44 protein-coding genes, 1 tRNA gene and 4 pseudogenes (1 of these 49 running past the window's edge) are annotated in these 57,671 nt (G+C 39.1%); 18 read left to right on the plus strand and 31 right to left on the minus strand.

What is annotated here, in order from left to right; all coding sequences use genetic code 11:
- The first annotated feature begins 102 nt into the window (after window positions 1-102).
- Window positions 103-1,866, plus strand: a complete 1,764-nt coding sequence (locus ACHFIZ_RS14170; RefSeq protein ID WP_410886962.1) for a S8 family peptidase — start codon at window positions 103-105, stop codon at window positions 1,864-1,866.
- A 74-nt stretch (window positions 1,867-1,940) separates the two neighbouring features.
- On the opposite strand, the gene ACHFIZ_RS14175 is transcribed toward ACHFIZ_RS14170, so the two are convergent.
- From ACHFIZ_RS14175 to ACHFIZ_RS14210, 8 genes and pseudogenes are all read right to left on the minus strand, one after another.
- A complete protein-coding gene (locus ACHFIZ_RS14175) occupies window positions 1,941-2,270 on the minus strand; it encodes a fibronectin type III-like domain-contianing protein (RefSeq protein ID WP_410886964.1) in 330 nt (109 codons plus the stop codon).
- A gap of 13 nt (window positions 2,271-2,283) precedes the next feature.
- Complete coding sequence (locus ACHFIZ_RS14180; RefSeq protein ID WP_410886966.1) at window positions 2,284-3,114, minus strand: glycoside hydrolase family 3 protein; 831 nt, start codon at window positions 3,112-3,114, stop codon at window positions 2,284-2,286.
- Window positions 3,108-3,905: pseudogene (locus ACHFIZ_RS14185) on the minus strand (glycoside hydrolase family 3 protein). Before ACHFIZ_RS14185 ends, ACHFIZ_RS14180 begins: the two are co-directional and overlap by 7 nt.
- The gene (locus ACHFIZ_RS14190) at window positions 3,863-4,105 is read right to left on the minus strand and encodes a hypothetical protein (protein ID WP_410886968.1); all 243 of its coding nucleotides are present in this window, start codon (window positions 4,103-4,105) and stop codon (window positions 3,863-3,865) included. Before ACHFIZ_RS14190 ends, ACHFIZ_RS14185 begins: the two are co-directional and overlap by 43 nt.
- A gap of 14 nt (window positions 4,106-4,119) precedes the next feature.
- The gene (locus ACHFIZ_RS14195; protein WP_410886970.1) at window positions 4,120-5,469 is read right to left on the minus strand and encodes a vanadium-dependent haloperoxidase; all 1,350 of its coding nucleotides are present in this window, start codon (window positions 5,467-5,469) and stop codon (window positions 4,120-4,122) included.
- Complete coding sequence (locus ACHFIZ_RS14200) at window positions 5,466-8,783, minus strand: VCBS repeat-containing protein (protein WP_410886972.1); 3,318 nt, start codon at window positions 8,781-8,783, stop codon at window positions 5,466-5,468. The genes ACHFIZ_RS14195 and ACHFIZ_RS14200 overlap by 4 nt, the downstream gene beginning before the upstream one ends.
- 116 nt (window positions 8,784-8,899) lie before the next feature.
- On the minus strand, window positions 8,900-10,483 hold the full coding sequence (locus ACHFIZ_RS14205; RefSeq protein ID WP_410886974.1) for a SusD/RagB family nutrient-binding outer membrane lipoprotein: 1,584 nt from the start codon (window positions 10,481-10,483) through the stop codon (window positions 8,900-8,902).
- A gap of 4 nt (window positions 10,484-10,487) precedes the next feature.
- Window positions 10,488-13,679: a SusC/RagA family TonB-linked outer membrane protein gene (locus tag ACHFIZ_RS14210; RefSeq protein ID WP_410886976.1), complete on the minus strand. Its 3,192-nt coding sequence runs from the start codon at window positions 13,677-13,679 to the stop codon at window positions 10,488-10,490.
- A gap of 496 nt (window positions 13,680-14,175) precedes the next feature.
- Between ACHFIZ_RS14210 and ACHFIZ_RS14215 the strand changes: the two genes are divergently transcribed.
- The 4 genes and pseudogenes from ACHFIZ_RS14215 (at window position 14,176) to ACHFIZ_RS14230 (ending at window position 20,658) form a co-directional block, all read left to right on the plus strand.
- On the plus strand, window positions 14,176-15,615 hold the full coding sequence (locus ACHFIZ_RS14215; RefSeq protein WP_410886978.1) for an alpha-L-fucosidase: 1,440 nt from the start codon (window positions 14,176-14,178) through the stop codon (window positions 15,613-15,615).
- Between the two features lie 23 nt (window positions 15,616-15,638).
- On the plus strand, window positions 15,639-18,326 hold the full coding sequence (locus ACHFIZ_RS14220; RefSeq protein WP_410886980.1) for a glycoside hydrolase family 2 protein: 2,688 nt from the start codon (window positions 15,639-15,641) through the stop codon (window positions 18,324-18,326).
- A 65-nt stretch (window positions 18,327-18,391) separates the two neighbouring features.
- A pseudogene (locus ACHFIZ_RS14225) lies at window positions 18,392-18,880 on the plus strand (hypothetical protein).
- 5 nt (window positions 18,881-18,885) lie between these two features.
- Window positions 18,886-20,658 (plus strand): annotated as a pseudogene (locus tag ACHFIZ_RS14230) (GH92 family glycosyl hydrolase).
- A 116-nt stretch (window positions 20,659-20,774) separates the two neighbouring features.
- Here ACHFIZ_RS14230 and ACHFIZ_RS14235 read toward each other — a convergent pair.
- A tRNA-Met gene (locus ACHFIZ_RS14235) sits at window positions 20,775-20,848 on the minus strand.
- Window positions 20,849-20,950: 102 nt separating this feature from the next.
- On the opposite strand from ACHFIZ_RS14235, the gene ACHFIZ_RS14240 reads away from it, so the two are divergent.
- The 3 genes from ACHFIZ_RS14240 (at window position 20,951) to ACHFIZ_RS14250 (ending at window position 24,128) form a co-directional block, all read left to right on the plus strand.
- A complete protein-coding gene (locus ACHFIZ_RS14240; protein WP_410886982.1) occupies window positions 20,951-21,331 on the plus strand; it encodes an START-like domain-containing protein in 381 nt (126 codons plus the stop codon).
- Between the two features lie 30 nt (window positions 21,332-21,361).
- Entirely contained in the window at window positions 21,362-22,786 is a 1,425-nt protein-coding gene (locus tag ACHFIZ_RS14245; protein ID WP_410886984.1) for an LptF/LptG family permease, read from the plus strand.
- A gap of 130 nt (window positions 22,787-22,916) precedes the next feature.
- On the plus strand, window positions 22,917-24,128 hold the full coding sequence (locus tag ACHFIZ_RS14250; protein WP_410886986.1) for a bifunctional 3,4-dihydroxy-2-butanone-4-phosphate synthase/GTP cyclohydrolase II: 1,212 nt from the start codon (window positions 22,917-22,919) through the stop codon (window positions 24,126-24,128).
- A 2-nt stretch (window positions 24,129-24,130) separates the two neighbouring features.
- On the opposite strand, the gene ACHFIZ_RS14255 is transcribed toward ACHFIZ_RS14250, so the two are convergent.
- Entirely contained in the window at window positions 24,131-28,558 is a 4,428-nt protein-coding gene (locus ACHFIZ_RS14255) for a translocation/assembly module TamB domain-containing protein (protein ID WP_410886988.1), read from the minus strand.
- 80 nt (window positions 28,559-28,638) lie between these two features.
- On the opposite strand from ACHFIZ_RS14255, the gene tsaD reads away from it, so the two are divergent.
- Both tsaD and ACHFIZ_RS14265 read left to right on the plus strand, forming a co-directional pair.
- Window positions 28,639-29,640, plus strand: a complete 1,002-nt coding sequence (tsaD, locus tag ACHFIZ_RS14260; RefSeq protein WP_410886990.1) for a tRNA (adenosine(37)-N6)-threonylcarbamoyltransferase complex transferase subunit TsaD — start codon at window positions 28,639-28,641, stop codon at window positions 29,638-29,640.
- Window positions 29,641-29,656: 16 nt separating this feature from the next.
- The gene (locus ACHFIZ_RS14265) at window positions 29,657-29,878 is read left to right on the plus strand and encodes a hypothetical protein (RefSeq protein ID WP_410886992.1); all 222 of its coding nucleotides are present in this window, start codon (window positions 29,657-29,659) and stop codon (window positions 29,876-29,878) included.
- 73 nt (window positions 29,879-29,951) lie between these two features.
- Here ACHFIZ_RS14265 and recA read toward each other — a convergent pair whose 3' ends face one another.
- From recA to ACHFIZ_RS14285, 4 genes are all read right to left on the minus strand, one after another.
- Entirely contained in the window at window positions 29,952-30,959 is a 1,008-nt protein-coding gene (gene recA, locus ACHFIZ_RS14270; RefSeq protein WP_410886994.1) for a recombinase RecA, read from the minus strand.
- 100 nt (window positions 30,960-31,059) lie between these two features.
- Complete coding sequence (gene nth, locus ACHFIZ_RS14275) at window positions 31,060-31,725, minus strand: endonuclease III (RefSeq protein WP_410886996.1); 666 nt, start codon at window positions 31,723-31,725, stop codon at window positions 31,060-31,062.
- Between the two features lie 98 nt (window positions 31,726-31,823).
- Window positions 31,824-32,003, minus strand: a complete 180-nt coding sequence (locus ACHFIZ_RS14280; RefSeq protein ID WP_410886998.1) for a hypothetical protein — start codon at window positions 32,001-32,003, stop codon at window positions 31,824-31,826.
- A 92-nt stretch (window positions 32,004-32,095) separates the two neighbouring features.
- Window positions 32,096-32,671 carry an RNA polymerase sigma factor gene (locus tag ACHFIZ_RS14285; RefSeq protein WP_410887000.1) on the minus strand — a complete coding sequence of 192 codons (576 nt, stop codon included), beginning with the start codon at window positions 32,669-32,671 and terminating at the stop codon, window positions 32,096-32,098.
- A 265-nt stretch (window positions 32,672-32,936) separates the two neighbouring features.
- Between ACHFIZ_RS14285 and uvrA the strand changes: the two genes are divergently transcribed.
- Both uvrA and ACHFIZ_RS14295 read left to right on the plus strand, forming a co-directional pair.
- The gene (gene uvrA, locus ACHFIZ_RS14290) at window positions 32,937-35,738 is read left to right on the plus strand and encodes an excinuclease ABC subunit UvrA (protein ID WP_410887002.1); all 2,802 of its coding nucleotides are present in this window, start codon (window positions 32,937-32,939) and stop codon (window positions 35,736-35,738) included.
- Between the two features lie 14 nt (window positions 35,739-35,752).
- Complete coding sequence (locus tag ACHFIZ_RS14295; RefSeq protein WP_410887004.1) at window positions 35,753-36,373, plus strand: LysE family transporter; 621 nt, start codon at window positions 35,753-35,755, stop codon at window positions 36,371-36,373.
- On the opposite strand, the gene ACHFIZ_RS14300 is transcribed toward ACHFIZ_RS14295, so the two are convergent.
- From ACHFIZ_RS14300 to ACHFIZ_RS14335, 8 genes are read right to left on the minus strand one after another with little or no spacing between them, the layout of a single operon-like run.
- Window positions 36,374-37,411, minus strand: coding sequence for a DUF2157 domain-containing protein (locus ACHFIZ_RS14300; RefSeq protein WP_410887005.1), 1,038 nt, complete (start codon window positions 37,409-37,411; stop codon window positions 36,374-36,376).
- A gap of 18 nt (window positions 37,412-37,429) precedes the next feature.
- A complete protein-coding gene (locus tag ACHFIZ_RS14305; protein WP_410887007.1) occupies window positions 37,430-39,649 on the minus strand; it encodes a cation:proton antiporter in 2,220 nt (739 codons plus the stop codon).
- Window positions 39,650-39,663: 14 nt separating this feature from the next.
- Window positions 39,664-40,599, minus strand: a complete 936-nt coding sequence (locus tag ACHFIZ_RS14310; protein WP_410887009.1) for a bifunctional riboflavin kinase/FAD synthetase — start codon at window positions 40,597-40,599, stop codon at window positions 39,664-39,666.
- Window positions 40,600-40,609: 10 nt separating this feature from the next.
- Window positions 40,610-41,470 (minus strand): YitT family protein, encoded by an 861-nt coding sequence (locus ACHFIZ_RS14315; protein WP_410887011.1) that lies wholly within the window; start codon window positions 41,468-41,470, stop codon window positions 40,610-40,612.
- Window positions 41,471-41,475: 5 nt separating this feature from the next.
- Window positions 41,476-42,228, minus strand: coding sequence for a tRNA pseudouridine(55) synthase TruB (truB, locus tag ACHFIZ_RS14320; RefSeq protein WP_410887013.1), 753 nt, complete (start codon window positions 42,226-42,228; stop codon window positions 41,476-41,478).
- Entirely contained in the window at window positions 42,228-43,022 is a 795-nt protein-coding gene (locus ACHFIZ_RS14325; RefSeq protein WP_410887015.1) for an undecaprenyl-diphosphate phosphatase, read from the minus strand. The genes truB and ACHFIZ_RS14325 overlap by 1 nt, the downstream gene beginning before the upstream one ends.
- Window positions 43,023-43,028: 6 nt before the next feature.
- Window positions 43,029-43,253 (minus strand): DUF3098 domain-containing protein, encoded by a 225-nt coding sequence (locus ACHFIZ_RS14330; protein WP_410887017.1) that lies wholly within the window; start codon window positions 43,251-43,253, stop codon window positions 43,029-43,031.
- Entirely contained in the window at window positions 43,253-44,131 is an 879-nt protein-coding gene (locus ACHFIZ_RS14335; RefSeq protein ID WP_410887019.1) for a cell division protein FtsX, read from the minus strand. Before ACHFIZ_RS14335 ends, ACHFIZ_RS14330 begins: the two co-directional genes overlap by 1 nt.
- Window positions 44,132-44,281: 150 nt before the next feature.
- On the opposite strand from ACHFIZ_RS14335, the gene ACHFIZ_RS14340 reads away from it, so the two are divergent.
- Window positions 44,282-44,767: a GNAT family N-acetyltransferase gene (locus ACHFIZ_RS14340; protein ID WP_410887021.1), complete on the plus strand. Its 486-nt coding sequence runs from the start codon at window positions 44,282-44,284 to the stop codon at window positions 44,765-44,767.
- Between the two features lie 10 nt (window positions 44,768-44,777).
- On the opposite strand, the gene ACHFIZ_RS14345 is transcribed toward ACHFIZ_RS14340, so the two are convergent.
- The 4 genes from ACHFIZ_RS14345 to ACHFIZ_RS14360 form a co-directional block, all read right to left on the minus strand.
- Complete coding sequence (locus ACHFIZ_RS14345; protein ID WP_410887023.1) at window positions 44,778-45,707, minus strand: hypothetical protein; 930 nt, start codon at window positions 45,705-45,707, stop codon at window positions 44,778-44,780.
- Between the two features lie 2 nt (window positions 45,708-45,709).
- Window positions 45,710-46,726, minus strand: coding sequence for a carboxypeptidase-like regulatory domain-containing protein (locus ACHFIZ_RS14350; protein WP_410887025.1), 1,017 nt, complete (start codon window positions 46,724-46,726; stop codon window positions 45,710-45,712).
- A 130-nt stretch (window positions 46,727-46,856) separates the two neighbouring features.
- Window positions 46,857-47,705, minus strand: a complete 849-nt coding sequence (locus ACHFIZ_RS14355) for a hypothetical protein (RefSeq protein ID WP_410887027.1) — start codon at window positions 47,703-47,705, stop codon at window positions 46,857-46,859.
- Window positions 47,702-50,263 (minus strand): hypothetical protein, encoded by a 2,562-nt coding sequence (locus tag ACHFIZ_RS14360; RefSeq protein WP_410887028.1) that lies wholly within the window; start codon window positions 50,261-50,263, stop codon window positions 47,702-47,704. Before ACHFIZ_RS14360 ends, ACHFIZ_RS14355 begins: the two co-directional genes overlap by 4 nt.
- A gap of 75 nt (window positions 50,264-50,338) precedes the next feature.
- Between ACHFIZ_RS14360 and ACHFIZ_RS14365 the strand changes: the two genes are divergently transcribed.
- Window positions 50,339-51,397: a carboxypeptidase-like regulatory domain-containing protein gene (locus tag ACHFIZ_RS14365; RefSeq protein WP_410887030.1), complete on the plus strand. Its 1,059-nt coding sequence runs from the start codon at window positions 50,339-50,341 to the stop codon at window positions 51,395-51,397.
- Window positions 51,398-51,432: 35 nt separating this feature from the next.
- Complete coding sequence (locus ACHFIZ_RS14370; RefSeq protein ID WP_410887032.1) at window positions 51,433-52,020, plus strand: HPP family protein; 588 nt, start codon at window positions 51,433-51,435, stop codon at window positions 52,018-52,020.
- Window positions 52,021-52,209: 189 nt separating this feature from the next.
- On the opposite strand, the pseudogene ACHFIZ_RS14375 reads toward ACHFIZ_RS14370, so the two are convergent.
- From ACHFIZ_RS14375 to ACHFIZ_RS14395, 5 genes and pseudogenes are all read right to left on the minus strand, one after another.
- Window positions 52,210-52,347 (minus strand): annotated as a pseudogene (locus tag ACHFIZ_RS14375) (IS3 family transposase); the annotation flags it as partial.
- Between the two features lie 112 nt (window positions 52,348-52,459).
- Window positions 52,460-53,371, minus strand: a complete 912-nt coding sequence (locus tag ACHFIZ_RS14380; protein ID WP_410887034.1) for a hypothetical protein — start codon at window positions 53,369-53,371, stop codon at window positions 52,460-52,462.
- Window positions 53,372-53,392: 21 nt separating this feature from the next.
- Window positions 53,393-53,644: a hypothetical protein gene (locus ACHFIZ_RS14385; RefSeq protein WP_410887035.1), complete on the minus strand. Its 252-nt coding sequence runs from the start codon at window positions 53,642-53,644 to the stop codon at window positions 53,393-53,395.
- 52 nt (window positions 53,645-53,696) lie between these two features.
- Complete coding sequence (locus ACHFIZ_RS14390) at window positions 53,697-54,446, minus strand: LytR/AlgR family response regulator transcription factor (protein ID WP_410887037.1); 750 nt, start codon at window positions 54,444-54,446, stop codon at window positions 53,697-53,699.
- Between the two features lies 1 nt (window position 54,447).
- Window positions 54,448-55,887 carry a sensor histidine kinase gene (locus tag ACHFIZ_RS14395; protein WP_410887039.1) on the minus strand — a complete coding sequence of 480 codons (1,440 nt, stop codon included), beginning with the start codon at window positions 55,885-55,887 and terminating at the stop codon, window positions 54,448-54,450.
- On the opposite strand from ACHFIZ_RS14395, the gene ACHFIZ_RS14400 reads away from it, so the two are divergent.
- From ACHFIZ_RS14400 to ACHFIZ_RS14410, 3 genes are all read left to right on the plus strand, one after another.
- Complete coding sequence (locus ACHFIZ_RS14400; protein WP_410887041.1) at window positions 55,886-56,218, plus strand: hypothetical protein; 333 nt, start codon at window positions 55,886-55,888, stop codon at window positions 56,216-56,218. The genes ACHFIZ_RS14395 and ACHFIZ_RS14400 overlap by 2 nt on opposite strands.
- A 120-nt stretch (window positions 56,219-56,338) precedes the next feature.
- Window positions 56,339-56,542, plus strand: a complete 204-nt coding sequence (locus tag ACHFIZ_RS14405) for a hypothetical protein (protein ID WP_410887043.1) — start codon at window positions 56,339-56,341, stop codon at window positions 56,540-56,542.
- Window positions 56,543-56,696: 154 nt separating this feature from the next.
- Window positions 56,697-57,671: the 5' portion of a carboxypeptidase-like regulatory domain-containing protein gene (locus tag ACHFIZ_RS14410; RefSeq protein WP_410887045.1), read on the plus strand. Its footprint extends 87 nt past the window's final position; only the first 975 of its 1,062 coding nucleotides appear in the window; it begins with the start codon at window positions 56,697-56,699; its stop codon lies off the right edge, out of view.

Below are 57,671 nucleotides of genomic sequence, written 5' to 3' on the forward strand. Positions count from 1 at the left end.
TAGGCAGTTTGGCTTCCTGAATTGTTAAAAAGTGTGAAATTGCAACCCCAAGCCTAATAAATACGTATATTGGTTTAGTACGCAACTTATTAAATATTTGAAATGAGATTCCTCAAGATAATTTCCATTACCCTCTTACTGCTCACAAACTTATCATCATTTTCTCAAAGTAAAGACGTTAAATTGCCACCAAACTGGTACAATCTGGATTTGGTCAAAGATGGTTATTTCGGTATTAGTACTGAAAAAGCGTATTCAACAATACTTAATGGTAAAAAGCCGAAACAGAAGGTAATCGTCGCAGTTATTGATGGTGGGGTAGATGTAAACCATGAAGATTTAAAGGATGTTTTGTGGACTAATACTAAAGAGATAGCCGGTAATGGTTTAGATGACGATGGAAATGGCTACGTTGACGATATTCATGGATGGAATTTTATAGGATCCGAAAAAGGGGACCTGGCTTATGATAATCTAGAACTCGTGCGAATTATGAGGAAGTATGCTCCTTTATACACTTCAACCCTTCCTTCTACTGTATTAGATAGCACACAAAAGGAAGAGTTCAGAATCTTCAACCGGGCTAGAACTGAATTTGGTGTGTTATACAATAATGCCGTCGATAACTTTAGGTATTTGAGTGTTATTAATAAGGTGATCGATTCTGTGGCCCGCGTTAATGGTAAAGGAATTGCCAGTGCAGAAGATTTCGATAGGTATGTTGCTGACAATGAGGAGGAGGAGCAAGTAAAAAAAATTATTCGTGCTGGAATAAAGGAAAATAAAGGGGTCGAGAAATTTGTTGAGGAAATGAAAGACGCATATGAGCAATACGATGTGATGTTAAGATACAACCTCAATTTAAAATACAATGAAAGACAAGAGCTTGTTGGCGATAATTATGAAGATGCAACACAGCGAATATATGGTAATAATGATGTAACGGGTCCAAATGCGGATCATGGTTCGCATGTATCTGGTATTATTGCTGCTTCTAGAAACAATGGTTTAGGTATAAACGGAATCTCAAATTCCGTAAGTATTATGGCAATTAGAGTGGTGCCAGAGGGAGATGAACGAGATAAGGATGTTGCTAATGGTATTCGCTATGCGGTAGACAACGGTGCTAAAGTGATTAATATGAGCTTTGGTAAAAGCTTTAAATGGAATAAAAAGATTGTAGACGATGCCGTAAAGTATGCGGAACAGAAGGGGGTACTATTAATCCATGCAGCTGGAAATGACAATGAGAATAATGATGTATCTGAAAACTACCCTAACAAATATTTTGAAACAGCTGAATCTATTGCATACGAAAAGGCTCATAGGAAATCTACCCGACTTATACCTGTTGTAACTTCTGATGTTCGCACTGGCGGTCCGCCTTACAATAGAAATAATAGAACACCTTCCGTTTCATTTAAAAAACCACAATTGGATACAACTAAATTCAGTTTCCCTCATGCTTCTAATTGGATTGAAGTTGGAGCAAGTGCCTATTATAATGATGCGAATTTGAAGGCAACTTTTTCAAACTATGGAAAGCATACTGTGGACGTATTTGCTCCTGGCTTTATGATCAATTCCACTATTCCTGGGTCGAAATATAAGGAATTCGACGGAACCAGTATGGCTTCGCCCGTAGTTTCTGGTTTAGCCGCTTTAATTCTTAGTTACTACCCTGACCTAAAACCTTCTGAAGTGAGAGATATAATAATGAAGAGTGTTTCAAAGGTAGATATTAAGGTTAAGCATAAGAACGAAAGAGGGGAAAGTTCTAGAGTGTTTTTCAGTGACCTTTGTATAAGCGGAGGCGTTGTAAATGCTTATCAAGCTTTGTTATTAGCTGAAAAGTACAAAAACTAGATAACTTTAATTTAGCAAAAGTCTTAGCCTTATTTAGTACCACTTATCTACGGTTTCGTAAACTTTTTTTTCTGTTAATCAATCTGAAAATTAGCAGTTAGTTTTTCATCAGCTGAAGAGCTGCCCAATACCAATTGGTAGGTACCTGGATAAAGTTTCCATTTATTGTTTTTCAAGTCCCATTTTAGCAGTTCCTTAACAGGCACTTTTAACGTTACGGTTTCAGATCCACCTTTTACTATCGTTACGCGTTTGAATGATTTTAATTCCTTTAGCGGCATACGATCGATATTTGGATATTTGATGTATGCTTGTACTACTTCGTCACCATCTGCATTGCCGGTATTTTTTATAGCAACAGTGACTGTAATGGTATCTTTAACGCTGTACCGGCTCTTAGGCATTGCATCGGCTTCATTATTTAAACGTGGTATAACTTAAGCCAGAGCCAAATGGATACTGTACCTGGCCTTTAAAATAACGGTAGTTCGGGTTGTACATGCTGTGACTTTGGTAGGGAGGGAGGTCATTCACAGAATTATAAAACGTAACTGGTAAACGGCCCGATGGGTTTACTTTTCCAAAAATGATGTCCGCTAATGCATTACCGCCCTGCTCGCCAGGGTACCAGGCAAATATAATAGCATCTGCATAATCTGCAATAGCAGATACATCCACATCGCTGCCTGCTGTAATAACAACGACAATAGGTTTTTTAACGCTTTTGCGTAAAGCCTTCATGAAAGCGATTTCGCTTGCAGGCAGGCTTAAGTTCTTTTTATCGCCACCATTCTCAGCCAGGAATGCATCGCCTGCTTCACCTTCAAGTACGGGTGGTAGGCCTAAAACGGCAATAGTAAGGTCAGCATTCCCTGCAGCCCAGATACCACCAAAATGAGTAGTGTCACTGTAATCGCAACCTAAATCATACTCAGCCCTGGTTGCAGGGTCTACTGCGCCAGTTATACCCTCAACAAAGTTTACTACTTTGCTGCTTACACCGTGGTAGCTGCCTAACATAGCATCTAAAGATGCTACATTTGGACCAAGTACCATGATGGCCGGATAATCAGCCTCCTTTAAGGGCAATAGTTTATTGTTATTTTCTAATAGTACCATGCTTTGCGTTGCAGCTTTACGAGCCAGCTCAATATGCTGGATGTTGTGTATGCTATCTGCACGGTAGCTGTAAAATGGGCTCTTATTGGCATTGTCAAAAAAACCTAATTTGAACTGGGTCTTTAACAATCGGCGCCCAAGGCTACATCTACTTCTTTTTCGGTAAGTAATTTTTGCTGTACGGCTTTAATCATATCGCCCTGTAAAACTGATGAACAATTTAGATCGATACCGGCTTTTATAGCTGCAGCAGCCGTTTCAGTAGCATTAGGGATAGTTTTGTGGGTTAAAAACACATCATCTAATGCCCCGCAATCTGTAATCACGTGTCCTTTAAAGCCCCATTCTTTTCTTAGTACATCCTGTATCAGGTGTTTGTTAACCGAGTTTGGTATGCCATTAACACGGTTATACGCTGTCATGATAGATTCAACGCCGCTATCAACCAATTTATGGAAGGCGTACATATATGTTTCGCGCAGGTCTTTTTCATCTACAATAGCGTCAAAATAATCCCGGGTAGCCTCGGGGCCGCTGTGGGCCACAAAATCCCTGGCTGCTGATGCTATTTTTAAACGCAACGGATCTTTACCCTGTAAACCCTTTACAAAAGAGGTGCCGATCTGCGAAGTTAAGAAGGGATCTTCGCCATAGGTTTCCTGGCCTCGGCCCCATCTAGGATCTCGGAAGATATTGATATTAGGCGTCCAATAAGTAAGATCCATATATTGCAGGTGTCGGCCTTTAGCTGTTGAAAGGTTTTACTTTGCCCTTGCCTCCGTAGATATTACATTTGATACCGATTTCACCAGTTCCGGGTTAAATGTAGCAGCTAAAGTAATTGCCTGTGGAAACACAGTTGCTTCGCCGGCACGGGCTACACCATGTAATCCTTCATTCCACCAGTTATAAGCGGGGATATTCGCCTTGGTACTGCCTCACTACGGTAGCCTAAAAGGGATGCCTTTTCTTTAAGTGTTAGTTTAGCTAGCAAGTCTTTAACACGGATGCCTATCGTTAGCGACTCATTTTTATAGTTCTGCTGAGCCATCGTGGTAATGCTCAACAAAAAGCTTAATATTAGTAACGTGACTGTTTTTTTGTAGAAGAAGTAGCTCATTGTTTAGCTGTAATTTATTTTTTATACAATGGGATTATGCCCGCTTTTTTTATTTTATTGATAATGCCAGCAGCAAGATTTTTCCCTTGGTCGTTACCATTTTGGATGCTTTGCATATAATGTATTCCACCGTAAAACCTGGACAAAGATGCCTCTGCAGCTGCTTGTCTGAATGATTTAAAATCACGCTGGCCGCTACCAAAAGGTATTTCTGTGTTATCTGTGTAGGCAAAGTTATCGCCCAGAAGATAGGTCAATAGCTCTGCTGATGCATTGGAGATCACCGCGTGTCCGCTGGTATATTCCGGAAATGGAGGGGTTTGCAATGTAGGCTGCCATTTTACATCTATAAACCGGTTTATAAAAGTTTCAGGACGTATGCGGTTACTGGTAAATTTCTCTTCCCAGCAACTGACGAAGGCATCCATTAATGTAGTTCCGTTCAAAGCTATTACCATTACCGATTCATCAAAACCAAGGTTTGCTTTTTGTGCTACCAGGCAGGCAATGTGCATCCAATGGCCACCCGGACTGATTTTTTTATAACCAATAGCCATGTGGCCTGATGTTGTTACCGCAAAGGGGTTGCAATCCCAAAAAAGTGCCTGGTTTATCTGCTCAGGGCTTAAGTTTTTTGAGGCATCATAAACAGCTTTAGCCTGACCGTAAAATTCAGATGTAGTGTCTTTGTTGAATGGTATCAACGGCTTTGGTTTATACTGCGTAGCGGAATCTATCACTAATGTGCGGATGGTTTTCCAGTTGGGTTCCACCGCTTCCATGTACATGGGTGGGGTTGGGTACCATTTACTTTCATCCTTGATGGGAGTATAACGTTTAAGTGCGCTTAATTGACTATAATGGTCTTTCTTAGAAAATGCTACAATGGCCGCAGAAGCATTCTCGGCAACTTTTACCGAGTTAGTAATGATATCTTCTGGTACTTTTGTTTTTTGAAGAAGCTCGATAAATGCATCCTCATTATCTTTCAACATAAAATCAGATGGCAACAGTAGCTTGGCCGTTTCTAAAATGCTGTAATAGGCAGCTATCTTATAATCGTAATTTACGTTGGCATTTGCTAATGAACTATTGCCAGGGTAGTTATTGATAAATGTGCTTAATGCGGGTATCTTCTTATTATTGACCGATACAATATCGTAAGCGCCAAGCGTGCAATAAGCGTAATAACGCGCAGCTACAGGGGGGCTTACCACATCATGTACCATTACCATCGTTACTGTGTTAATGGCATGGGCCGGCTGCAGGTAATCAGGGTAGGTAGCTTTTTTTTTATTTTGTGCCCGGCTATATTGGCAAACAAGTAAAAAAAGTATAGTAAGTGACAGTTTTAAAAACTTCATTCTTTATAAAATTTCAATAGGCCTTCGCTCGTGCCTATCAGTAAATAAGGGGCTTTATTTATTTGTATCTCTAAAACAGCTTTAACATCACCGGTTATTGATAAGCCAGATGCTGATTGCTCTACATAAGTGAAACCACCCTTGCCATCACCCTTTAAAAGGCAGCCATAGTTGGCATCCATACTGCCAATTTTAAGGCGGTTGTCTGCGTGGTTACCTAATAGCAACACGTCTGTATAACCGTCGTGGTCGAAATCATTTGTAAGGATTTGACTTACCGGGGCAAACTGGGCTTGTATTGGCAGGGAAGCAGCTACAAATTTACCGTTCTGGTTAATAAATAGTGTTGTTTGTGTTGTGTTAATGCTCAGTTTAGATGCTGTAGCCAATTCCTGTGTGGTAAAGATTTCATTTATTGTGGCATCCGCATAAGCTTTGTAAGAGCTAAACCGACGGCGTATAGGATAGATCTGTTCATTTATCTCATCACGACTTACAAACGGATAACTTTTTCCGTCTAAATAGAAGCAAAAAAAAGGATCAATTGAGCCATTGTTATCAAAATCAGCATAGTATAATTCTGCTTGCTCGTTTTCAGAAGCATGTAATTGACTGTTTTGGCCTAGGTTACCAGCAATCAAGTCTGGTTTGCCATCGCCATTAACATCAGCAAAATCTATCTTAAACCAAAAACCTTTTGATGGGGTAGCGAAGTAATCCTGTGTTTTATCTGTAAATCCTTCTTTGGTATTTATGAGTATTGTTATGGGCATAAATTCGCCGCAAATTACCAGGTCTTTACGGCCATCATTGTTCAGATCTATCCATTGTGCATCCGTTACCATACCCGCTTTGGCAAATGGGATGTTAGCAATAGTAAATTTACCTTTACCATCATTCAACAATAAGTAACTTTCTGGGGTAACCGGGTATTTGCCAGGGATCACACGACCTCCTACAAAAAGGTCGATATCGCCGTCGCCGTCAAAATCATAAGGTTTTACACACGCTTTACTATTGGCATTTAATACTGGCAAGGCATCTGACGAGAGCACGAAGCGGCCGTTGCCTTCGTTTAGGTATAGTTCATCTTGCAATATGGCAGTATTTGGCTCGTAAGTGGAGTAACCGCCTTTAGCAATATATAGGTCAGGCTTCCCATCACCGTTGGCATCAAAAAATGCCGCAGCGGCAATTGTGCCTATATTTTCTGTTTTGCCGCCTACAATATCAATAACCTGGAAAGTGCCGTCTTTTTTTTGCAGGTAAACTTTGCCCGGACTGTCTTTATCGCCGCTAATGAACAAGTCTTCCAAACCATCCTCATTAACATCGGCCTTTGTAATAACAGGTGCTGTGCGCGAGTACATGAACAACATCAGCAACTGGCGCTTAAAATCGTTTATGGTGATCTCCTCCGGTTTAAAATTGATAACAGGAGATACCGGTTTAAAAATTTTGGAGGCAATTTTTACAGCTGTGGCATATAGTTTTTCTGTAGGGTTATAATTAACACTTAACCGTTGGTTAGCCTTAACTTTTGTAAGTAATTGGCCCGACTGGTCTGTCCAAATAACGCGTACCGAGTCAATTTCTGTCGCGTTACCCAAGCCGAAGTTTAAAGTGCTTGATATGCAAGATAGGTAACCACGGTTAGGGTTTACCTCTTGATATTGCGTGTTCCCAGCAGCATAAACGTAAACTTTAGCACCAATGGCATTTGTGTTCTTTCCTGTTCCTTTTAGTTTTACAGCAAGGTATGATGCTCCGGTGTTATTATCCCTGCCGGTATTTTGGTATACAAATGCAGGTTGGTTAATGTTATTTACAACTAGATCAAGGTCGCCGTCATTATCAAGGTCAACATAAACAGCACTGCTTGATATGCCCGGATCATTTAAACCCCACTCAGCCTGTTTTTTGCTGAAGGTAAGGTTATGGTTATTATTAAAAACATAATTAGGCAGTGATGTTGAGGGCATGGCCATTATCAGGTCCATAAGCAGAAAAGGCTCTCCAGCTATAGCTTTCTTTATTTTATAATCGCCCCAGTAGCGTAAAAAATCTTTATTAGTATAGTCTCGCAAGTAACCGTTAGTGATAAAAATGTCTTTGTAACCGTCATTATCCAGATCGGCTATAAGCGGGCACCAGCTCCAGTCGGTGTTTGATATACCTGCTAACTGACCTATCTCGCTAAAGGTACCGTCGCCATTGTTCAGTTGCAGCATATTCCGCATATACTGATTATAAAGCCCTTGGTTTTGCATTAGAGCAAATGACTCATAGTTTTCTTGTAACTGCAATGATTTTTGACGATGATTATCCTCAGGCATCATATCCAGAGTGATAATATCTGGCAGGCCATCGTTATTAAAATCGGCAATATCTGTACCCATAGAGAAATGCGACATGTGTCTTAGCATATCTTTAGAATGCTCGGCAAATTTGCCATCGTGGGTATTTATATAGATGTAATCGGGTTCGTTGTAATCGTTTGTAACGTAAATGTCGGGCCATCCGTCTTTGTTGATGTCGGCAATGGCAATACCCAACCCAAATGTTAACGGGTTTTGGATGATGCCTGCTTCTTTGGATACTTCAACAAAATGTCCGTTATCATTCCGGTATAGTTTATTACTGGCTAACTGGTCGGTTTCGCTTTTATAACGGGCCAGTTCCATATTATCGATCTTTTTGATGTTATGATTAAGCAGGAACATGTCCAGATCGCCATCATTGTCGTAGTCAAAAAAGGCCGCTTGGGTACTGTAGCTGGGGTCTGCCAGTCCGTAGGCTTTTGCCTCTTCTGTAAATTTTTTATTTCCCTTGTTAATGAATAATTGGTTACTGCGAGTTTCGTTATCTGTTTTGCCAGAATAGCATATATAAATATCAAGCAGGCCATCACTGTTAACATCTGCCATTGTAACGCCGGTTTTCCAGCTGTTTGGTCGGCCTTCAAGTTTTGGTGAAGCTTCTTTTGTAATGTCTTTAAATTTTAAACCGCCAAGGTTGAGATAAAGTTTATTTGGTTTCATGTTCGCAGTGAACATCAGATCAGGCAGGCCGTCGTTATTGATATCGCCTGTAGCAACGCCGCCGCCATTATAGAAATATTCGTATGATAGTACGTTGAGTGATTCTTTCTCCACAATATCATTACTAAATTTAACACCGGTTTGTGCGGCCGGCAGCAATTTAAAAAGTGGTTGTTGTGCGATAGATACCACTGGGGCAAAAAATGCTTCAGCAATGCATATAACAGCAGCAAGAATGGCTGTCTTTGAAAAATATCTATCAGATAGCTGCATAAGTTTTTTTGATGCTTACTATAAATAATCAAGAGGAGTATAAATATATACAAGTGGAGTTAAACAATAATAAAAAGGGAGACCTATGTCTCCTTTTTTATTATTGTTAGGTAATATTATTGTTTATCCCAATAAACACGGGTTGCAAAATTGTCTGTACCCTGACGCTGTACAGCAGCAGAATAATTTGGGCCGTTGGTTTGTAAAAGCGTTGTAGGATAAGGCATTCTACGTGGAACCTGACCTGTTATAAACTGACCTTGGAAGGTAACCGGGGTTAATACCGGGAAACCTGATCTTCTCCAGTTAGCAAACGTTTCGTTGAAGTTGAAAGTAGTTGATGTCACTACATAATACTCCATGTTGATTTGCTGTAAGGCAGTTGTTGCTATTAAAGGGTGAGCTGCTACATAAGTTGCAATAGCCGCCGGGCTTACTGTTGCAGCACCAGTTGTGTTGTATTGCGAAAGCGTAGCCATATCTGCAGCCAATGCATTAGCATAGTGCGTAGCTGCAACACCTGTTGCCCAACCTCTACTGGCTGCTTCAGCCAATAATAATTCAGATTCGCCATAACTGTAAATAAAGTTTGCACTTATCCTGTCTGGATAAACTGACAAACGGGGGCGAGAGTATTTACCCAGCGGTGCCGCTGCATCTTCTGCGTCGGCAGCAGGTGTAGCACCAGGGTAACCAGTCGCTGTAGCAATAGTGCTAGTTGTATAACCATTTGGCATACCAACTTGTAAAGCTGCTGTATTGTTACCAGCTAAAGTGCGGTTTTCATTAGCCCTACGCCCATTAGCTGCAGTTATTTCTGCTATTGCAAATATACGCGGGTCATTAGATGATTGCATAAAGTCAATCAATGTTTTGCCCCAACGCACTTCTCTAAAATCATCCGGAACCAATAATGCATCAGAGTTGCTGCTTGTATTACCGGCAGCATCTGTCATTACCTTTGCGTTATCTGCAATGCTTGCCATTGTACCGCCTATAAATGCTTTTTCTGCATAAGTTCTAGCAGTAGCTGCATCAACTTTGGTTAAACGCATAGCGGCTTTTAACATTAAAGAGTAACCTAAACGTTTCCATTGTACGATGTTACCGCCGTAAAAAAGATCTGAAGTAGGAGTTCCTTTTGATGCGTCAAGGGCTGCCGTTGCCTGTTCAAGTTGGGTAAGTATCGCAGTATAGATATCTTTTTGAGAATCAAATACTGGTTCAAAGATTCCGTTTTTAGCTTGTCCTTCTTGTGAGTAAGGTACATCGCCATATAAATCGGTAATACGTTGAATGAACATTGCACGTAAGATGGTACCACACGCGTCAAGGTTAGCATATTCCGGCTTGTCTTTAATAAGGGTTTTCATCTCATCAACCAGGGTAAGGGCACTATAGCCCCTGTTCCAGGTACGGTTAAAATAACCGGTACCGCCGCCGCCATACACATACTTATCACCATTGCTATAATAGCTGAAGGTTGATGCAAGCGATTGTGTCCACATGCTTTGGAAAAGCAATTGATCGTAACCTGTCTGCGAAAAGGTCATTTGCACTTGCGACATGAAAAAGTTTGGGTTAATAAGATTGCCATTTGTTTTATCTGGCTGTGTATTTATTTCCTCAAAGTTTTTGCTACAGCTTGCCATTAACGTAGCACCCGCTACCAGGAAGCTAAAAATATATCGTTTTTTCATCTGTTTAGTTTTTTAATTTGAAGTTTACGTTTAAACCATAAGTCCTTGCGAAAGGCAAACTTGCACCTTCGATACCTGCGTATCTTGGATCAGCTGAGAATCCAGACTCCGGGTCAATGTTGTCTGTATGTTTCATAATCGTCCAAAGGTTACGGGCAACTGCAGCTACACCTATAGAGCTAAATGGTGTACCTTTTAAGAAAGTGCTGTTAAAGGTGTAACCCAAAGTCACCTGACGTAACTTAATAAAACTACCATCTAAAACAGATACTGCACCAACATTGCGAGATAATGCCTGGTAGTAAGTTTGAGCAGGAACGTTTACTGTATTAGCTGCACCACTTTCGGTAACGCCGCTACCAACTACACCACCTTCGCGGCCTTTAAGTGTCAATTTATTTAAGCCTCTGAAAATGCTGCCATTTTCTGTACCTGAAAGTACTTTGTTACCAAAACGGTAATCAACAAGGAAACCTAAATTGATTTGTTTGTAGTTGAATGAGTTGTTAAAACCACCGTAAAATTTAGGAATGGCTGAGCCCATAGCTTTTAAGTCGCCACGTTGCGGTAAACCTGAAGCATCAAAAACAACATTTCCTGAAGCATCACGTTTGTAATCAGTAGCTAAAATCTGTGGTCCTGATAAGCCTACAACGAGCGAAGTAACAGCTATACCCGAACTTGCGGCAGGGCGGAAAGTACCAAAGCCAATGTTGTTATTGGTAATTCCGTCTGTTTGAAGAATTTTGTTTTTAACATAGGTAAAGTTGAACGAAGGTGTCCAGCTGAAATCTGATGTTCTAACCGGCGTACCATGAATTTCAACTTCTAAACCACGGTTTTGGGTAGAACCTGTACCTATGTACCGGTTAGTGTAACCTGTAGACCAATCTAAGTTTCCGTTGATGATCTCATTATTGGTTTTACGAGAAAAGTAAGTAACATCAAAACCAAGCCTATCACCCCAAAACTTCATTTCTAAACCTGCTTCAAGCTCTTTTAAAGTGAATGGTTTTAAAAATAAGTTAGGTAACTGGCTGCTAAAACCCGCTGCCGGGAAACCATTGATGGAGTTATTAAGGCTGTAATAAACTGTATTAGCGTAAGAAAGCGCATCAGCACTTGTTTGCGCAAATGACAATCTTACTTTACCTAAATCAACGCCTTCCATTTTCTTCAACTCAGAGAAGATAAAGCTACCTGAAACTGATGGAGAGAAGATACCAGGGCCTACAGATTTTGATATGGTGCTATAGTAATCATAACGACCGGTAGTACTTAATACAAGGTAATCTTTAAGGGAGAAATCTGCTGAGTAGTATGCTGAATTAACTTGCTTCTTTTGCGCAGGATCGATCTGCGGACCAGAATCACGGCTTCTGAAGTTAGTTAAACTGTAGAAATAAGGAATAATGAAACCGTTTTGACCGTTGATAAATGTACCAGTTAATTCACTTTTACGAATGTTACCACCAATAGTAAGGTCCACGCTTAAAAGATCCTCAACAAGTGAATGCTTACCATTGATCAAAACGTCGGCGTTAAATTCATTGATATGCGTTTGACTGGTATTCATTGCACCGTTGTCATTACGGTAACCTGTACCGGTAGGCTCAATATTTAACCTTTTATCATTACTATCGTCATAACCTAAACGTCCTTGTAAATAAAGCCATTTGGTTAAATCGTATTTAGCAGATAGTGCAGAGATTAAACGAGTCCTGTTAACATTGCTAATAAAATTGTTAGCAGCAAAGTATGGGTTGGTTACATAACTGTCATCAGTAAAGGTTAATTCTTTACCACTTGGATCTACACCCGGTGCTAAAGTAGCTTGGTCTTGGTTTGGCGCTAAAAACTGTACGTTATTAGGGTTGCCCGGGCCATCACTTAAGCCAGATCTGTTTTTAGAATCTTCTATCACATAATTAGCAACTATATTAACATTTAACTTTGGAGTTACCTGTTGGCTGCCGTTAAAGTTAAATGTCTTCCTGTCAAGGTAGCTGTTTGGTACCATTGAGTTAGCGCGAAGGTTAGATGCTGACAAACGGAAAGCACCAGTTTCGTTACCACCTGTAAATGAGGCGGTATTAGTGTAACTTGGGGCTACACGGTAAAAATCAATATAATTGCTAACCGGAGAATATTTATGAGTTTGGCCATCAATTTGAATTACATCAGATCCGTCCATTTTCGAACCCCATGCAAGGCTACCTGAATTACGGGCCGCGTCAAGCGAGTTAGGTTTAACACCTTGGATACCCTGACCGTAAATTTGTTGATAATCGGTATTGTCTACCGCTTTATCAAACTGAAAGTTAGTATTAAATTCAACACCAATTGGCGAGTTCTTTTTACCAGATTTGGTAGTAATCAAAATTACACCATTTACAGCACGCGATCCGTAAAGAGCGGATGCTGATTGACCTTTAAGAACTGTCATTGATTCGATATCATCTGGGTTGATGTTGGAGATACCATCACCATAATCTGCACCGCCCCACTCGCCAGATTGACCTCTTTGAGTGTTGTCCATGGGTACACCATTAATAACGTACAATGGACTGCTCGCAGTAAAACTGGTTAAACCACGTAGTAACACCCTTGCAGATGAACCCGGGCCACCATTGGATCCACCAACGCTTAAACCGGCAACACGGCCTTGTAATGATAGGGCAACGTTGGATTCTTTCGCTTTATTAAGTTGTTCGCCATTAACAGTAGATACTGAATAGCCCAATTTCTTTTGGTCTTTTGTAATACCTAAGGCAGTTACAACTACCTCGGTAAGGCCTTTGCTTTCTGGGGCCAAACTAACAGAGATACTGGTTTTACCGGCAACTGCAACTTCTTTTGATTCATACCCCAGGAATGAAAATACCAGCACTGCGTCGTCGGGAGCATTAATAGCGAATACACCTTTGGAATCTGATACAGTACCATTGGCCGTGCCTTTTACTTTGATACTTACACCAGGTAAACCTACACCTGTTTCGTCTACAACTTTCCCGGTTATTGCTGCTTTGTTAGCTAATTTATTTTTATTGATTGTTGCATTATTGTGCGGGTAGGCAATGGCTACTGATTGTATGCCTACCGCTAATGATAATATCAGAGACAGTTTTATTATTGATCCAGATTTCGAGAATCTGTATCTGTCCCTTAAACCCATAGCGTGTTTAAAATCTTCCATACTGTTATAATTAGTTTAGTTAATAAGAATGCGTTAATTTATTGCCAAATCCTGTTTTTGAATCTGGTATAATTTAGACTGGTTTTGACGAGAAAATCGATGTTAGTCTCAGTCTCAGTTGGAGTGTATGGCTTTCTTACTTCATAGGCAGATTTGATCAATTAGGTTTTATATAAGGTGTCTTTATTTGTTCATGAACTAAATTATTGCGTATCATCCTAACTATATTAATGAATTTTATGTATCCCATACAAACTAAGTGCAATGTAACAATTGCGCTATAAAAAGAAAAAAAAACAGCTAACTTTTAAAAAAAAATTAATAATTGAAAAAGCTTTTAAATATTTTTAAATAGTTCTTGGCAAAAATCATTAAAATTGTTATTTTAAGATTTGATTGGCAGCATTACGCTTTTCAACTTTTAATTCAAATGTATAGTTGCGTATTGATACGTGTCCATCAAAAAAAAGCTATGTGCTACTAAAAAATTGTCTATATGAAAAAACTTTTCCTATTGCTTTTAAATTCGATATTGTTTTGTACATGTTATGCTCAGGAGCATAATATGTCTGCAAATTATGTGTCTCCAACAGATGTTGTGGTGCAGGATAAGCTTGAAAACTGGCAAAAACTAAAATTTGGCTTGTTTATGCATTGGGGTACCTATAGTCAGTGGGGGGTGGTAGAAAGCTGGAGTATTTGCCCCGAAGATGAAAGTTGGACACAACGCAAAGGTCCATACGGTGCTGATTATAATACATACGTAAAGGCATATGAAAATTTACAAACTACTTTTAATCCGGTAAAGTTCGACCCCGATAAATGGGTAAAGGCTGCTAAATACGCGGGGATGAAATACGTTGTATTTACGACCAAGCACCATGATGGCTTTAGTATGTTTGATACTAAACAAACAGATTATAAAATAACCGACCCGAAAACGCCATTCTCATCAAATCCAAAGGCTAACATTACAAAGGAAATATTCAAGGCTTTCTCTAAGGAGAATTTTATGATAGGTGCTTATTTCTCCAAGCCAGACTGGCATTCAAAGAATTACTGGTGGCCTTACTTCCCAGCAAAAGACAGGAACGTGAATTACGACCCTGCAAAACATCCAGATCAATGGCAGAAGTTTAAAGATTTTTCCTATAACCAAATAGGCGAGTTAATGACTGATTATGGGAGGGTAGATATATTATGGATGGATGGAGGCTGGGTACGCCCCAAAAACACCATTGATACTACTGTTGACTGGCAAAAGGCCATTACCTTTAACCAAGATATAGATATGCCACGCATAGCCGAGATGGCCCGGAAAAAGCAACCCGGCCTTATTATGGTAGACCGCACAGTTGCCGGTCCTTATGAAAACTATGCTACGCCGGAGCAGCAGGTGCCGGAGAAACCACTAGATCATCCCTGGGAAAGCTGTATTACGATGGGTAACTCATGGAGCTATGTGCCAGGTGATAAATATAAATCGGCAAACGAAATTGTAACCTTGCTTATTAAGATAGTATCACGTGGTGGCAACCTATTAATGAACATTGGCCCCGGTCCTGATGGTGACTGGGACCCGGTGGCATACAGCCGCCTGCAACAAATTGGTAGCTGGATAAAAGTGAACGGAGAGGGCATTTACAACTCTACTGCGGTAGCTCCATATTCAGAGGGTAATACCTATTATACTAAGGCCGATAAAAGCAATATTATTTATGCCTTTGTAACATCAGATAAAGATGAAGTAGTTTTACCGGCAAATATTAAATTACATCTGCAGGATATTAATCAGGTAACTAACATAACCTTGTTAGGTTCAGGCAAAAAAGTAAAATGGACGTCTAATAAAAGTACTATTAATATAAGTGTACCTGCCGAAGTGCAAACTAGGAATGGTTTAACCCAGGCTGCTGTTTTTAAAATTCAATACTAATTTTATCCTATACATATCAAAAAATGTCCCGAAAATTGCCTTACAGATCACTAAACTCAAAAGCATTATTTACGTTTGTCTTATTTATTGCTTTAACCGGCCTATATAATAAGGCCAAAGCCCAAAGCAGTTACGAGTTAAATTCCGGTTGGTATTGCGCCTCAATTGCTGATGTTAAAGAAGATGGCTTCAAACTTTCTAATGCATCCTTTGATAATAGTGCATGGATGCCGGCAACTGTGCCCGGTACGGTGTTGACTACGCTTTTAAATAATAAAAAGGTTCCAGATCCATTTTATGGAATGAACAATGAAAAAATTTCGGACATCTATAAAACCGGGGCTAAATACTATACCTATTGGTTTATAAAAGAATTTAAGGAAGCACCTGTAACCAATGGTGGCCAGGTTTATTTGGATTTTAGGGGCATTAATTATAGTTGTGATGTTTTTCTGAATGGTCATAAATTGAATAAGTCTGCCCAAAAGGGAATGTTTCTTAGGTTTTCTTATAATATCACCTCTTACCTGAATAAAACAGGTAATAATAAGTTGGCTGTAATAGTTTACCCGCCAGATGTTTTGGGTAATGCCAATGGCGGCCAGGGTGGCGATGGCACTATTGCCCGCAACGTAGGTTTGCAATACACCGCCGGCTGGGATTGGATTCAACCCGTGCGTGATCGAAATACCGGAATCTGGGATAAAGTCACTATTCAAAAAACAGGGGCTGTACGCATACTAGATACCCACGTGATTACTTTAGTGCCTGGCACAAGATTACCCGAAGGCCCACAAAAGCCGGCTACCATTAAAATGGAAACCGAGGTTAACAACCCAACCGGGATAAGCGTAACCGGTGTTGTAAGTTATGATTTAGCAGGGGCAACAGTGTCAAAAAGTGTTACGTTAAAACCCTACGCTACAACTACTGTAAAGCTGGCAGATTATACGCTCCAAAATCCAAAACTTTGGTGGCCAAGCGGATACGGCCTGCCAAACTTATATGATGTGAAAGTGAAGTTTATGATTGCCGGCAAAACCGTGTCAGATCAAAAAACACTTAAGGTTGGTGTCCGCGAGATTCAGAGCAACTGGAATGAGCATACCGGCAGCAGGCAAATTGCTGTTAATGGTCAGAAAATATTTATTAAAGGTGGTAATTGGATCGTATCTGACGCGATGCTGCGCCTTTCGGATCTTCGTTATGATGCCGAAGTTCGTTTCCATAAGGATATGAACCTTAACCTGATCAGAGTGTGGGGCGGGGCAATGATAGAGCGCCCTGAGTTTTACGATGCTTGCGACAGGTATGGTATGCTGATTTTTCAGGACCTTTGGGGCTCTGGTGATTGTAATGGGCGTTGGCTTGATCCAATGAAACAAGATGACCAGTGGACTCGCCGCAAATACCCGGATGACCATGGCCTGTTCCTGCGCTCGGCCGAAGATCAGATAAAAATGGTGCGTAATCATGCTTCACTTGCTATCTGGTGTGGTGGCAACGAAATAACCCCGCCGGAAGATATTTTGATTGCGTTAAAAGAAGATATTTTCCCACGTTTAGATAACACCCGCTGGTTTGTGGATTATTCAAACTCCGAAGAAATGTCGAGAAATATTCGGGGTGGTAATGGAGATGGGCCTTACGGCATTCAGCCACAAGATGTATTCTGGAATTTTAAAACTTTTCCGTTCAATTCAGAAATAGGTTCTGTTGGTTTGAGCGATTATGAATCGTTAAAAAGGTTTATCCCTGCCCAAAACCTGATAGCACCTGAATATGACGAGAGTACCCGCAAAAGCAAAACCGACAGTGTTTGGGCTTACCATAAATATATAGGGTATGACAGTAGTGTTGTTAAATACGGAAAGATAAAAGGTGTTGCAGATTTTGCTAAGAAAGCACAACTGGTAAATTACGATCAGTACCGCGGTCTTGTTGAAGGTTTTACATCGCATATGTGGGATTGGTACACTGGTTTCATCATCTGGAAAACACAAAACCCCTGGACTGCCATGCGCGGTCAGATGTACGATTACTATCTTGATCCTAATGCCAGCCTTTATGGCCTGCAGAAAGGTGGGGAGGCATTGCATGTAATGTACAACCCAACTAACGGTATGGTATCGCTGGCCAACAACACCTTTAAGCCAAGCCGCAGCATGATGCTGGTGATAAAAGGTTATGATATGGACGGTAAAGAAAAACTGATAACACAGGTGTTTTGCGATATCGTGGCTACGTCAACGAAAAACATAATGTCGGTTAAAAGTGTGGTGGATGAAATGGCTGCCAAAGAAGGTGCTTTCTTGTCTTTGCAGTTATTGGATAACGATAAACAAGTGCTTTCTGATAATTTATATTGGGTTGCAAATAGTAAAGGCGAATACTCTGGTTTAGAAAAAATGAGGGATGATGCCTTAGCTTCTGAAGCTAGGTATATAAAGCCTGGAAAAATTGAAGTTACTTTAACAAATAAACCAAACAGCGTTATATCATTTTTTAACAGAGTTTCATTAGTTGATGCCGGTACCAAAGAAAGGATATTGCCTGCTTTTTACGATAACAACTATATATCTGTTATGCCGGGCGAGCAGAAGAAGGTGATCATTGAGTATCCATCAACTGACCACAAAAACCTGGCTATAGATATTGACGGCTGGAATACTTCAACAGTTAAATCGCAGTTGTTAAAAATTAAGAATTAACTGGCAGGAAAAGATTTGTATTGTATAGTTGAGGCAGTAGTACAAATAAAATAAAATCAATTTTAATGAAGAATAAGTTAAGGTTACTTATACCATTTGTTTTTATAGCCTCGTCGGCTTTTGCACAAGTAACAAAAAAAGCACAGGTTGGCCAGCAGGCTGATCTTACTCAGTATGTAGACCAACGGATAGGCACTGGGTTTCACGGGCATGTTTTTGTTGGTGCCAACGTACCATTTGGTGCGGTGCAAATGGGACCAACTCAACTGTCAAAAGGGTGAGACTGGTGCTCGGGTTATCACGTTTCAGATTCTACGATTATCGGCTTTCAGCACACCCACTTAAGCGGTACGGGTATTGGCGATCTGGGGGACGTATCTTTCATGCCAACTACAGGGCCGATCAATGTAAATAAGAGCGATATCGGAAAAGGTGAAGATGGATATTTTTCCCTATTTAGTCATAGCGACGAGGTTATTAAGCCCGGTTATTATAGCGTAAAACTTAAAAAGTACGATATTAATGTGCAGCTAACCGCAGCTAACCGCAGCTAAGAGAGTTGGCTTTCATCAGTATACTTTTCCCGAGGCTAAAACAGGCAAATGTTATTATTGACCTGGCTGAAAGTATAGCTGATATCCCGACTAAAACTTACATCAAACTGGTTAAGAATACGACTATTGAAGGTTACCGCTATCCAAAAGGATGGGCTCGGGACCAGAAGATCTATTTCACTACTGTATTCTCTAAAGCCATAAGCAAATTTGCGGTTTACGATAGTACTGCCTTAAAAAAAGGCGTAACACTTACCGGTCAAAGGGTAAAAGGTGTACTTTCTTTTGCGAGTAAACAGGGTGAGAAAGTGTTTGTAAAGGTTGGCATTTCACCAGTTAGTATGGCCAATGCGTTGTTGAATATCGATGTTGAGATGCCAGGTTGGGATTTTAATAAGGTTGCCGCTAATGCTCATAACGAATGGAACAAAGAGCTGCATAAAGTTACCATCAAAGCAGATTCTATAACATAATTAAAGAAATTTTATACCGCTATTTACCACACCATGATAGCACCATCGATATTTAATGATGTGAATGGCGATTAGATGGGCGCTGATAAGCAAGTGCATAAAAAAGCAACTTTTAATAATTTAACCACGTTCTCGCTTTGGGATACCTATCGCTCGGCTAATCCATTATATACTATTATGCAGCCGGAGCGTGTGCCAGATATGATCAATACCATGCTGGCTATCTACAAAGAGCAGGGCAAATTACCTGTGTGGCATTTAATGGCCAACGAAACCAACACCATGGTAGGTAACAGCGCTATGGTGGTGGTTGTAGATGCTTACCTCAAAGGTTTAAAGGCTTTGATGCCAACCTGGCTTACGAAGCCGTTAAAACAACCCAGATGCAGGATGTATGCGGCCTTAAGTTTGTTAAAGAACTTGGTTTTATTCCGGCAGACAGCACCCGCGAGAATGTAGCTATGGGTATGGAATATTCTATAAATGATTGGTGTATCGCGCAGATGGCTAAAAAACTGGGTAAAACGGACGATTACCAATACTTTAGTAAGCGCGCTAAAAACTACCAGAACTACTTTGATAAACAAACCCACTTTATGAGAGGTAGGGTATCTGCTACCAAATGGCGTACTCCTTTTAATCCATTTGAATCTCGCCATGAGCAGGATGATTTTACCGAAGGTAATGCATGGCAGTATACTTGGTTAGTGCCGCATGATGTAGAAGGTTTGATAGCGTTACAGGGCGGCGAGCAGCCATTTACCAGAAAACTCGATTCTTTATTCGTCATTCAGGGTGATTTAAGTAAAGATCATTCGCCGGATATTTCTGGTTTAATAGGCCAGTACGCACATGGTAACGAGCCAAGCCACCATATAGCTTACCTGTACGCCTATGTAGGTCAGCCATGGAAAACAGCCGACAAAGTGCGTTTTATACTTGATAACTTTTATACTACAAAACCAGATGGTATTATTGGTAACGAAGATGTCTGCCTGGTACGTACTTTCTACACTTGGTTTTTATCCAGTAAATCCTGCTAACGGTATGTATGTGTTTGGCAGCCCTCGTATAAACGAGGCAACCATTAGTTTGCCGGCAGGCAAAAAGTTCCATGTATTAGTTAGGAACAATAGCACAGCTAATAAATACATTGCCGGTGTTACGTTGAATGGTAAACCGCATATGTTAAACTATCTGCCGCATAGCAGTATAGCTGCAGGTGGGGAACTGATCATAACAATGTCGGCCACGCCGACTGACTTTGGAACAAGCTCCGAAAGCAGACCGAGATCAGTTAATTAATATACTACAACTACAACCCGAAGTGCAGGGGGGATTACTGCATTGGTTTACTTCAGTAAATCTCGGTTTAATAAAAAAGCCCTTAACTTTTTGGAGTTAAGGGCTTTTTTATCAAGTAGCGGGGAGCAGGATCGAACTGCCGACCTCAGGGTTATGAATCCTGCGCTCTAACCATCTGAGCTACCCCGCCGGGTATGTTATTTTAAAGAGTTGCAAATATAGAATAAATTACTTTTCTTTAGAAACAAATAGTAAAAAATTAGTCCAGTCATTAAGGTATAAGAGTTAATCAATGTCAGAAAAGAAAAAGTTTACATTGGAGTATGAATTAAGATCATCTCCTCGTATTTTATTTAGTTTTATCAGTGAGCCTAACGGTTTGTCCCAGTGGTTTGCTGATGACGTTGTTTTTAAGGACCAGGTTTACACTTTTACTTGGGACGATGAAATCCAGAAGGCCAAGCTTTTAAGTATCAAAGAAAATCGAATGGTTAAATTCAAATGGCTTGATGATGAGCCACATTGCTATTTCGAAATGGAAATAGTCCAGGATGAATTGACCAATGATGTAGCGCTTTCGATTACCGACTTCGCTACGCCCGAAACTCTAGCTGAGCGAACATTGATATGGGATAATCAAATTACTTATTTACATAGTGTGATTGGTGCCTGATGTTCCCCTGTCTTTTTCTAACTTTGTATCTTGAAAAAGATTCATCTACTTTTACTTAAAGCATTCATAAGACCTTTTATCGTCACTTTTTTTATCGTGATGTTTATTTTGCTGATGCTTTTCCTTTTCAAATATGTAGATGACCTGATAGGTAAGGGATTTGAATGGTATACCATTTTGGAATTGATGTACTATGCGTCGGCATCAAACGTGTCGATGGCGCTTCCCCTTTCCGTATTATTGTCGTCTATTATGACTTTCGGGACGTTGGGAGAGAATTATGAGCTTGTAGCCATTAAATCTGCGGGCGTATCGCTTCAGAAAGCTATGATGCCTCTTTTCTTCTTAATTATTGGTTTGGCAATAGGTTCGTTCTTATTTTCTGATTACATGTTGCCGAAAGCAAATCTTAAGTTTGGCTCCCTTTTGTGGGATATCAGAAACAAGAAACTTTCTTTTTTAATCAAGGAAGGTGTATTCAATAATAGTATTCCCGGCTACTCAATTAGAGTTGATAATAAGAGCTCTGATGGGACATTACATAACGTAATGATCTACGATCACACGAATTCTGCCGGAATTGCGAAGATTATCATTGCAAAGGAAGGTGAAATGTCAAGCAATGATCAATTCCTTTTGTTAAAACTTAAAAATGGTGTGAGTTATGAAGAGTCACAAGGAAGAAATACTTACAACAACCCGAGGCAAGAACTAAGGAGGATCAGGTTTGGTGAAACGGATCAGAAGTTTGATATCTCTAGTTTTAAGATGAATAGAACTGATGAGCAAGATTTTAGAGGTAACACACAGATGTTAAATTTAAAAGGTCTCATCAAGAAACGGGATTCACTTTCAAATGAGCTTGACAGTATTGATAAGTTTGCGGCCACTAGCATTAGTACCTATTACAAGCAATATAATTTTGCAAAGGGATACATGAAAATCAAAGCCCCAACAAGTGTAATTAAGGGAGATATATTATCCCTCATCCCTCCTCAAAATAGAGGGGTGGTTATCCAGAATGCAATGGACTTGGCTACCTCTATCAAACAAACCACAGCGGGTAGAATTGTCGACCATGATGATCGCTCCCGCAACATCATTAAAGTAAAGATGGAATATCAGCGAAAATTTACTTTAGCAGCTTCCTGTTTATTGTTATTCTTCATTGGCGCACCTTTAGGAGCTATTATTAGAAAGGGTGGTCTTGGCCTCCCTGTAGTTATGGCAATTGTTTTCTTTCTTTTGTATCATATAATTGCAACTGTATCTGAGAAATCTGCAACTACGGGATCATTAAACGCCTTTTTTGGAATGTGGTTGTCAATATTTGTCCTATCGCCTTTAGGCGCATTCCTTACTTATAAAGCGACCGTAGACTCTGCTTTATTTGATGTCAATTATTTTAAGCAGTTTTTTGTTAATCTTTTCAGTAAAAAGAAGGTTCATTCGTAAGGTCAGTTAGCAGATAGTATTGATTACTTGGTTGTGATAATTTTAATAGGTAATGTTGAGAGTTAACATCGTAACTTTGTCAATAATAGCGGATGATCATCAACTAAAGTTAATTCTGAATAATTAGACAATGGAAATTAAACTTAATACGGTAGAGGAAGCTATCGCAGATATAAAGGTAGGTAAAGTTATCATTGTAGTAGATGATGAGGATAGAGAGAATGAGGGTGATTTTGTAACAGCAGCAAGAAATGCTACGCCCGAGGTTATCAACTTTATGGCTACTTATGGCCGTGGATTGATTTGTACACCACTTACTGAAGACAGATGTGATGAGCTGGAGTTGCCACTAATGGTTGGTAAAAATACGGCCGTTCACGAGACCAATTTTACAGTATCAGTTGACCTTAGGGGTCATGGCTGTACTACCGGAATCTCCGCATCTGATAGGTCTAAAACGATATTAGCCCTTATCAACCCCGATACAAATCCGTCTGAATTGGGCAGACCTGGTCACATTTTTCCACTTAGATCGAAAGAAGGCGGCGTATTAAGACGTTCTGGGCATACTGAAGCCTCAGTTGATCTTGCAATTTTAGCCGGGATGGAGCCAGCTGGTGTGCTAGTAGAAATTATGAAGGACGATGGTGAAATGGCCAGACTTCCTGATTTAATAAAAATCGCCGCACAGCATCAACTTAAAATTATCTCGATTAAAGATCTTATCACATATAGGTTAGAGAAAGAAACGCTCATTAAAGAAGAAGTTAAAGTGAATTTGCCTACAGAATGGGGTGATTTTACTATGACTGCCTATACTCAGTTGGATACAAACGCTACCCATTTAGCAATCAGTAGAGGAGAATGGGCTGAAGATGAACCGGTACTTACCAGAGTTCATAGTTCTTGCGTAACCGGAGACATATTTGGATCATGTCGCTGTGATTGCGGTCCGCAGCTGCATAAGGCTATGGAGATGATTCACAAAGAGGGTAAGGGAGTAATAGTTTACATGAATCAGGAAGGTCGGGGAATTGGGTTGGTGAATAAGCTTAGGTCTTATAATTTACAAGATGCCGGCTTGGATACTGTTGAGGCCAATATAAAGCTTGGCTTTAAAGGTGATGAGCGGGATTATGGTGTTGGAGCTCAAATTTTGAGAGCACAGGGTGTTACTAAGATGAGACTGATGTCCAACAATCCAACTAAACGCGCTGGCTTAACAGGTTATGGTTTAGAAATTGTAGAAAATATTCCTATTGAGATTGAGAGCAATGTTCACAATGAATACTACTTAAAAACGAAAAGAGATAAAATGGGCCACCAAATCATGAAAGGCTAAAATTACTTTTTTTTAGGATCTTTATTGACTGGTGTAATGCTAGGCACTGTAGAGGAGGAAGGGAGTACAGGAGTATTTGCAGGGTCAGGTTTTTCTTCCTCTTGTTTTTGTTTTTGCGTCTTTTTATACTGTCCTGTAATCTTTCTTAAAAACTCACCAAATGTATCAAATTGCTGTGTATAGATTAATCCCAGGGAGGTAACATTATTGTTTTGACTTATTCCAGTATTGAAAAAGTTGTTCTGCTGAGTAGGGGGTTTGTTGGCAAGCTTTCCAATCAGCGTACCATCTTTCTTAATCAACCCAAGTACCTCAACCTCACCACCCACATTATTTCTGGAGAATCCTATAGGTGAAAGATCATTTGTACTTCTTCTATCCACAATACCCGCATTTAGAATGACACGCTCATTGAAAAACCTGAATGAGGCATTCGCTTCACTTAAAGAGCGGATGTTAATATCTACGAAGTCAAGGTTCAAAGAGGATAACACATTATTAAATTGATTGAACAGAAGTTCTGTAGCAGTACTCGCCACTCCGGAAGTAAGCTGCTTACCCAAGGCCTCTTTTCCTGTTCCGGGAGCAAAGCTTCTTCTTATAATTAAGCTCAATGCCTGTAGATTTCGATTGTTATCATCGTTGAAATACGACTGCATTTCCTCTTTAATTGCCGGATTTGAAGGAAAGAAAATATCCAGTTTAATATCAGGCTTTAAAAGCGATCCTGTTAGGCCCATTTCAACTTCCGTCAATACTCGCTCGTTCGCATTGCTACCCTCGCGGTTCGCCGCAGTATACAAGTCACTTAAACCCGCCCTTAATGAATAGATAGCCTTTAAATTAATTTGTGCCGTAGTTGGATTGCCCGTCCACCGAATCGTTCCGCCTTGTCTAATTTGAAACTTCTTATTAATGATTTCCTGAGCCGTAAAATCGAAACTACCACTCTCAATAATGTAGTCTCCAGACATCTCAAAATCCCCAAGGCTGTTAATATTTAACGCCAGGTTTTTCGAATATCCTCTTCCAGAAAGATTTCCAAGGCTCGTAAATATGTTTGCCGTGCTATTCGCATCAACAACAAGCTTTAAACTCATGGTTAGACCGTCAAAACTAGTTTCTTTTTTGACGGTTTTGGTGGTGTCCTTACTTACAAATGTGATAAAATCTTTGCTAGAAACTGTTTCCGAACTATTTAGAGGAAGATTAAAAACAGTACCCTTTTCAGTTTTTGCATCGATGTCAATAAATATTTTATTTGTAGGACCTTTAAATCTAAAAGTGCCTGTGCTGTAGGCGCGACCAAAATACAATGGATTATCCTTAGCAGTCGTATTCAAGGCCATGAAGCCTTGAGCCTCAACGGTAACATCAATGGTAGGTGTACTCAGCTCATTGAGGTCGACTGAGCCATTGGCTATTGCCTGATGATTTTCTACATCATTTAGCTTAAGGTTTTCGATTTTAATTACGCTATTCTCAACCGTGACCTTATCCGAAATACTATAGGCAGTTTTTAAATAGTTAATTGTCATCTCACCTTTATCAAATGAAATTGACCCATTGATTGCAGGCTTAGAAAATGGGCCGACAACGGCCAAATCTGCCGATATCCTACCTTTTAAATTGGTAACAAGTTTTTTAACAAACGGCTCGAGAATAGCAAGCTCACTTTCGTCTAATTTCACTTTTACATCAATTTCTTTCTTTTCCAGATCAAAGTTACCAGTAATTTTTAGCGTCTCTTTATTTCCTGAAACAATGTTAGTGTAGATGTTAGCCAGGTTTTTAGTTTTGTCGTAAGATGATGTATCCGTTAACGTCCCAATATATATATTATTAAACTGCAGCGAATCGATCTTTAAATTATCACTAACCCTTGGAGATTTCAATACGTTATAAAGCTTTGTTTCTCCATTAGCTTTTCCTGCCAATTTTACTCCCAGTGTTTTTACGAAAGGATTCATAGTCTTCATATCGAAGTTTTTAAAACCAATAGCTAGTAAGTCTGCCGGATCACTGGAAAGAGTTCCATCGATAGTTAGCAACTGATTTCCATTACTTAGTTCATAATTAGTGATTTCTGTTTTTCCGTTTTGGAAACTGATTCTTACTTTTTCCTGAATTTTCCAGTCTTCGCTGTTGATTTTTAGAATGGAGGGAAGAATGCTCACCTTTGCTGTAGTGTCGCTTGCAAATTCAATAAGACCGTTTAAATCTAGCTGGTTAGCATCGTCAGAATTGGATAATTTCACGTTTAACTGTAAACTGTCATTTCTCAGAATGTTTGAAATGTTAACATTCTTTATATATAAACTGTCATTCAAATCTACCCGATCTGATGTTAGCGTCGCCTGCAGTTGATTGGCCGATGTAGTTTCGTCCACAATTATATTGTTTACGATAATACCTTTGTACTTCAATTTTTTAACGAAGCCGTTTAAGGTCGCGATATCATTGGGCGAATCAAAATTCCCTATCAATATTGCTTGATCCTCAATTTCTAATCCTGGTGCGACCAATTCAGCAATAGGTTCGAATTTTTTGATGTTTAAATTTAAAGTGAATATTTGATCACCATACTTCAGATTGTTCGTTTTTAAAGAGGGAATATATTTTTTTGCCAATGCGGTATAATATGGGATGATCGTATTTAAATCATATTGCCCCTTCAGGCTAGCATCCATAATATCAGAATTAATGGTCAGGCTTCTATCTTTCCCGATTCCATTGGCCACCAATTTTACAGAGTCAATGTTATAAATGCCTTTGACATTATCCAATCTTATCTGCTGGATCACTAGGTTTCCTTGGATATTGTTCAAGTTACTTCCTGAAAAATTTGTGCTGAACGTAGCGTCAATTTTCAGAGAATCTTTATAAAGTTTCAGTGCTTTTAGCTTCGCATTCTTAATGGTAGCTTTGAAATTGAATTCTGGTAATTTGGGATTTAGGTTCACTCCTCCATCAAACACAAGTTGGAGATTTTTGTCATTCACTTTTACTGAACCATCGAAATACTTTTTTATGAAAGTTCCGTCAATTTTTACATTTCTATATCGGTAGTTATTGAAGTCGATGTAATCAATGTCTCCGGATAATTTTTCCGATAGCGTATTAATTTCCGTACCACGCCCCTTTACATAGAGCTTCGCAGTAATCTTGCCCAGACTTTTTTCATTAATCAATGGACCAATGCCGAAATCATAAGTTTTCACGTTTCCGGAGTAGGATGGCACACCCTGTTTGTCGATTTTCATATTGACATCAGATACCACGCGTCCAAGTTTCGTCTTGAACTCCCCATAAGCTATAAAGTTATTCTGGAAGCCTGTAAAAGAGCCATTGAAGTTTATATTACCAAACTTCCCAACAACTGCTGGAATCAACTTTGATTTCTTCCCGGATATTGATGTCAATATCTCATCGAGATCTACCTTATTTGTGCCCGCCATTTCAATCTTCAGATCCATAAAGGTTTCCTTAAAATTTGGCAAGCCTTTGACAACAAAGTCTCCCCTGATATAGGTTGCCTTGCCTAGTTTTACCGAAAATTTCTTTGCCTTTAAATTATTAACCAAACCCGACAACTGTCCATCAAGTTCTAAATTCAGGTTAATTTTATTAAGCTGGGAAGTGAAATACGATATATCGCTGGAAACCAGAAAACTATTTTTGAAATTACCTTTCATTCTAACCTTATTCACAAAATCGCGAAAGTCACTAAATCTTTCGAATGTCATTTTGAAATAATCTGCTAGACGACTTTTGTTCGTTACCAGCATGAGTGACTTCAATTCTATTTGGTTTGTATCAATGGTAGCGAAAGAGGTTAGGTTTTTTAAATAAAATCCGCTCTTTTCATGAAAACTAAGATTTTTAATATTCGCCTGCATAAGGTGATCAGAGGTATTAAGTTGCTCAAAAATCCCGTTTAAAGAACTCAGCTGGATATCATCAAAGTTTATCCCTTTAATCAAAGTATCTACTCTTAGATTTTTATATTTAAACCCAATATTATTGAGAATAATCCTGTCGAAAGAAATTTCAAAAGGCTTTTTTTTAGTCTTGATTTTAGGAGAGCCGGAATTTAAATAGTTTATTATAAAGTCGATGTTTGTAGAACGATCTTTGAATGATTTAAGAAAAAAGCTACCATTATTAATTTGAACAGTATTAATGTTTATAATTCGGCGTTTTAAAGAGAATTCATTGATATCTACCATAAACTCTGGTGTCTTTAGTAGCGTATCTTTTTGAAGGTCCAAAACTAGTAGGTCCTCAATTACTAAAGATTTAAATGGTTTAAAATAGATACCGGAAAGAGATACTGTTGTGTTCAATTCTTTAGACAAATAGGCAGCAGCCCTTTTTGCTACGTAGGTCTGAACAGGTTTGAACTGAAGTGAAAATATGACAATTGCCACCAATAATATAACTGATGCAACTACCCAAAGAAGTATTTTTAATAGTTTTTTAATAGTTTTGTAGCTTAATAATATAAAAAGTGTCCATAATACTTGCTATTGAATCTTCCTGTGATGAAACCTCTGTTGCTATTAGTAACAACGGCAAAATTACGGCCAATGTTATTGCTAACCAAACTATTCATCAAAATTATGGAGGCGTCATACCTGAGCTTGCCTCCAGGGTTCATCAACAAAATATTGTTCCTGTAATTCAACAGGCTTTATTAGATGCTAAAGTTAACAAAAAGGAAGTTAATGCAGTAGCATTCACACGCGGCCCGGGGCTATTGGGATCTCTTTTAGTAGGTGTTTCTTTCGCTAAGGCGTTCGCACTTGCGTTAAATTTGCCCCTCATCGCTGTTAACCATATGCACGCTCACATTCTGGCTCATTTCATTGATGATCCAAAGCCGACTTTTCCTTTTTTGTGTCTTACGGTTTCAGGTGGACATACACAAATTGTATTGGTTAAAAGTTATTCAGTAATGGAAATAGTTGGAGAGACACTCGACGATGCTGCCGGCGAAGCTTTTGATAAAACAGCTAAAATACTAAGTCTGCCTTATCCTGGTGGACCAATGGTCGACCAACATGCTAAGTTAGGAAATCCTTTGGCTTACAAATTTGCAATTCCTCAGATAAAGGACTATAACTACAGTTTTAGTGGTTTTAAGACTTCTGTTTTATATTTTATAAGAGCAAAGGAAAAGCAGAACTCTAACTTTATCGCCGAAAATTTAGACGACATTTGTGCATCTGTACAGCATAGTATCGTAAATATTCTACTAGCAAAACTAAATAAGGCTGCAAAAGAATTAGGAATATCAGAGATTGCAATTGCAGGTGGAGTTTCTGCAAATTCAGGGTTGCGTGCAGGTTTACAAAAAATGGCGATACAAGAAGACTGGCGTATTTATATTCCAGCTTTTGAATATTGTACAGACAATGCTGCAATGATTGCAATGGCTGCGCATTACAAGTATATTGATCAAGACTTTGTTCAACAAGATGTTGCACCTTTGTCGAGAATGGAATTTTAACCTAATTATAATAGTTATGAGCGTAATGAGTTTTGTGTTTTTCGGTTTGATGTTGGTTCCGCTAGTTGTATTCTTAATTTGGGTCATCAGAAAGGATAGGAACAGAAGTTACCTCGGCCTGGCTGTGTTGGTATTTATGGCTGTTGTAGCTATTTATACAATCGTCAAATTCGACAGTAATTTTTTGAAGACAAATCCAACGCTGAATGGCAAATCGCAAACACCTAGTTATAGATAACTAATCAAAAACTTTTAGACATAAAAAAGGGGCAAGTCCGTTTGGCTTGCCCCTTTTTTATGTATTCTTTAAGCTACTTTTCTAGTTTTTCTCCTGTTACCTCGGCTCTAATTTTAGCTTCGATTTCTTCAGATAATTCAGGGTTATCCATAAGTAATTGCTTAACAGCATCACGACCTTGTCCTAGTTTCGTGTCACCATAAGAGAACCATGAACCTGCTTTTTTGATAATATTAAAATCAACACCTAGATCAATGATCTCACCGGTTTTAGAAATACCCTCTCCGAACATGATATCGAATTCGGCTATACGGAAGGGAGGGGCAACTTTATTTTTAACGATTTTAACTTTCACCCGGTTGCCTGCAACCTCATCAGAATCTTTAATTTGTGAAGTTCTTCTGATATCCAAACGAACTGAAGCATAAAACTTCAGGGCATTACCTCCAGTTGTAGTTTCTGGATTTCCAAACATAACACCGATCTTCTCGCGTAACTGGTTAATGAAAATACAGCAGCAACCTGTTTTCGCAATTGTACCTGTTAATTTCCGGAGTGCCTGAGACATTAAACGCGCATGTAAACCCATTTTAGAATCACCCATCTCACCTTCAATCTCCGCCTTAGGCACCAAGGCTGCAACAGAGTCAATTACAATAACATCTATAGCTCCAGACCTGATCAGGTTGTCAGCGATCTCTAAAGCCTGCTCACCGTTATCTGGCTGTGCAATCAATAAGTTGTCAACATCAACTCCTAGCTTTTTAGCATAACCTTTATCAAAAGCGTGTTCTGCATCAATAAATGCAGCGATACCACCCTTTTTCTGGGCTTCAGCTATAATATGGGTTGCCAGGGTGGTTTTACCAGATGATTCCGGACCGTATATTTCAATTACACGGCCTTTTGGCACACCGCCAATACCTAATGCGATGTCAAGACTGATAGATCCTGTAGAAATTGATTCGATCGGCTCAACAGCATTATCACCCAATTTCATAACAGCTCCCTTACCATATGATTTTTCCAACTTATCAAGTGTAAGTTGCAATGCTTTTAACTTATCTGCGCTTGCGCTCATATTATTTGATCTATCTATTTTAAATGTTGTGCTAACTATATTAGCAAATATACGTTATATTTCACATTAACAAAATAATTCTTAAAATATATATTTATTATTAGCTAATAACACTAAATATATTAGTTATTTTATATGCTTTCTGGTAGTACTTGCAAAAGCTTGTGATTTCACAAATGCTACACTTCGGCGATCTCGCCACACAAACATACCTTCCATGTAATATCAGCCAATGATGCGCTATATGGATAGTTTCTTCCGGTAAGTTTTTAACCAGTTCCTTTTCTACAGCCAGGGGTGTTTTCCCAGTCGTAAGACCAATCCTATTCGCAACTCTAAATACATGAGTATCTACTGCCATAGCAGGGGCATTATATATCACAGAAGCAATTACATTCGCTGTTTTTCGCCCTACGCCCGGCATCTTTTGCAATTCGTTGATATCAGAAGGAACTTGATTATTGAATGTCTCCACAAGCATCTTTGCCATCCCCACTAAGTGCTTAGCTTTATTATTGGGATAGCTTACACTTCGAATGTAATCATATACAAGGTCCGGTGTGACTTCAGAAAGGGCCTTTGCATTCGGAAAGCGTTGAAATAAAGATGGGGTTACCTGATTGATTCGTTTATCGGTGCACTGAGCTGAAAGTATTACTGCTACAAGCAGCTGGTAGGGATTATCGTAATGCAATTCAGTTTCAGCATCTGGTTGACGCGTTGCAAAATGGTTAACGAAAAGCTTATAGCGTTCTTTTTTGAGCATCAGCAAACTTATATAAAATGTTTGTAACCAAAAAAAGGTCAGTCAAAACAAGCCTAATGGCAACCATTTTTAACTGACCTTTAAGTTTTTTTAAGTAATTACTTTTTCTTGGAATAGGCTAAAATCTTCGAGATTGTCTCTTCGGAAGGATTTCTAATTAAAGCATCAAGTTGAGGCTTTAATGTTTGGTAGAAGGCCAAATCAGATCTCTCTATAGCAGATTCCATCATTGATCTTTCGTAATTTAATTGATTGGTTGAAGTAGAGGTTTTTATCATAAGCAATAATTGTATATAATTTTTATAATACAACGCTATCAGTTATGATTTATTTTATACTTAAAATAATTTTTTAACAATTATTCCAAGGATTAAGAAACTTCTTTTACTTTCATCATTTTTCTCAAATTACTTAAGGCATACCTCATTCTCCCCAGCGCTGTATTGATGCTAACACCTGTCAGATCAGCAATTTCTTTAAAACTAAGATCTGCATAGTGTCTCATAATCAGCACCTCTTTTTGATCTTCGGGCAGTAGCCTGATCATAGCTCTCAAATCCATGTGCGTTTGTTCACGTAGAATTCTATCCTCCGCACTCTCTTCAAGAAATTGTAGTGTATTAAACACATCTGTGCCATCCGCGCTTGTGATTACAGGCGCACGTTTTTCGCGTCTAAAATAGTCAATTACCAAATTATGAGCAATACGCATTACCCAAGGTAAAAATTTACCCTCCTCATTGTATTTGCCAGACCTGAGCGTGTTGATTACTTTAATGAACGTCTCTTGAAATATATCTTCAGCTAAGTACTGGTCTTTTACCAATAAATATATGGAGGTATAAATCTTTGACTTGTGTCTGCGTAAAAGTTCTTCCAAAACCGACTCTTCGCCGCTGAGGTATAATTTTATCAGATCCTGATCGTTATAATGTTGTAATTTCATAGGAGTCTTCTTACTAAATTCCCTTGCTGTTTGCTAAAAAAATACTTAGTAGATGTTTGATTCGATATCGATTTCTCCTATTAAAGTTTGGTATGCTGAATTGATTAAACAGTTATTAATTCAAAAGAACCACTTTTTTATCATATTCCAATACAAAAATGTTAATTAATATTAATTCCTGCATGGTGGCATCATTTTAGCCTGCCCTTTCAAATCTCCATATCCATATTTTGGGGTATATTTGCAGTCTTCTATCGTAAAATTAATGAGTAAAGAAATAGAGAAAGATCCTCACAAACATATAATTATTAAAGGTGCAAGGGTTCACAACCTTAAAAACATCGACGTTGCCATCCCCAAAAACAAACTGGTTGTTATTACAGGAATGTCTGGCTCAGGCAAGTCTTCCTTAGCTTTTGATACCCTGTATGCAGAAGGTCAGAGAAGATATGTGGAAAGTCTTTCATCTTACGCCAGACAATTTATGGGCAGGATGAATAAGCCTGATGTTGACTACATCAAGGGGATTGCACCCGCTATTGCCATTGAGCAAAAAGTTATTACCTCCAATCCAAGATCTACGGTGGGTACTTCGACAGAGGTTTATGATTACCTCAAATTGCTTTTTTCCAGAATAGGCAAAACTTACTCACCTATTTCAGGAAACGTTGTCAAGCGAGACACTGTAACCAATGTAGTCGATTATATTCTTGGCCTTGGAACAGATAACACAGCTACAATTTACTGCCCATTATTCCCCCACAATAACAGATCCATCAAAGAAGAGCTCGCTGTCTTGCTACAGAAAGGTTTTCTTAGAATTTCCTATCAGGATAAGATTCAAAAGATAGAAGCCATTCTCGAGGATGAATCATTTGCCGACTTCGAACTGCAGGATGAGTTTACTGTTAAAATTCTCATCGATCGCATCGTTGTCAACGGCGATGAAGAAACATTAAGTCGCACTGCCGATTCCGTTCAGACTGCTTTTTTTGAAGGTAAAGGAGATTGTTATGTAGAATTCGAAGGTCAACTCAAACACTTCTGTGACCGTTTTGAACTCGATGAGATTCGTTTCGAAGACCCAACTCCAAACTTTTTTAGTTTTAATAATCCATATGGTGCCTGCAAGCGTTGCGAAGGTTATGGCAACGTGATTGGAATAGATGAAGATCTGGTAATTCCAGATAAAAGTAAAAGTGTGTTTGATAATGCCATTGCTCCCTGGCGAGGGGAAAAGATGAGAGAATGGTTGAACAAATTCATTAAAGTATCCTCTAAATTCGATTTCCCAATTCACAGACCATTTTCTGAACTTACAGAAGAACAACAAAGATTAATCTGGACTGGCAATAAGCACTTCAATGGCCTGGATGCTTTCTTTAAAGAACTTGAAGAACAGACCTACAAGATCCAGTACAGAGTAATGTTATCCCGCTATCGCGGTAAAACCATATGTCCGGATTGCAAAGGCTCCCGCTTACGTAAAGACGCTTCCTACGTTAAGATTAATAATAAGTCCATTATTGACATTGTGCTCATGCCACTCTCAACTATACTAGACTTTTTTGACAATCTTGAACTCACAACTTCAGATCAAAAGATCGCCAAACGTTTGCTGGCTGAGATTGCCACAAGAGTACTTTTTCTCAATAACGTAGGTCTGGGCTATCTAACTCTTAACCGGTTATCAAATACCCTTTCAGGCGGTGAGTCCCAAAGGATCAACCTTGCTACTTCACTGGGAAGTAGTTTGGTAGGCTCCATATACGTGCTTGATGAGCCGAGTATTGGTCTTCATCCAAGAGATACCAATAAACTTATTGAAGTGCTGATTTCTCTGAGAAACGTTGGCAACACCGTTCTGGTAGTTGAACACGAAGAGGAGATGATGCGGGCTGCCGATCATATCATCGACATTGGACCAGAGGCCGGTACCCATGGGGGTAACCTTGTATTCAGCGGTACCTACGATCAGATCATTAAGGATAAGCATAGCTTAACAGGTAAATATCTTTCAGGTAAAGAGCAAATCCCGGTTCCTGGAAGACGCAGGGCATGGAATGACCATATTCTAATTAAGGGTGCGCGCGAAAATAATCTTAAGAACATTGACGTAAAGTTCCCACTAGGAGTTTTTACTGTGGTAAGTGGTGTATCCGGTTCCGGAAAAACCAGCCTAATTAAAAAGATTCTATACCCAGCCCTTCAAAAGGCTATTGGCAATTACTCGGGAGAACAAACGGGAGCTTACGACGGCATTTTCGGCAATTACGACTTGGTGAGTCAGGTGGAGATGGTTGATCAAAATCCGATCGGGAGGTCTTCCAGATCAAATCCCGTAACCTATGTAAAAGCTTGGGACGATGTAAGGACATTGTTTTCGGCCTTGCCCGCAGCTAAGGCTTCCGGATTAAAACCAGCAGCATTCTCTTTCAACGTTGAGGGCGGTCGCTGTGATGTTTGTCAGGGCGAAGGCGAAGTTAAAATCGAGATGCAGTTCATGGCTGATATCTATTTACCATGCGAAACTTGTGGAGGAAGAAGATTCAAGCAACAAGTCCTTGAAGTCACTTATCAGGATAAAAACGTAGCCGATATTCTTGACCTCACTATCGAGGAAGCAGTTAAGTTCTTTAAGAATGAGCCTAAGATTCTCCACAAACTCCAGCCACTGGTTGACGTAGGTCTGGGATACGTTCACCTTGGTCAGTCTTCGAATACCTTATCTGGTGGTGAAGCACAGCGAATCAAACTTGCATCCTTCCTAATTAAAGGAAATAATGCCAATAAGACGGTATTTATTTTCGATGAGCCCACTACCGGACTTCACTTTCATGACATCAAAAAGCTGCTGATCGCGCTAAATACCCTTATTGAACAAGGTAACACCATTCTGGTTATTGAACACAACATGGACATGATTAAATCTGCAGATTGGATTATTGACATCGGTCCGGATGGTGGTGACAAAGGGGGTAGTGTAGTTTTTGAGGGCTTACCAGAGGATTTGATAAAAGTAAAAGCTTCTTACACGGCCAAGTATTTGAAAGCACATTTGAAATAATTGTATCTTCGGTGATGTTGTTTTTAACCCTTTTTCTGGGCGTGATTTTAAATCTGATTGGATATATCCCGCCGGGGAATATCAATTTGACTGTTGTTCAAATAACCATCTCGCGTGGCATAAAGCAGGCACTTTATTTTATTGTTGCCTTTGCCTCCGTTGAAATCATGTTTACTTTCGGCGTGATGCGCTTTGTACAATGGCTCTCTAGTGAAATTCAACTTGAAAACATTATCGATGTAATTATGATTCTGATGTTCGGTGTTTTGGGAGTCATCACCTGGCGGTCTCGAAAAGAAATGCCTAAAGCAGATTACTCAAAAAAAGACAGTATCCGTTATGGGTTATTGCTGGGAGTCATTAATCCAATGCAAATCCCATATTGGTTATTTGTAGGAACATATCTTATCTCGCATGAGTGGATCGACATTGGTTATCTGTCTCTTTCCGTATTTAGTGTTGGATCAGGTATTGGAGCTGCGATAGCTTTGTATGGCTTCGCTAGATTTGCACAGTATGTACAGGAAAAGTTTGCTTTAACCAGCTATAAGGTGAACAAAGGAATTGCGCTGTTGTTCTTTGCGCTTTCCACCTACCACATTTGCAAGGTCGTTTACATCCACTTTATCAAATAGCTAACGCTTTAGGAACTCCACATTCCAGATCTTCTCTGCCTTTCTTCCAATGAGCCAAAAAGATATTGCAAGTACACTAAAGAACAATGCTTTATTCCAGCTGTCCCAGAAGTATTCGAAATAGCGCGTATAAAGGTTTAAGAAAAGGAAAGTGATACCAAACTCACGTGCAACATCGTCCCTGTATTTAAGGCCGAAAAAGATGCTGATGAGCGAAGCTCCTGCCGATATCAAACCCCAATAGAACAGATTTAACTGCCTCACACTGTACCATTCTTCCAGCGTTTCGAAGTTTCCAAATACTGAAAGTAGCCACAATGAAACAAAGAGATACACCATACCGCAGATGTAATTGGTTTGAAAGAACAAACTTAGCTTTGCGCTTCCACGCATTAAGAATGAAACAGCAGTAATGATTGCGCCAAATAAAACGAACCTTAAAGGATAGTTCATTCCTATAAAATACCAGTTCCACCTGGATAGGTAGCCAGTTTCTGTTCCGAACCATGCCCCCATGGATAACAATACAAATGCCCAGATTAACCTCGACTGAAATAGGTAAGCCAGAACCGCATAAATAAATACAGATGCCAGGATAAGCAAAGAGAAGTGAGAATTACCATTATCAATAGCTTTTCCCAAATATGCAATCGCATTCGCTGTAAGCATGATTCCGCTGAAAACTAGAGCCTCATTACTGAACACCTGATGAGAGACTGATTTCTTTCGTTTAAAAGCGACGTAATAGATCAGTACTGCCGCTAAAGCTGAAATTATACTAATCAGTAGGTCTGAAGCATCAAACAGGAACCTCAGGTAATTTAGGATTTTATCGTCTATCAACAGCGCACCTAAAGATATTACGCCGCAGGCCATCGCTATCCAAAAAGAATATTGAGCCAGTCGCCTCCAATCAAAGGTCTTGGTCTCATAACTGCTTTTCAGTCGCTTTACATCATCTTCGGTAAGGAGTTTTTCTTCCAGCCAATGCGCTAGCATCTCATCTAAAAACTCGCTTTTTTCCTGGTCTACTTTCATGAACATTCTAGCTGATAGCTACTTTAACAAGGTAGGGATCTTTTTGTTATTGCCCACAATCCATACCACATCTCCGTTTTCAAAAATAAGATTTGAGTCGGGGTTTAAGATTCGCTCACCAGCACGTTCAATACCTACAACGAGACCTTGAGTTGTTTCGCGAATGCCTGAATTCCGAATACTTTGATTAAACACAGGCGAACTGCTGTTGATGATGATTTTCTGGAGCGACATGTCTTCCTTCGGGAAACTCAGTTCCGCATTGGCATCCATCCCGCCTTCAAATAACTCTTTAACTGTGGCAAGTTGATCATCGGTTCCAATAACCAGTACCTTATCATTCGGGTAAAGCCTTTCATCTCTTCCGGGTGTAGGGATCATAATTTTGCCACGTTCAATCAGGGCGATATTCACACCGAATTTTTCCCTTACCGAAAGCTCAACCAAGGTTTTTCCAACAAGGGCTGATTCCGGTGCCACCACCATATCAGCAAGGTGTGTATCCCAGGGTAAGATTTCAGGCTGTTTATTTTGTGCTTCTCGCGCATTTAGATTTAATAAAAAGCGTTTCTCCAGCTGATCGTAAAATGCCTGCAGTTTTTTGGAGAAAATGACCATACCCAAGATGATCAGCACTAATCCGATAAGTATAGCAATAGCAGTGTCGAAGAATTGATACATTAAAAAGCCAACATAAAATACACCTAATGCAATTCTGCATACTTCGATAGCGATCAGTGGTCCCCTTGTATATTTTTTATTGAGCCATAAATGCGAATAGGCTGTTCGTCTAACTCTTTTGATAGATAATGCCCATAAAAATGGCGCCATTATGATGAAAGAGACTACTACGGTTATAATAGTTCCATTGGTTCTTAAGGTGATGTTTTCATCAATAAAAGGCTGCAAATACCGATAAACGAGGAATATGATCGAAATAATGATCACGGAGTGAACGATGGTGTTAAATACATAAGCGCTTAACAAAATCTTCCAATCGCTAAGTTTTGTGATGCCTTCTGTCCCCGTACTGTATCTATCGATCGCATCCTGCCAGCTTTTTGGCAATATTTTTTGTAAAAAATGATAAAATGGATCTGCTAGTTTGATCAGGTAGGGCGTTGAAAAAGTAGTTGCCGCTGCTGCCGCTACAGCAATGGGATAAAGAAAATCACTGGTAACTTTCAAGGTTACGCCCAAAGTAGCTATGATGAAAGAAAATTCGCCTATATGAGCTAAGCTCATACCTGCCTGAACCGAAGTTTTTAATGGCTGCCCAGCCAACAAAGCACCCAACACTGTGAAAATGACTTTGCCGAATATGATTACAGAAACAGCTAATGCAATTGTTCCAGCATGTTTAACAAGCATTGCAGGATCAATAAGCATCCCAACGGATACGAAGAATACTGCCGAAAACAGGTCTTTTACAGATTTTGTTAGATGCTCTATTCGTTCTGCCTGGGTGGTTTCTGCCAGGATTGAACCCATGATAAATGCACCAAGGGCAGGCGAAAAGCCTACTTTTACGGCTAGTAAAACCATCATTAGGCAAAGAGCAAGTGAAACAACCAGCATAGTCTCATCATTCATCAATTTTCTAGTCGCTTTCAAGAAAGTCGGGATCAAGAAGATGCCAGCAAGGAACCATAGCACAAGGAAGAATGCAAGCTTAAGGATGGAGAATAGCATCTCATACCCAGCAGATTGCTGACTCACCGCCAGAGTAGAGAATAATACCAAAAGTAAGATAGCTACTAAATCTTCAACGATTAGTACGCCAAATACCAGGCCTGCAAACTTCTTATGCTTTATGCCAAGTTCTTCAAATGCCTTAATCGTGATCATGGTAGAGGAGATACACAGGATACCGCCAAAAAAGAGACCGTCCATGTCAGACCAACCAAGAGCTTTTCCCATACCATATCCAGCAAGGATCAGGAAACCAACTTTTACAATCGCCGTGATTGATGCAGAACCCCCAACCTTAACCAGTTTTTTAAAACTAAACTCTAAACCAAGGCTGAACAAAAGAAAAATGACACCGATCTCAGCCCATATATTGATGCTCTTGCTGTCACTAACCGAAGGAAAAAAATCAAGATACGGCCCAACCATAACACCTGCCAGAATGTAACCTAGGACTATTGGTTGCTTTATTCTTTTAAAGATCAGCGTAGTGATCCCTGCCGCAGCCAAGATGAGCCCTAAATCGGCTATTAAATCAGGTAAGTGCATGGATGTATTTTAAGTTATGGACGCTCGTCGAAAAACTTTAGTGTCGACAATTTATCCTTATGCAATTGGTCTTTTAGCGCTTCCAAGCCAGTAAACTTCAGGTCATGACGTAGAAATTTCAAGAAATTCATAGTGATCGACTGACCATAGATTTCCTTATTAAAGTCAAAAATGTTGACCTCAATGTTTCTTGTCATGCCATTTATTGTAGGTCGCTGACCTATGTAAGCCATTCCTTTATAAGTAGTGTCGTTGAGCTCAACAGTTACTGCGTAGATTCCATCAGAAGGGATCAACTTATAGGTTTCTTCAACAAATATATTGGCAGTAGGAAACCCAATAGTCCGACCAATCTTATCGCCCTTAATTACCCGTCCATGAATAGAAAAATTATATCCCAGGTAGCTTGAGGCCAAAGCAACGTCCCCTTCAAGCAATGCGGTACGAATCTTTGTAGAACTTACAGCAACATCATTAATGTCCTGCTCCGGAATTTCTTCGATCGCGAAACCATAAATACTGGCAAACTCCTGAAGGTCGGCCATACCGCCTTGTCGATCTTTTCCAAACCTATGGTCATAACCCACGATAAGACTTTTTACTCCGATTGTGTCAATTAGGATCTGCTGAATGTATTCAGCCGGACTTAAATTAGAAAAGTCACGCGTAAAAGGCGTGATTATCAGATGATCAACACCGAGACTGGCTAATATTTTGCCCTTCTCTTCAATGGTATTGATCATTTTCAAGTGATGATTTTCAGGATCGATGATCAATCTTGGGTGCGGAAAAAAGGTGAGTATCACACTCTCTCCACAAGTAGATTTAGCCAATTCGCAAAGCCTTCGAATTATTTTTTGATGGCCATAATGCACACCGTCAAACGTGCCGATAGTTACAACGGCATTTTCAAGCTTTTTGAATTCAGAGAAATGATTGTATATTTTCAAAAGATCTGATTTAATGTAAGGATTGTCGCTTCACTACCCCGCCTTTAATATCGGCGATCTGCTGTTGAACCACGAAAGCATCCGGATCAATCTGCCTGATCTCTCCCTGCAATTTACTCATTTCTAATTTGGTGACCACGGTATAAACAATATCGATATCTTTTTTTTCTCCATAGCCACCCTCACCCTTATAGATGGTAACTCCACGCTTCATTTTATCGATAATGAATTGCTTGATTTCGTCGTTCTTTTCAGAGATAATAGTTACCCCGGTATACTGCTCAAGTCCATTCACCACAAAATCGATGGTCTTAGATGCCGATAAATAGGTCAAAATTGAATACATAGCAGTTACTACGTCGAGTGCTACTGCCACTACGCCAAATATGAGTATGTTTAAAACCAAGATGATGTTGCCTACCGTCAATATGCTGTTCCTGCTGATATATAGTGCCAGCACTTCCGTCCCGTCTATAACACAGCCGCCTCTCATTGCGAATCCAATTCCGCCCCCCAAGAACAATCCCCCAAAAACTGCAATTAGTAATTTGTCATGCGTAACGGGTTCAAATGGGATCACCAATAGCGCAATCGCCAGGAGAGAGATTGCTATTGCCGTTTTCACAGCGAAGCCTTTACCAATCTGCTTAAAACCTAGAATAATAAATGGAATATTGATCGCAACAATGAGATAAGATAATTTTAACCCGGTAAGCCTGCTTATGAGCAGCGAAATCCCTGTAACACCACCATCAATGAAATCGTTAGGCATTAAAAAGCTTTTCAAACCAAAACACGCGGAGGTAATACCAGCTGCAACCAGCAGAATATCTCTTAAGTACCATATATTTTTTTTGAGGTGTTTTTGCATGGTGTTTAACTTAAAGATGCTAAACGTGTTTTTTCGACTCTTTCACTGCGTAGGTGTGCTACGAGATCAGAAACTTCAAAGGCATTTTGTAGGAGAAAGTTGCCGTTTCTCGTTCTGGTTAGTGCCGAAAGGTAAGCGCCGTTATTTAATGCTTTTCCGAAATCAGAGACCAATGATCTGATATAAGTTCCTTTGCTGCAAACTATTCTAAAATCAACCTCTGGTAAGGCGATGCGAGTAATCTCAAATTCAGGCACTGTCACAAATCTTAAACGCAATTCTGTTTCTTCGCCTCTTCTGGCCTTCACATATAGGCGCTCCCCATTAACTTTTACTGCAGAATGAGCGGGAGGGTATTGTTGAATATCTCCTATAAAAGCAGCAGTCGCTTTAAAGATCATTTCATCATTGAGACCATCCAGCGGGAATTGCTTATCTACTTCTGTTTCCAAATCAAATGAAGGAGTAGTGCCGCCAAGAATCATTGTTCCTGTATATTCTTTTTCTTGCGCCTGAAAGGTATCTATCTGCTTAGTCAACTTTCCTGTACACAGTATTAAAAGCCCGGTTGCCAGTGGATCTAATGTGCCAGCATGACCAACTTTTAGCTTCAGCGGTTTTAGCGAGTTTCTAATCTTGCCAACAACGTCAAAACTAGTCCATTTGTAAGGTTTATTTATTAATAACAGCTCGCCTTCTGCAAAGTTGAACTCCGGAAATATTGTTTTAGAGTGAATATCGCTTTCTTGATCCGTCATTATGCTACGTTCATTTCCACACCAGCGAAGTAAAGCGCTAAGATGACAATACCCACCACAATCCTATACCATCCAAACATCCAAAAACCATGTTTCGATAGAAAGCCGATGAAAGATTTAATTGCAATAATGGCAACGATAAAGGCGATAAAGTTACCGAAAAGCAACAGTTTAATATTTTCTGTATTTAATAATTCGTAACCTTTTAACAGCTTATAACCAGTCGCAGCAAACATCGTGGGCACGGCTAAAAAGAAGGAGAATTCTGCTGCGGCCTGCCTTGATAGTTTTTGTTGCATACCACCAATAATTGTTGCCGCACTTCTGCTTAATCCTGGGAAAACTATTGCTAACACCTGAAAGCATCCTATTTTAAATGCCGTAAGATTAGTGATGTTTACTTCTTCGCTAATCTCAGGTTTTTTGAACAGCTTATCAATAAACAGTAATATGATACCGCCAACTAATAAGACTGTAGCTATAAATATTGGGTTGCCCAATTTATCGTCGATGAAATCATTTAGTAGTTTTCCAAAAATAAGGGCAGGTATAACTGCTATGATTAGCTTTACATAAAATTGCCATTTGCTAAAATCAAAAAACTTTTTCCAATAGAGCACAACCACAGCAATTATAGCTCCAAGCTGTATAGCTACCTCATAAAGTTTAACAAAATCATTATCACCTATACCCATAAATGAGCTTGCTATAACCATGTGGCCGGTAGATGATACTGGTAAAAATTCAGTTAAGCCTTCAATCACTGCAAGGATAAACGCCTGTAAATAATCCATTAAAGTTTATTTTTTTAAGATGGCATACACCCCGAAACCGAAACCAAATAATACCACCATCGGTGCCAGTAGGGTTTTTCTAAAATCATAGATGTCTGTGGTTCCCATCATTAAAACGAAGCCGATTACCACAATTGCGATGCTGATCAATAACAATTGATAATTTTTTTTGGTGAATACCAATTCTGATTTTGTATCCTGCGTTGCAGGAGTTGATTTTTTCTCGATCATTATCTGTAAAGGTCGTAAATTTTAAGACGTAAATATTTGCCCACAGCAAACGAAGTGCTGATGGCAGTAATGAAGATGCCAACCCCAACAAGGCCTAGCAGCACTATTCCAAACTCAGTATAATTTCTAAGAATTACAATCTCAGGGATTTCTCTTTGTGCATAATACAAAAGACCTAAAAGGATTAAAATGGCTATGAAAGCTGCAATCAAACCATGCAAAGCTGCCAAGAGAATGAAAGGCTTGCGAATGAAGGCACGCGTAGCGCCCACCAATTGCATGCTTTTGATAAGGAATCGTTGAGAATAAATAGCCAATCTAATCGTATTGTTAATCAATGCGACTGAAATAACTAGTAATATAGCAGCAAAGCCCAGGATAATAATTCCAATTGTATTGATGTTTTTATTGACCATATCAATCAGCGAACTTTGATAGATTACTTCTTTAACAACTGGATTCTTAGCAATACTAGCTTTCAGTGCCTCAATTCCTTTTGCATTAGCAAAATCAGCTTTTAAATAAACGTCGACAGTTGATAAGAGAGGGTTATATCCCAGGAAGTTCACAAAATCTTCGCCTAAATCGGCTGTAAGATTTCTCGCTGCCATTTCCTTGTTGATATATTGAGTGTTTTTGACAGCTGGGTTAGCATTTAATGCTTTTTGGAATTGCAGCACATCAGCATCTTTGGCACCTTCATCGACGATGATGTTGAGCACAATATTCTCTTTAACATAATTGGAGAGGTTTTTTGCGTGTACTAGTATTAAGCCAAGCATTCCAAGCATCAGTAAAACCAGAGCAATACTAAAGATTGTCGATATATAAATGGTTTTCGTCTTCTTAGAGGCATCACTTACTTCAAATTCTTCCATGTACAGTAAATTATGTTTTGCGAAATTAAAAAATATAAGCTAGTAAATTAAATTATATGCCTTTTATCTGATTTGAAAAGATAGCATTTAACATTATTTAACTTGGCAAAGTGTGTAATTTAGTAATTGAAAAACTTTAGTTCCCTATGTATGATCCGCAAATACCTGCCTGACGATTTTGAAATACTAGAGCATTGGGTCACAAATAAAGAGATTCTTTTACAGTTTTCCGGCACAGATTTTCAGTTCCCTATTACTAAGGATCAGATAACTACTTACCAGATAGCCAATCCTGATAGATCATTTTACCTGGGCTTGGATCATAATTTAAAATCCTACGCTTTTGGCGAGATCATCCCTCAAATTGGTCATGTTCCAAGATTGAGTAGAATCCTTATCGGAGCGAAAGAGAACAGAGGCATTGGCTTGGGGCAATTTTTTGTGAAACAGTTAATTCAGGAATGCATAGCTATGTATAATTGTAAGTCTGTTGAACTATTTGTTTGGAATCAAAACCAGATAGCCATCAAATGCTATAAAAAACTTGGATTTGAGTATCTGCCAGAAAAACAGATGACCATGATTCACGAGGACAAACGGTATGATATTTATAAAATGAAGCTAGACATCTTATAAATAAACAATCTTACTGCCTTACTACTGCCGTAATCGCTAAATCCGTAAAATCAGGAGAAAAGTAAGTATACGGTTTCCATTGCTTTTTTAAATTAAGTCCCCAAATATTTAGATTAGTACCTTTCACTGGCGAAACCCCAACTGCTGGCCGGTAATTTATGGTTTGCACTGGCCTAACGGATTTTTCTTGAACTAAGACATATCCCTGGTTGGTAAAATCACGTATCCATTCGATAGCGACAAAGAACGAATTCCTTGGAATTATTATCTTATAGTTCGATAAATTAATTTCCAGATATTGACTATCCTTATCCCGAACCTCGATCACTTGTTCGCAAAGTTCTTCTCCGGGTCCGCCTTTAATCGTATCCGCCTCGTAAATTCGAAGCCTGAATTTTGTAGGTTCCATGCCAACGGCATCCTCCTGTCTTAGATTATTTAACCGAAAGGCAAGCCGACTAACATAGATTTTCATTAACTGTCCACCCGGTTTAGGCAAGTAAAACTGCTGCGCAAGCTGTAAATAGTCAAATGAAGAAGTTTCTGTATGCAATCCAGCGTAATGAGTTACATCGAATTTTTCAAATTGATTAAGCTCGATTTCCTGCCTGTAATCAGATGGAATTCCTTGAATCCGACGCTGTGATCTAACCAATCTTAAGGAATCCATGCCCTGCAATTTATGAAGAAGAACTTTATGTGCCATATAGCCCTGGGCCTCTACGATTAATGTGTCCCTCATTTTTGATAAGTTCCCTGGAATACTGAATACCCCATCTTTCTCCGTACTGATAGCGAGCTTTGCGCGCACAATTGTTATCGATACAGATGGTATAGCTTTTCTGGTTAAGCTATCAATTACTTGAAAAGTATTGACCTTTTGCTGGCCTTTAGCTCCAGCCCAAACTAGACCGTATAGAAGTATTAATATACATCTCATAGCTAATATTTTATTGTTGCTGATAATGCCACTTCTTTATCATTGGAGGAAGGCATCCATAATCCTTGCTTATTTTTGATGTAGGAAGGAGCCCGTTGTGTGCTCGGATAACTTGCCAAAGCCGGCTGATAGAATACTCTATATTGAGAAACGTCCTCCAATAGTTCTTTTCCGTTTTTGTTTTTAGCCCTTACTCTTGGAGCCCATTCTAACTTAAAGATTTCATTATATGGAATCCGCAACCATTCTACTGCTACAAAGAATTCTTTAGATTTCAGAACGAAGAGTTCGCTGGTAAGATCTACAGTAACCCAACTTAAATCATTTTCGATAGAAATCGATTTTGTAAAGAGCAATTTATCAGGCAATCTTGATTGGGAGTTTACAGAAAGAATGTGAATGAGAAAGCGGGTTTTAGGATTGGATTTTGTTACAGGCATTAGCGGTTCCATCTCGTTATTTGCATCTAATTTCTCCAAAAATAGCATCTCAAAATCTATACGTCCAATTTCTATTTTGGATAAAATGGCATTATCCTCTGAGGCGCTAAAGAACTTGGCAAATGAAAATTGAGTAGAATAGGGGGTAGGCACATATGCTGTATCTCTTATAATTTGACCTAACCCAAAGCCATTAAGACGCTCAAACTTCAATTTGCGCTTTGTAATATTTACTTGCGCTAAATTTGCATTGCTGGTTCGAAGGATAACAATGGCATTCGGCTTATAATCTGAAATTGCCAATTTATAAGTAATATAACCTACCGAACTAAATGTCAGGGTATCTATCCTTAAAGTATCGTCAATCGTAAGTTTGAAATATCCTTGTGAGTTGGTCGAGGTTGCTATTTTCTTTCCAGCCAGTGATACCGTTACCGAAACCAAAGGCTCCAGCACAGCACTATCTAGAACCTGACCTTCAAAAACGCTTTGAGCCACGGTTGTTGTATGGAAGATAATTAGCAAGGTGGTCATCCAGATAAATCGTCCAGCTATAGTTTTCCAATTTATTTTACTCATGTTGTTCAAATATTTGATAGGGTTTAAGAGCTCTCGAAATTAAAGGCAATTAGTATCTTGTAATTGGGGACAAACTCAGCTGAAAAACTAAAAAATTGCGATTAATCTTTTATCCTTCGGGGGTAGTATATTATTTTGCCAGGATATATTTTCCGCTAAAAAAAGTGGGAGAAGCCAGATCTACATTGCCAGCGTTCATAGGCAGAACATAGTTGCCTCCTGAAGCCCCAGTGAAGAAAATGACCTGTCGATCGGTGTCAACCATTACGTCTACGCCACCGGCGCTGCCGCCAGGCAACTCAATTCTATATCGAATCGACCTGTCTTTTGAAGTAATAAAAGACAATGGTATCAGCCATTCCATTGTGTAAGAAGATGCAATATCGAATCTTGATCTTATTTTAATGCCTTTGGCATCGTAAACAGAAAATAAGGTATCTGCATTTTTGCTTTGTTCTTTGAACGCAATGAGCTTAGCTTTTTTAGCTAAAGTTTCATTTCTAACCATCATCAAAGAATCTGCCTCTTTCTGATTGAAGTTTATATCCTTAACGGCTAATGAAGCCCCCCAGTTAATAGCCCAGCTTGGATGATATTTGTCGTACGCAGGATACCGGATTCTGACTTTGCTTTCTGAGGCAGGTAAGCTTCCATCCTCTAAAGTCAAACTAACTCCGCCCAAAAGTATTTTTTTAATTGCTTCATAGCTTATAGCCCGAACGATGAGGTAAATATTTGTGCTATCGTGCGCAAGCGAATAGTAAATATTTGTTCGATTATTATATGCTTGAAACCCTTTTGTCCAATCATTTATGTTCCCGTCAATAATCATTTTTGAGCCAGCCTTGATAGCGCTCGCCTGAACTTTTGGTAGTCTCTTCTGTGCAAAGGAAACTCTTGGTAACACGAAGATGTATAAAGCTATCCATAATGGTAATAGCGTAATCTTCATGCCTGGTGTTTTATAGGTCAATTTCATTTCTCAATTTTTAAAGAGAAATTGCTACCGCCAAACTTGCCCATTAAATCCGCACCTTGCACATTTATTGAATAGCTTCCTACCTCGTCTGTAGCGTAAAAGCTGACTTTTGCTTTGCCATCTTTATTAGTGATGATATTTGGTTCCCAATGAACTGTCGCCCGTTGGTTTTTAAGTTCAGCAACTTCTGGTAGGTATTTTGGCTGATAGTATTGCTGAGCTGACAGCATAGATAAGGGATTTCTAAATTGAGTAGTATCTGAAGTAACATAAGTTCTTCGTACAATTAGCGGTTTCCGATTCTTCCCGTCTGGCAATGTTCTTCCCATCAAAAATCTGTCGGTATACATATCAGAGGACATGATCTCAATCATTTGGAGATCTTTGATAGGCTGAGTCATCCAAAACTCCCTTACCTCATTCTGAGTTTTTTCTAGATAGCCAGCCAGATCACCTACTTTTCCCTCAAAATCATTAATGTACCAAATTTCCCGGTTTTGCCACTTAAGCATATAGCGCTTCCCATAGCCCTCGTGGATTGTAGGTTCAATCGTCATCTGCGGCAACACCTGTCTCAGGAGTTCATAAACATTTAATGCGCCGGTACTTTTAATATCATTTGAGTCCAAAGCAATGTCTGCAAATCCTACCTCCTTCCACTGTCTTTTACCTTTGATTGTGACCTCGTCAAGCATATTTGCATTTGCATTGATCTCGCTACCTAAGACTGAAAGTCCGGCCTTAGGATATAGTACCTTCATGATCGTATCTTTCAGAAACCAGGGTTTCAATTGATAATGCTTGACAACGGGAAATTCTAAATGCTTAACGCTACGCCATCTGGTGAGGCTAAGTGTTATCCTATCATATCTTGCCGGTTCAAATGGCTGAAATACTGTACTCCATTCATGACCAACCCAACCTTGTGTCAATAGCAAATTGTCTAAAGCTTTCCATGCGATCGGGGTTAATCTATTCAAATAAAAGCCAGGTTCCTCAATTAAGCCCTTTAAATCGGAGTTAAGCAGAAAGCTTACATCTATTCCATGATTACCTATTTTATCAGGTAGCACTTGACCGTCATCTGTTACAGAAAGAGAAAATGATCCAACCACAGGCTTTCCCAACTTATCCTTAACCTCCAATTCCATTGAGATTTTATCTCTAATTTTATAAACGGGTATGATTGAAGATAATGTCATTTGCAATCTGTCATGATGGTCGATAAAAACAGATCGTTCGTTTATTGCTACCTTCTCTTTCAGCAATAAAATTCTCGCAATTCCTCCAGGAAATAATCTTTTTGAAATCTTGATAACCTTCGGGCTGTTCAATATAATAGGCCGGGCATAACAAACCAAGCCTCTCGCTGAACCTATTAAATAAAACAGATGCTTTTTAAAAATAAGATCCGCAGTCGCATTAATAGAAACACTTATTGAATCGCTTTGCTCCTCGTTTTCTACTAAAATAGTTGTACCCGATGGTCTTACCAGCGGAAGCTTGTAAGTTATCTCAGATCCTATAGGATCAGTGAGTTTTGCTAGGTACTTCTCGCCAAGAACTGGTTTAAACCTGAAACTACCCATGCCTTTATGTAGGCTTTCAAACACAGCAACTTCCTTACCTTTGCTGTCAACAACAACCCCACTTACATTGACGCCTGCGCCGCTCTCCGAAACGGCTTTAAAACCCACAACTCCTGTCACACCAGCTACAAGCTGGGCACTTTCCGGTAAAAACTGTAAATCTATCTTACCGGCCCGATTAAGAAACAAAGGAATCTGTAATCTTTGCTTAGTTCCATCTTTCCGTAGGTCAAGAATCTCCACTCTAAGATTGCTGATACGTCTTGAATCGGGTAAAGGTGTTTGTAAATTAAACTTACCATCTAAGGAAGTCTGAAGATTCTTATCCAGCAACACTCGGTTACTATCAATCACCATAACATTCAGATTCCTTAATCCTACAGGCATGCGGTCCAAATCCTTTAAAGATACCTCGCCTGTCAATTGCTCTTTGCCATTTATAGTCTTCAAATCAATTGTTGAACTCGCGAGCCAGGAATCTTTAGCGATTTTACCAATGTAGAAGCGTTTGCTAAAGGCAGAGGTGCTTCCAAAATTCTGCATCCAGTTTGTGTAGGCCTTAATTGTATAGCCACCTTCATGAAAAGCGTTTCTGTTCAATGGAATTTGTGCATTACCTATGCCGTTTTTAATAACGACTGAAACTCTTCTAATGATGTCTGTGCTATCATCATGCAATTCTATAAATAGCAATTTGCTTTTGTCAGAGGCTGAGAGATACGTCGCATCCAACACATAAGCCTTGAACCAAAGCGTGTCTCCGGCAAAGTAAAGGTCCTTATCGGTGTGCAAATAAACCTTTTCCATAGGCTTTGCCTTTTGGAAGTTTGCAGCAGCCTGCAGAAGTTTTGTTACTCCAATAGTTGGGATCTTTTGAGCATACAGAGAGCCGGAGGAAATAATAAATAGTATCAAGCATCTTAAAAGAAACTTTAGAATACCAGTGTTGAGAGCGGTAATCGTAATCATAAAAATTTGGTTAGATAATTAACTAATATAGATAAATGCTTGACGCTAAACAAGTAAATGCCTAATTTGAGCTTTATGAAAACTTACGCTCTCTTGTTTCTATTCCTTGTTAGTTGTTTCAATGCGATCGCGCAGGGCAACTTTAACTTAAGCGGCACTATCTTAAATGAAAACTCTGAACCAATAGAGGCTGCGACAGTGTTCATTGATGGCTCGAAGAAGATATCTAAAACTGATGCTAACGGTGAATATATTTTAAGCGGACTATCCAGTGGTGGTTACCATCTTGTGGTAAATATGGTTGGTTATGGATCTATTAAACAAGATGTCCTGATTCTTGATAAGTCAATTACGTTAAATATTAAACTCATCAGTCGAGAACAGACACTAAAAGAAGTAGTTATAGTTGGCGATAGTCAGCGGTACAAATATCTGAACACATTCAAAAGGTATTTTCTCGGTGAATCGGAAAACGCGGCAGGGTGTACCATCCTGAATTCGGATATAATTAATTTTAACCTAAAGGGCCAGATCCTTACCGCTAGCACAGATGATTTCTTACTCATTGAAAATGCTGTCTTGGGATATCGGGTCAAATATCTCTTAAGGAACTTTCAATACAACTCGTACCTCGAAACTACCCAATATCAGGGACAGTGCATTTTCGAAGAGATGAACGGTTCTTTGTCTCAGCACCAAATGTGGCGCCAAAATAGGAGTGAAGCTTACTATGGTTCATTGATGCATTACCTAAGATCACTTTATAAGGGTACTACAGAAAAAGAGGGCTTTTTGACTTATAAAGTGCTCAACATACGTCTGCCGATTGATATAGAGACTGACCCTGTTAAATGCGCCAAACTTTTAAAGCAAGTGGACAGCAACCTTATTGCAATCAAATATAAACGTCGGATATACACTATTTACAATAAGGCTTTAGCCGCTCGTGGTTTTTCTTTTAAGAAAAGCGAGCGGATTGTTAAGGAGCTAGACGATAGAGGGTCGATATTTAAAACGGATGGCAAGATCGATAGCAAGGGCAACTATATCAATTATAAAGAGCTTTTAGTTCAAGGATATTGGGGTCGCAAAAGGATAGGAGATCAATTGCCATACGAGTATGTTCCTAATTAATTCGATCTTTGCTTCTCTAATAGTGATTGCCATTAATGAAGAAACGATTACACAGACAAATAAGAACAGCAAAATTTATTCTATATAAAGAAACGTTAGTCGACCTCAAAGAACATTTTTGGACGTTCCTGGGCTCCTTCTTCGGGATTGGTATACTCGGTTTTATTCAAAGCAAATATTTAAATGCAACTGATAACGTATTACTTATAGGCTCATTCGGAGCTTCATCGGTTCTCATCTATGGCGTCATCAACAGTCCTTTAGCTCAGCCTAGAAATCTTATCGGTGGACATGTCCTATCTGCAATTGTTGGAGTAACTATACATAAAATAATTCCCAATGAAATATGGCTATCGTCGGCACTTGCAGTTTCAATTTCTATTGTGGTTATGCAGATGACCAAGACACTACATCCCCCGGGAGGAGCAACAGCTCTGATCGCCAATGTTGGATCAGCAAAAATAATTACGCTGGGTTATTGGTATGTACTGTGTCCTGTACTCTCTGGAGCAACAATACTTTTATTGGTTGCCATTTTCTTTAACAACCGAACAGCACACCGAAGCTATCCGAGGAACAAGAAATGGCTTCATGTCCACAAGCGTTATAAAAAGCTATCCTAGAACTTCCACTTGCTGTGATATAACACTGCACCAGACGAAGAATGCCTGGTGCACGCGATCACATTTGTTGACTTTGAGAGCTTAATTTTTTCTTACTCTTTCCTACTTTGGAAGATGATATCTACTGATTTCCCTGTTCTTTCCAGCGTATCATCATACTGGAATTGCAACTATAAAATAGACATTTAGTTAAGCCGCAATATTTTGTTTGTTTAATGTTTTCCCATATTCTTCTGGTGACATATAGCCTAAGGCTGAATGTAATCTTTTACGGTTGTACCAAGCCTCTATGTATTCAAATTCAACGAGTGCTGCCTGCTCTTTATTTGCAAACTTATTCTGCTATATATTGGTGTAGGTTGCTTCGGTGTTGGTTCGTCCAGGCACGAAGCAATACCCCATTAATGCCGCATCGACACTGGATCGGTCTCGAGCTGAATTAGTTTATGCGCTGAATCTTTATCAGGGTATTATCCATAGTTGGAAAGAAGATGTGCTCAGATTTAATTTCAGCACCTGGAAATTTTTTCACAAATGCCCATTCAGTAATCAAAAGGCTGGAAAAAATCAATATCTTACCATCTTTGAAGACAAGTTTATAGACCTGACTTCCACTCCATGAGTTGCGACCGCGATGGTTATAATACCTACAGATTTCAAAAATCTCAGCTTTATCATACTCTTTATTCCCATCTACATCTCCAAAGATGAAATAACGGTGTCCCCTTGAAATTTTCAAGTATTGATGCTGGTAATATGGCTCATAGTCGAATAACAAGTACATACCTGGTCCACAAAATAGAGTGATAAAACCAAGAATTGCACACGTCGCATACGGATTCGCAAGCATCGACCAATTGGTAAAAAACTGAGTGAAGATGATAAATGCCGGTGCTACTACCGTTACTAAATCTAACTTTAAGTAATTGAAAATAGCTTTGGATCCTGGCTTATATTCATAGGGGTTAGTCTTGAAATATTGCAGTGGGTTGATGACATATTTATACTTTTGAAAGCCTGATAAATTAAGCTCCCCTTTAAAAAAGTCGGTTACAGGGGAGGTTATCTCATTGAGTTCATTCAAAACTAAATAAGTCACTTTACCTCTTTTGCCACAATGATAGACGCAGAATTTTCCACTAAAATAGGGGCCTATTTTAAGGAAGGAGCCAGAAGGATGTTCGATTGTAACAGACGGGCAATGCAGCTCTACAGATGCTAAAGCCCTTTCTGTCTCCCACGGAAAGTCATAAGTTAGCTTCAATGTTTCATCAAGGGTACGGTTCCTGATTTCCCCAAACTCTCCAACTTCAAAGTTTTTAAACTGTATTTTTGAGCACAACGTTTTCATTGTAACCGAATAAAATTTAAGCTATTCTATAGGCTCACTATTGTTATACTCTTCAATCAGTTCCAGGGCTCGCTGACTGTCAGCCTGAGAAACCTTCAAAGCGACATGGCTCGCCACAGTAGTACTTACAATCACAGGATCTATACTGCTTAAAAGTTCATTTCCCAAATAGGCAAATATATCATGTTCGGCTAATAACTGGCGCATTAGGGAAGCTTTCCAGAACTCGCCAGAGAAAACTTCGACTTGCATTGATGTATTTTGAGTGCTCATGTTTCGTTTATTGAATGATACAAGGTAGTAATTAAACTATAATTGAATCAGGTCAATTCAATCCACCAAGTGCGTCTTTAACTAACTCTCGGTTCTGTCGGGATATAGGAATTTTCTCTTGGTTTGTTAAAAGCAGCATACCTCCATCTTCTTTCAGAAAGCTTTTTACACAATCGATATTTACCAGGTGCGATTGATGACTCCGGAGAAAGTTATGGGGTTTAAGCAAATCAGCAAATTCCTTTAGCGTTTTACATACCAATACTTGCGCTCCGTTTAGCAGATGAAAGTTAGTATAGTTATTTTCCGCTTCACATCTCAAAATATCTGAGACCTTAACATACATGATCTCTTTGAGGGTAGGCAATGCGATCTTTGGCACCTCTTTGCCGCCCTTGAGATATTTAAGTAAATTCTGAATATTACTGCTTTCTTTCTTAGAGTTAATCTTTTGCTCTGCCTTTTGGACGGCTAATAAAAATTCGCTGATGTTTATGGGTTTTAGCAAATAATCTAAGGCAGAAAACTTGATTGCCTGGATTCCATAGCGGTCATACGCAGTAATAAATATGACCTCAAAATCTATCTTAGGAAGCTCTTTTAATAAATCGAAACCTGACTTCCCTGGCATTTGAATGTCCAGAAATAGAAGGTCAGGCTGCTGCAGAGCGATCATCCTGCTGCCATTATCTGCATCCGATGCTGTGCCAACTACAGTAATATTACTACAGTTATTCATGATGATGCTCTGTAGGTTTTCGATGTTGTTTGGCTCATCGTCGATAATTATTGCTCTAATCATTCTATGATATCCAGTTAGATAAGCGTATGGTAATCACAGTTCCAGTGGCTGAAGAGTGGGTTGTTAAAGATATCGATTGATCTTTATATAATTGGTTCAATAATTCCACACGTTCGTTACTTAGGTTGATTCCATATCCTGACGATGCAGAATCCGGAGCATAACCTGCGCCATTATCTGTCACTTTTAGTTCTAAATCTGGCCCACTCCCTGTTATAATTATTTTAACTACCCCATCATGTTTGAGTCTTGAGACGCCATACTTCACCGCATTTTCAACGAAGGGCTGTAACAACATTGCAGGGACCTCTATGTTTGCCTGGTTTAACTCAGGGTCTACATTAATCTTAAATTGGAAGTCAAATCTAAGCTGTTCCATTTGCAGGTAATCTGTTAGCATTTTTACCTCATCCTCAAGGCTTAGAAAGTTTTCGTTATTGCTATCGAGCACCTGCCTGGTTAAACCTGCGAACTTAGATAAATAGAAGTTGGCATCTGTAATGTTGTTTTTATTGATCAGGTTCTGAATGGAAGTTAACGCATTGAACATGAAATGTGGGTTAAGTTGCGACCGAATAGATTTAAGTTTAAGTGCTGCAACTTGTTGTTCCTGTTTAGATTTTTGAAGCCTTCTTTTACTACGGGTGTAATAAATTACAAATATTAACGTGCCAGATAAGATAATAATTAAAGAAAGCAGAATGATAAGCCCAACGGGAGGACCTTGGGAATGATCTTCTCCGGGTAAAACTTCAAACGGGATCCTCAAGATCTCCTTTTCTTGAACTTTCCCTAATGATTTAGCTGGCTTAATAATTATCTCATAATTGCCAGGATAATTGTAAGACTCATTAAAAATATCTTTATGATCATTAACAAAGTTAAAATCAACGCCCCAAGTTTGCGCTGTATCTCTTTCCTTGTTATGACTAATAAGTATGTCATACGGAACATTTTCAGGGTTGTTGAAGTATAACGTTATAACTCTTACCAATCCATCTTTAAATTTGAAATTAATGGGGACATTCGTTTTTGGATCTACAAGTTTCGTAAATCCAAGTTTATATTGGTCATCTTTTAAAACCGTTGAGAAAAGCGTGTCTCTTAGTTTAATAGTCAGATTAACCTGTTTTAATAATGGTGTAAAATTACCTCGCCAATCGAACACTATGCCATCTCTTGTACTATAATTCCTTTTATTTCTTACTTCCAGAAATATTCGTTTTCCCGGAGCTTTGAACTTTCCAATAAAACCGTAGGCTTTTTTTGCACCGTAGTTTTGTTCTAGCTTAGGAATCTTTGACCATGTTATTATTTCGCTGCTGTCATTTTCTACAACCCTATACTGATAATCATCTACGTTTTGGGCATTAATTCCTAACGCTACAACAGTTGCCTCTGCGCTATTTGATAGAAAATATCCCGAATAAACTTTATCCATGGAATTGACATTAAATTTTGAAGTTTTAGAAACTTCAGACTTGAATTGTACTCCTAGTAATATTGGGCTTTTCGGTATTACAGGTTCTGCTACTTTAGAATTCAACAAGGTGAAAGCGGCAGAAATATTAGTGTCAGGAGCAAACAATACTTCTGGATCTGACTTAGTGGGAAATCTTTGGTTTTTCAATTCAAATCGAAAGAATTGTATAGTCTGGGCGCAGGTGATTGAAGGAACAAAAACCAGAAGACCTAAACAAAAGACTATGAATGATTTTTTCATGATGCCAGATTTAAAAACGTTAAGTATTACATCATCAAAAATGTCTTAATGCTAATCTATTTACAATGATAAAAGAGTATTTGGTAAGTCTGGCATAGTAACATGCAATTTATATCCCTTGTAACGTTAAGAAGATTTAACTATCTTAGTAATGATAAAGTTAAAGGCTATGGCTAATTTATTATATGTAATCTTAGAGGGGCTATTTTTTATTTTGAGCATCGGTGGTTCTGATGTTGACAAATCAAAGTCAAAACCAAACGTTTTGGTTGCAGTGATTTTGGTCGCAACTATATTGGCTATCGGCGTTACTATATACGTCAATAATCCCAAACCAGAGCCTGTGAAAACTGTAGCTCTTTTCAAAGTTTAAGCATTATTTCCTATTTCATATCTTAGACAATTTCTCTATTTTAACTATCTTGTTCCGGTTTAAATGGGCATATGCATTTCTCTAAGTAAGGTACTGCCAATTGAATGCCTAAATACTTCTGCCGACAATGCAACCCAGCAGAAAGAATAATTATATGAAATTTAGATTCCTCCTCCTTACATTACTTGCCCTTTTTAGCACAACAGCCTTTTCACAAAGCCTCTTTTCTATCAACGGTACGGTAAAAAACGATAAGGCTGAACCGATTGAATCTGCAACAGTTTTCCTAAGTGGATCAACACAGGTCACCAAGACCAATACCAATGGAAAATTCAGTTTCGGCGGTTTAACTCCCGGAACTTATGAAGTTGTAGTGCGGATGCTTGGATATTCTTCATTGAAAGAGAATGCGGTAATCAATTCGCAATCCCTTGACAAGGTCCTTGTCCTCTCCCAAAATAATATTCAGCTTAACGAAGTTGTAATTGGGAAGGGCACTAGCCGTGATAAACAGTTGGCAATGTTTTTTGACGCATTCGTTGGAGTGACCAGAAATGCCGCTTTCTGCAATATACTGAATCCAGAAGTGATCGAATTTAGCACAAACGGTGCATTTTTAAAGGCTTTTTCAAATGAGTTTATAGTCGTGGAAAATAAAAGCCTGGGCTACAAGATCAGCTATCTATTGAGAGACTTCAGTTTTGATCGGATGTCCGAAACGACAATTTATGATGGTGAGTCTATTTTCGAAAACTTAAAGGGGAATGAAAGTCAACAGCGCAGGTGGAGCAAAAATAGACTTCGGGCTTATAAAGGTTCATTCATGCATTACCTGCGTTCCTTGTACAAAGGAAACAGTGCTTCCGAAGGCTTTTTAACCTATAGAATAGATGCAACTCAAAACCCAGCTGCCGAAAATTTTATCGATGTGAAACAATATTTGTCTAAAGCTGACGCGAATTTCGCCCAGTTCCAGTTTGACACACAACTTAAAATTATCTATGCTGGCAAGGCCAAAAGGCCCGGTGTCATCCTTAAAGATATTGACCCGGCCAGGCTTGCATTCATGCCAATTTCTTATGTCACACTCTTTGTTGATAAAGCGGTGATTGATAAAAAAGGCAGTTAT

This window comes from Pedobacter sp. JCM 36344 (genome assembly GCF_046546555.1).
Lineage (GTDB): Bacteria > Bacteroidota > Bacteroidia > Sphingobacteriales > Sphingobacteriaceae > Pedobacter.

Excerpts from the sequence above, each read along its gene's own strand:
- ACHFIZ_RS14280 (WP_410886998.1), bottom strand. The coding sequence starts at position 32,003 with ATGATAAAAACCTCTACTTCAACCAATCAATTAAATTACGAAAGATCA.
- ACHFIZ_RS14355 (WP_410887027.1), bottom strand. The coding sequence starts at position 47,705 with ATGAAATTGACCTATAAAACACCAGGCATGAAGATTACGCTATTACCA.
- ACHFIZ_RS14370 (WP_410887032.1), top strand. The coding sequence starts at position 51,433 with ATGAAGAAACGATTACACAGACAAATAAGAACAGCAAAATTTATTCTA.
- ACHFIZ_RS14240 (WP_410886982.1), top strand. The coding sequence starts at position 20,951 with ATGTCAGAAAAGAAAAAGTTTACATTGGAGTATGAATTAAGATCATCT.
- ACHFIZ_RS14300 (WP_410887005.1), bottom strand. The coding sequence starts at position 37,411 with ATGAAAGTAGACCAGGAAAAAAGCGAGTTTTTAGATGAGATGCTAGCG.
- ACHFIZ_RS14390 (WP_410887037.1), bottom strand. The coding sequence starts at position 54,446 with ATGATTAGAGCAATAATTATCGACGATGAGCCAAACAACATCGAAAAC.
- ACHFIZ_RS14330 (WP_410887017.1), bottom strand. The coding sequence starts at position 43,253 with ATGATCGAGAAAAAATCAACTCCTGCAACGCAGGATACAAAATCAGAA.
- ACHFIZ_RS14210 (WP_410886976.1), bottom strand. The coding sequence starts at position 13,679 with ATGGAAGATTTTAAACACGCTATGGGTTTAAGGGACAGATACAGATTC.
- ACHFIZ_RS14200 (WP_410886972.1), bottom strand. The coding sequence starts at position 8,783 with ATGCAGCTATCTGATAGATATTTTTCAAAGACAGCCATTCTTGCTGCT.
- uvrA (WP_410887002.1), top strand. The coding sequence starts at position 32,937 with ATGAGTAAAGAAATAGAGAAAGATCCTCACAAACATATAATTATTAAA.
- ACHFIZ_RS14315 (WP_410887011.1), bottom strand. The coding sequence starts at position 41,470 with ATGCAAAAACACCTCAAAAAAAATATATGGTACTTAAGAGATATTCTG.
- ACHFIZ_RS14190 (WP_410886968.1), bottom strand. The coding sequence starts at position 4,105 with ATGAGCTACTTCTTCTACAAAAAAACAGTCACGTTACTAATATTAAGC.
- ACHFIZ_RS14395 (WP_410887039.1), bottom strand. The coding sequence starts at position 55,887 with ATGGATAAAGTTTATTCGGGATATTTTCTATCAAATAGCGCAGAGGCA.
- ACHFIZ_RS14170 (WP_410886962.1), top strand. The coding sequence starts at position 103 with ATGAGATTCCTCAAGATAATTTCCATTACCCTCTTACTGCTCACAAAC.
- ACHFIZ_RS14265 (WP_410886992.1), top strand. The coding sequence starts at position 29,657 with ATGAGCGTAATGAGTTTTGTGTTTTTCGGTTTGATGTTGGTTCCGCTA.
- ACHFIZ_RS14365 (WP_410887030.1), top strand. The coding sequence starts at position 50,339 with ATGAAAACTTACGCTCTCTTGTTTCTATTCCTTGTTAGTTGTTTCAAT.
- recA (WP_410886994.1), bottom strand. The coding sequence starts at position 30,959 with ATGAGCGCAAGCGCAGATAAGTTAAAAGCATTGCAACTTACACTTGAT.
- ACHFIZ_RS14385 (WP_410887035.1), bottom strand. The coding sequence starts at position 53,644 with ATGAGCACTCAAAATACATCAATGCAAGTCGAAGTTTTCTCTGGCGAG.
- ACHFIZ_RS14175 (WP_410886964.1), bottom strand. The coding sequence starts at position 2,270 with ATGCCTAAGAGCCGGTACAGCGTTAAAGATACCATTACAGTCACTGTT.
- ACHFIZ_RS14405 (WP_410887043.1), top strand. The coding sequence starts at position 56,339 with ATGGCTAATTTATTATATGTAATCTTAGAGGGGCTATTTTTTATTTTG.
- ACHFIZ_RS14285 (WP_410887000.1), bottom strand. The coding sequence starts at position 32,671 with ATGAAATTACAACATTATAACGATCAGGATCTGATAAAATTATACCTC.
- ACHFIZ_RS14400 (WP_410887041.1), top strand. The coding sequence starts at position 55,886 with ATGGAATTGACATTAAATTTTGAAGTTTTAGAAACTTCAGACTTGAAT.
- ACHFIZ_RS14360 (WP_410887028.1), bottom strand. The coding sequence starts at position 50,263 with ATGATTACGATTACCGCTCTCAACACTGGTATTCTAAAGTTTCTTTTA.
- ACHFIZ_RS14340 (WP_410887021.1), top strand. The coding sequence starts at position 44,282 with ATGATCCGCAAATACCTGCCTGACGATTTTGAAATACTAGAGCATTGG.
- ACHFIZ_RS14380 (WP_410887034.1), bottom strand. The coding sequence starts at position 53,371 with ATGAAAACGTTGTGCTCAAAAATACAGTTTAAAAACTTTGAAGTTGGA.
- ACHFIZ_RS14350 (WP_410887025.1), bottom strand. The coding sequence starts at position 46,726 with ATGAGTAAAATAAATTGGAAAACTATAGCTGGACGATTTATCTGGATG.
- ACHFIZ_RS14335 (WP_410887019.1), bottom strand. The coding sequence starts at position 44,131 with ATGGAAGAATTTGAAGTAAGTGATGCCTCTAAGAAGACGAAAACCATT.
- ACHFIZ_RS14195 (WP_410886970.1), bottom strand. The coding sequence starts at position 5,469 with ATGAAGTTTTTAAAACTGTCACTTACTATACTTTTTTTACTTGTTTGC.
- ACHFIZ_RS14325 (WP_410887015.1), bottom strand. The coding sequence starts at position 43,022 with ATGGATTATTTACAGGCGTTTATCCTTGCAGTGATTGAAGGCTTAACT.
- ACHFIZ_RS14295 (WP_410887004.1), top strand. The coding sequence starts at position 35,753 with ATGTTGTTTTTAACCCTTTTTCTGGGCGTGATTTTAAATCTGATTGGA.
- ACHFIZ_RS14305 (WP_410887007.1), bottom strand. The coding sequence starts at position 39,649 with ATGCACTTACCTGATTTAATAGCCGATTTAGGGCTCATCTTGGCTGCG.
- ACHFIZ_RS14345 (WP_410887023.1), bottom strand. The coding sequence starts at position 45,707 with ATGAGATGTATATTAATACTTCTATACGGTCTAGTTTGGGCTGGAGCT.
- ACHFIZ_RS14215 (WP_410886978.1), top strand. The coding sequence starts at position 14,176 with ATGAAAAAACTTTTCCTATTGCTTTTAAATTCGATATTGTTTTGTACA.
- ACHFIZ_RS14205 (WP_410886974.1), bottom strand. The coding sequence starts at position 10,483 with ATGAAAAAACGATATATTTTTAGCTTCCTGGTAGCGGGTGCTACGTTA.
- ACHFIZ_RS14220 (WP_410886980.1), top strand. The coding sequence starts at position 15,639 with ATGTCCCGAAAATTGCCTTACAGATCACTAAACTCAAAAGCATTATTT.
- ACHFIZ_RS14250 (WP_410886986.1), top strand. The coding sequence starts at position 22,917 with ATGGAAATTAAACTTAATACGGTAGAGGAAGCTATCGCAGATATAAAG.
- truB (WP_410887013.1), bottom strand. The coding sequence starts at position 42,228 with ATGACGGATCAAGAAAGCGATATTCACTCTAAAACAATATTTCCGGAG.
- nth (WP_410886996.1), bottom strand. The coding sequence starts at position 31,725 with ATGCTCAAAAAAGAACGCTATAAGCTTTTCGTTAACCATTTTGCAACG.